At 58.4% G+C, this 54,973-nt stretch carries 56 protein-coding genes and 3 pseudogenes; 32 read left to right on the plus strand and 27 right to left on the minus strand.

Annotation, left to right across the window (positions count from 1 at the left end; genetic code table 11):
- Positions 1–264: 264 nt before the first annotated feature.
- The gene (gene trpA / locus ACW9H9_RS12990; RefSeq protein WP_457343602.1) at positions 265–1,074 is read right to left on the minus strand and encodes a tryptophan synthase subunit alpha; all 810 of its coding nucleotides are present in this window, start codon (positions 1,072–1,074) and stop codon (positions 265–267) included.
- Positions 1,074–2,312 carry a tryptophan synthase subunit beta gene (gene trpB, locus ACW9H9_RS12995; RefSeq protein ID WP_457343603.1) on the minus strand — a complete coding sequence of 413 codons (1,239 nt, stop codon included), beginning with the start codon at positions 2,310–2,312 and terminating at the stop codon, positions 1,074–1,076. Before trpB ends, trpA begins: the two co-directional genes overlap by 1 nt.
- A 104-nt stretch (positions 2,313–2,416) precedes the next feature.
- Between trpB and ACW9H9_RS13000 the strand changes: the two genes are divergently transcribed.
- A complete protein-coding gene (locus ACW9H9_RS13000) occupies positions 2,417–3,313 on the plus strand; it encodes a LysR family transcriptional regulator (RefSeq protein ID WP_457343604.1) in 897 nt (298 codons plus the stop codon).
- On the opposite strand, the gene ACW9H9_RS13005 is transcribed toward ACW9H9_RS13000, so the two are convergent.
- On the minus strand, positions 3,314–3,640 hold the full coding sequence (locus tag ACW9H9_RS13005; RefSeq protein ID WP_457343605.1) for a DUF883 family protein: 327 nt from the start codon (positions 3,638–3,640) through the stop codon (positions 3,314–3,316).
- Between the two features lie 156 nt (positions 3,641–3,796).
- Between ACW9H9_RS13005 and ACW9H9_RS13010 the strand changes: the two genes are divergently transcribed.
- The gene (locus ACW9H9_RS13010) at positions 3,797–4,012 is read left to right on the plus strand and encodes a dodecin (protein ID WP_457343606.1); all 216 of its coding nucleotides are present in this window, start codon (positions 3,797–3,799) and stop codon (positions 4,010–4,012) included.
- A gap of 115 nt (positions 4,013–4,127) precedes the next feature.
- Positions 4,128–4,355, plus strand: coding sequence for a DUF1161 domain-containing protein (locus tag ACW9H9_RS13015; protein WP_457343607.1), 228 nt, complete (start codon positions 4,128–4,130; stop codon positions 4,353–4,355).
- 56 nt (positions 4,356–4,411) lie between these two features.
- Here the strand turns inward: ACW9H9_RS13015 and ACW9H9_RS13020 are convergent, their stop codons facing one another.
- The gene (locus tag ACW9H9_RS13020) at positions 4,412–5,413 is read right to left on the minus strand and encodes an LLM class flavin-dependent oxidoreductase (RefSeq protein WP_457343608.1); all 1,002 of its coding nucleotides are present in this window, start codon (positions 5,411–5,413) and stop codon (positions 4,412–4,414) included.
- Between the two features lie 209 nt (positions 5,414–5,622).
- On the opposite strand from ACW9H9_RS13020, the gene ACW9H9_RS13025 reads away from it, so the two are divergent.
- Together ACW9H9_RS13025 and ACW9H9_RS13030 are read left to right on the plus strand one after the other, a co-directional pair.
- Entirely contained in the window at positions 5,623–6,054 is a 432-nt protein-coding gene (locus ACW9H9_RS13025; protein WP_457343609.1) for an OsmC family protein, read from the plus strand.
- 112 nt (positions 6,055–6,166) lie between these two features.
- On the plus strand, positions 6,167–6,406 hold the full coding sequence (locus ACW9H9_RS13030; RefSeq protein WP_457343610.1) for a DUF1161 domain-containing protein: 240 nt from the start codon (positions 6,167–6,169) through the stop codon (positions 6,404–6,406).
- Here the strand turns inward: ACW9H9_RS13030 and ACW9H9_RS13035 are convergent, their stop codons facing one another.
- Positions 6,407–6,829 (minus strand): PA0061/PA0062 family lipoprotein, encoded by a 423-nt coding sequence (locus ACW9H9_RS13035; protein ID WP_457343611.1) that lies wholly within the window; start codon positions 6,827–6,829, stop codon positions 6,407–6,409. It abuts the gene before it with no gap.
- Positions 6,830–6,966: 137 nt separating this feature from the next.
- Here ACW9H9_RS13035 and ACW9H9_RS13040 point away from each other — a divergent pair, with 137 nt between their 5' ends.
- Positions 6,967–8,022, plus strand: a complete 1,056-nt coding sequence (locus ACW9H9_RS13040) for an aminopeptidase (protein ID WP_457343612.1) — start codon at positions 6,967–6,969, stop codon at positions 8,020–8,022.
- Between the two features lie 80 nt (positions 8,023–8,102).
- Here ACW9H9_RS13040 and ACW9H9_RS13045 read toward each other — a convergent pair whose 3' ends face one another.
- Positions 8,103–8,756 carry an HAD family hydrolase gene (locus tag ACW9H9_RS13045; protein ID WP_457343613.1) on the minus strand — a complete coding sequence of 218 codons (654 nt, stop codon included), beginning with the start codon at positions 8,754–8,756 and terminating at the stop codon, positions 8,103–8,105.
- An 8-nt stretch (positions 8,757–8,764) separates the two neighbouring features.
- The gene (locus tag ACW9H9_RS13050) at positions 8,765–9,310 is read right to left on the minus strand and encodes a gamma carbonic anhydrase family protein (protein WP_457343614.1); all 546 of its coding nucleotides are present in this window, start codon (positions 9,308–9,310) and stop codon (positions 8,765–8,767) included.
- A gap of 101 nt (positions 9,311–9,411) precedes the next feature.
- Here ACW9H9_RS13050 and prlC point away from each other — a divergent pair, with 101 nt between their 5' ends.
- Both prlC and ACW9H9_RS13060 read left to right on the plus strand, forming a co-directional pair.
- Positions 9,412–11,463, plus strand: a complete 2,052-nt coding sequence (prlC, locus tag ACW9H9_RS13055) for an oligopeptidase A (RefSeq protein WP_457343615.1) — start codon at positions 9,412–9,414, stop codon at positions 11,461–11,463.
- Positions 11,460–11,732 (plus strand): YheV family putative zinc ribbon protein, encoded by a 273-nt coding sequence (locus ACW9H9_RS13060; protein WP_457343616.1) that lies wholly within the window; start codon positions 11,460–11,462, stop codon positions 11,730–11,732. Before prlC ends, ACW9H9_RS13060 begins: the two co-directional genes overlap by 4 nt.
- Positions 11,733–11,755: 23 nt before the next feature.
- Here the strand turns inward: ACW9H9_RS13060 and ACW9H9_RS13065 are convergent, their stop codons facing one another.
- A complete protein-coding gene (locus ACW9H9_RS13065; RefSeq protein WP_457343617.1) occupies positions 11,756–12,430 on the minus strand; it encodes a phosphatase domain-containing protein in 675 nt (224 codons plus the stop codon).
- A gap of 201 nt (positions 12,431–12,631) precedes the next feature.
- Here ACW9H9_RS13065 and ACW9H9_RS13070 point away from each other — a divergent pair.
- Positions 12,632–12,859 (plus strand): annotated as a pseudogene (locus tag ACW9H9_RS13070) (PA0069 family radical SAM protein); the annotation flags it as partial.
- A 233-nt stretch (positions 12,860–13,092) separates the two neighbouring features.
- Complete coding sequence (locus ACW9H9_RS13075) at positions 13,093–14,265, plus strand: hypothetical protein (protein ID WP_457343618.1); 1,173 nt, start codon at positions 13,093–13,095, stop codon at positions 14,263–14,265.
- A 259-nt stretch (positions 14,266–14,524) separates the two neighbouring features.
- Here ACW9H9_RS13075 and ACW9H9_RS13080 read toward each other — a convergent pair whose 3' ends face one another.
- From ACW9H9_RS13080 to ACW9H9_RS13090, 3 genes are all read right to left on the minus strand, one after another.
- Positions 14,525–15,250, minus strand: coding sequence for a hypothetical protein (locus ACW9H9_RS13080; RefSeq protein WP_314641199.1), 726 nt, complete (start codon positions 15,248–15,250; stop codon positions 14,525–14,527).
- Between the two features lie 340 nt (positions 15,251–15,590).
- Positions 15,591–16,037: a hypothetical protein gene (locus ACW9H9_RS13085; RefSeq protein WP_198790675.1), complete on the minus strand. Its 447-nt coding sequence runs from the start codon at positions 16,035–16,037 to the stop codon at positions 15,591–15,593.
- A 2-nt stretch (positions 16,038–16,039) separates the two neighbouring features.
- A complete protein-coding gene (locus ACW9H9_RS13090; RefSeq protein WP_198790674.1) occupies positions 16,040–16,423 on the minus strand; it encodes a hypothetical protein in 384 nt (127 codons plus the stop codon).
- Between the two features lie 425 nt (positions 16,424–16,848).
- Here ACW9H9_RS13090 and ACW9H9_RS13095 point away from each other — a divergent pair, with 425 nt between their 5' ends.
- The gene (locus tag ACW9H9_RS13095) at positions 16,849–17,796 is read left to right on the plus strand and encodes a hypothetical protein (RefSeq protein ID WP_457374537.1); all 948 of its coding nucleotides are present in this window, start codon (positions 16,849–16,851) and stop codon (positions 17,794–17,796) included.
- Between the two features lie 12 nt (positions 17,797–17,808).
- Entirely contained in the window at positions 17,809–18,231 is a 423-nt protein-coding gene (locus tag ACW9H9_RS13100; RefSeq protein WP_198790672.1) for a hypothetical protein, read from the plus strand.
- Positions 18,232–18,256: 25 nt separating this feature from the next.
- On the opposite strand, the gene ACW9H9_RS13105 is transcribed toward ACW9H9_RS13100, so the two are convergent.
- The 4 genes from ACW9H9_RS13105 to ACW9H9_RS13120 form a co-directional block, all read right to left on the minus strand.
- The gene (locus ACW9H9_RS13105; RefSeq protein ID WP_233097284.1) at positions 18,257–19,816 is read right to left on the minus strand and encodes a relaxase/mobilization nuclease domain-containing protein; all 1,560 of its coding nucleotides are present in this window, start codon (positions 19,814–19,816) and stop codon (positions 18,257–18,259) included.
- Between the two features lies 1 nt (position 19,817).
- Positions 19,818–20,267, minus strand: coding sequence for a hypothetical protein (locus ACW9H9_RS13110; protein WP_198790671.1), 450 nt, complete (start codon positions 20,265–20,267; stop codon positions 19,818–19,820).
- A gap of 51 nt (positions 20,268–20,318) precedes the next feature.
- Positions 20,319–20,885 carry a hypothetical protein gene (locus ACW9H9_RS13115; protein WP_198790670.1) on the minus strand — a complete coding sequence of 189 codons (567 nt, stop codon included), beginning with the start codon at positions 20,883–20,885 and terminating at the stop codon, positions 20,319–20,321.
- 619 nt (positions 20,886–21,504) lie between these two features.
- Positions 21,505–23,133: a recombinase family protein gene (locus ACW9H9_RS13120; RefSeq protein WP_198790669.1), complete on the minus strand. Its 1,629-nt coding sequence runs from the start codon at positions 23,131–23,133 to the stop codon at positions 21,505–21,507.
- Positions 23,134–23,171: 38 nt separating this feature from the next.
- On the opposite strand from ACW9H9_RS13120, the pseudogene ACW9H9_RS13125 reads away from it, so the two are divergent.
- The 3 genes and pseudogenes from ACW9H9_RS13125 to ACW9H9_RS13135 all read left to right on the plus strand — a co-directional run.
- A pseudogene (locus ACW9H9_RS13125) lies at positions 23,172–24,008 on the plus strand (PA0069 family radical SAM protein); the annotation flags it as partial.
- A 224-nt stretch (positions 24,009–24,232) separates the two neighbouring features.
- Positions 24,233–24,964 (plus strand): carbonic anhydrase, encoded by a 732-nt coding sequence (locus ACW9H9_RS13130; protein WP_457343620.1) that lies wholly within the window; start codon positions 24,233–24,235, stop codon positions 24,962–24,964.
- A gap of 85 nt (positions 24,965–25,049) precedes the next feature.
- A pseudogene (locus tag ACW9H9_RS13135) lies at positions 25,050–26,610 on the plus strand (SulP family inorganic anion transporter); the annotation flags it as partial.
- Positions 26,611–26,640: 30 nt separating this feature from the next.
- Here ACW9H9_RS13135 and ACW9H9_RS13140 read toward each other — a convergent pair.
- Positions 26,641–27,288: a hypothetical protein gene (locus ACW9H9_RS13140; protein ID WP_457343680.1), complete on the minus strand. Its 648-nt coding sequence runs from the start codon at positions 27,286–27,288 to the stop codon at positions 26,641–26,643.
- 359 nt (positions 27,289–27,647) lie between these two features.
- Here ACW9H9_RS13140 and coxB point away from each other — a divergent pair, with 359 nt between their 5' ends.
- Genes coxB through ACW9H9_RS13160 form a run of 4 tightly spaced genes read left to right on the plus strand, consistent with a single transcriptional unit; the run spans position 27,648 to position 31,927 of the window.
- The gene (gene coxB / locus ACW9H9_RS13145; RefSeq protein WP_457343621.1) at positions 27,648–28,775 is read left to right on the plus strand and encodes a cytochrome c oxidase subunit II; all 1,128 of its coding nucleotides are present in this window, start codon (positions 27,648–27,650) and stop codon (positions 28,773–28,775) included.
- Positions 28,776–28,833: 58 nt separating this feature from the next.
- Complete coding sequence (gene ctaD / locus ACW9H9_RS13150) at positions 28,834–30,423, plus strand: cytochrome c oxidase subunit I (protein ID WP_457343622.1); 1,590 nt, start codon at positions 28,834–28,836, stop codon at positions 30,421–30,423.
- Between the two features lie 30 nt (positions 30,424–30,453).
- Positions 30,454–31,005 carry a cytochrome c oxidase assembly protein gene (locus ACW9H9_RS13155; RefSeq protein WP_457343623.1) on the plus strand — a complete coding sequence of 184 codons (552 nt, stop codon included), beginning with the start codon at positions 30,454–30,456 and terminating at the stop codon, positions 31,003–31,005.
- Positions 31,006–31,039: 34 nt separating this feature from the next.
- A complete protein-coding gene (locus tag ACW9H9_RS13160) occupies positions 31,040–31,927 on the plus strand; it encodes a cytochrome c oxidase subunit 3 (protein ID WP_457343625.1) in 888 nt (295 codons plus the stop codon).
- Between the two features lie 6 nt (positions 31,928–31,933).
- Here the strand turns inward: ACW9H9_RS13160 and ACW9H9_RS13165 are convergent, their stop codons facing one another.
- Positions 31,934–32,137, minus strand: coding sequence for a twin transmembrane helix small protein (locus ACW9H9_RS13165; protein WP_457343626.1), 204 nt, complete (start codon positions 32,135–32,137; stop codon positions 31,934–31,936).
- 80 nt (positions 32,138–32,217) lie between these two features.
- On the opposite strand from ACW9H9_RS13165, the gene ACW9H9_RS13170 reads away from it, so the two are divergent.
- The 5 genes from ACW9H9_RS13170 to ACW9H9_RS13190 are packed head-to-tail and all read left to right on the plus strand — an operon-like array spanning position 32,218 to position 36,120.
- Positions 32,218–32,958, plus strand: coding sequence for an SURF1 family protein (locus tag ACW9H9_RS13170; protein WP_457343627.1), 741 nt, complete (start codon positions 32,218–32,220; stop codon positions 32,956–32,958).
- Positions 32,924–33,511, plus strand: coding sequence for a hypothetical protein (locus ACW9H9_RS13175; protein ID WP_457343628.1), 588 nt, complete (start codon positions 32,924–32,926; stop codon positions 33,509–33,511). The genes ACW9H9_RS13170 and ACW9H9_RS13175 overlap by 35 nt, the downstream gene beginning before the upstream one ends.
- 10 nt (positions 33,512–33,521) lie before the next feature.
- Positions 33,522–34,601 carry a COX15/CtaA family protein gene (locus ACW9H9_RS13180; RefSeq protein ID WP_457343629.1) on the plus strand — a complete coding sequence of 360 codons (1,080 nt, stop codon included), beginning with the start codon at positions 33,522–33,524 and terminating at the stop codon, positions 34,599–34,601.
- A complete protein-coding gene (cyoE, locus tag ACW9H9_RS13185; protein ID WP_457343630.1) occupies positions 34,589–35,488 on the plus strand; it encodes a heme o synthase in 900 nt (299 codons plus the stop codon). Before ACW9H9_RS13180 ends, cyoE begins: the two co-directional genes overlap by 13 nt.
- Positions 35,485–36,120 carry an SCO family protein gene (locus ACW9H9_RS13190; protein ID WP_457343631.1) on the plus strand — a complete coding sequence of 212 codons (636 nt, stop codon included), beginning with the start codon at positions 35,485–35,487 and terminating at the stop codon, positions 36,118–36,120. The genes cyoE and ACW9H9_RS13190 overlap by 4 nt, the downstream gene beginning before the upstream one ends.
- A gap of 33 nt (positions 36,121–36,153) precedes the next feature.
- Here the strand turns inward: ACW9H9_RS13190 and ACW9H9_RS13195 are convergent, their stop codons facing one another.
- From ACW9H9_RS13195 to ACW9H9_RS13205, 3 genes are read right to left on the minus strand one after another with little or no spacing between them, the layout of a single operon-like run.
- On the minus strand, positions 36,154–36,927 hold the full coding sequence (locus ACW9H9_RS13195) for a MetQ/NlpA family ABC transporter substrate-binding protein (protein WP_457343632.1): 774 nt from the start codon (positions 36,925–36,927) through the stop codon (positions 36,154–36,156).
- A gap of 49 nt (positions 36,928–36,976) precedes the next feature.
- A complete protein-coding gene (locus ACW9H9_RS13200) occupies positions 36,977–37,651 on the minus strand; it encodes a methionine ABC transporter permease (protein WP_457343633.1) in 675 nt (224 codons plus the stop codon).
- On the minus strand, positions 37,651–38,658 hold the full coding sequence (locus ACW9H9_RS13205) for a methionine ABC transporter ATP-binding protein (RefSeq protein ID WP_457343634.1): 1,008 nt from the start codon (positions 38,656–38,658) through the stop codon (positions 37,651–37,653). The genes ACW9H9_RS13200 and ACW9H9_RS13205 overlap by 1 nt, the downstream gene beginning before the upstream one ends.
- A 268-nt stretch (positions 38,659–38,926) precedes the next feature.
- Here ACW9H9_RS13205 and katE point away from each other — a divergent pair, with 268 nt between their 5' ends.
- Positions 38,927–41,059, plus strand: a complete 2,133-nt coding sequence (gene katE / locus ACW9H9_RS13210; RefSeq protein ID WP_457343636.1) for a catalase HPII — start codon at positions 38,927–38,929, stop codon at positions 41,057–41,059.
- A 66-nt stretch (positions 41,060–41,125) separates the two neighbouring features.
- Here katE and ACW9H9_RS13215 read toward each other — a convergent pair whose 3' ends face one another.
- From ACW9H9_RS13215 to zur, 4 genes are read right to left on the minus strand one after another with little or no spacing between them, the layout of a single operon-like run.
- Positions 41,126–41,845, minus strand: a complete 720-nt coding sequence (locus ACW9H9_RS13215) for a PA5502 family lipoprotein (protein ID WP_457343637.1) — start codon at positions 41,843–41,845, stop codon at positions 41,126–41,128.
- Positions 41,846–41,882: 37 nt separating this feature from the next.
- Positions 41,883–42,671 (minus strand): zinc ABC transporter permease subunit ZnuB, encoded by a 789-nt coding sequence (gene znuB, locus ACW9H9_RS13220; protein ID WP_457343638.1) that lies wholly within the window; start codon positions 42,669–42,671, stop codon positions 41,883–41,885.
- Entirely contained in the window at positions 42,664–43,434 is a 771-nt protein-coding gene (gene znuC / locus ACW9H9_RS13225; protein ID WP_457343639.1) for a zinc ABC transporter ATP-binding protein ZnuC, read from the minus strand. Before znuC ends, znuB begins: the two co-directional genes overlap by 8 nt.
- Positions 43,434–43,916, minus strand: a complete 483-nt coding sequence (gene zur, locus ACW9H9_RS13230) for a zinc uptake transcriptional repressor Zur (RefSeq protein WP_457343640.1) — start codon at positions 43,914–43,916, stop codon at positions 43,434–43,436. The genes znuC and zur overlap by 1 nt, the downstream gene beginning before the upstream one ends.
- A gap of 58 nt (positions 43,917–43,974) precedes the next feature.
- Between zur and ACW9H9_RS13235 the strand changes: the two genes are divergently transcribed.
- Complete coding sequence (locus ACW9H9_RS13235; protein ID WP_457343641.1) at positions 43,975–44,904, plus strand: zinc ABC transporter substrate-binding protein; 930 nt, start codon at positions 43,975–43,977, stop codon at positions 44,902–44,904.
- Between the two features lie 60 nt (positions 44,905–44,964).
- Here ACW9H9_RS13235 and ACW9H9_RS13240 read toward each other — a convergent pair whose 3' ends face one another.
- On the minus strand, positions 44,965–45,918 hold the full coding sequence (locus tag ACW9H9_RS13240) for a homoserine kinase (protein ID WP_457343642.1): 954 nt from the start codon (positions 45,916–45,918) through the stop codon (positions 44,965–44,967).
- A gap of 56 nt (positions 45,919–45,974) precedes the next feature.
- Positions 45,975–46,265, minus strand: coding sequence for a DUF2782 domain-containing protein (locus ACW9H9_RS13245; RefSeq protein ID WP_457343643.1), 291 nt, complete (start codon positions 46,263–46,265; stop codon positions 45,975–45,977).
- 74 nt (positions 46,266–46,339) lie between these two features.
- Between ACW9H9_RS13245 and polA the strand changes: the two genes are divergently transcribed.
- Positions 46,340–49,123, plus strand: coding sequence for a DNA polymerase I (polA, locus tag ACW9H9_RS13250; protein WP_457343644.1), 2,784 nt, complete (start codon positions 46,340–46,342; stop codon positions 49,121–49,123).
- Between the two features lie 263 nt (positions 49,124–49,386).
- Here the strand turns inward: polA and yihA are convergent, their stop codons facing one another.
- Positions 49,387–50,031: a ribosome biogenesis GTP-binding protein YihA/YsxC gene (yihA, locus tag ACW9H9_RS13255; RefSeq protein WP_457343645.1), complete on the minus strand. Its 645-nt coding sequence runs from the start codon at positions 50,029–50,031 to the stop codon at positions 49,387–49,389.
- 192 nt (positions 50,032–50,223) lie between these two features.
- Here yihA and ACW9H9_RS13260 point away from each other — a divergent pair, with 192 nt between their 5' ends.
- The 5 genes from ACW9H9_RS13260 to ACW9H9_RS13280 all read left to right on the plus strand — a co-directional run bounded on the left by ACW9H9_RS13260 (position 50,224) and on the right by ACW9H9_RS13280 (position 54,888).
- Positions 50,224–50,526, plus strand: a complete 303-nt coding sequence (locus ACW9H9_RS13260; protein WP_457343646.1) for a c-type cytochrome — start codon at positions 50,224–50,226, stop codon at positions 50,524–50,526.
- Between the two features lie 33 nt (positions 50,527–50,559).
- On the plus strand, positions 50,560–51,165 hold the full coding sequence (locus ACW9H9_RS13265) for a c-type cytochrome (RefSeq protein WP_457343648.1): 606 nt from the start codon (positions 50,560–50,562) through the stop codon (positions 51,163–51,165).
- 170 nt (positions 51,166–51,335) lie between these two features.
- Positions 51,336–51,971, plus strand: a complete 636-nt coding sequence (gene dsbA / locus ACW9H9_RS13270) for a thiol:disulfide interchange protein DsbA (protein ID WP_457343649.1) — start codon at positions 51,336–51,338, stop codon at positions 51,969–51,971.
- Between the two features lie 11 nt (positions 51,972–51,982).
- Positions 51,983–52,861 (plus strand): endonuclease/exonuclease/phosphatase family protein, encoded by an 879-nt coding sequence (locus tag ACW9H9_RS13275; RefSeq protein WP_457343650.1) that lies wholly within the window; start codon positions 51,983–51,985, stop codon positions 52,859–52,861.
- Positions 52,858–54,888 (plus strand): GGDEF domain-containing protein, encoded by a 2,031-nt coding sequence (locus ACW9H9_RS13280; protein ID WP_457343651.1) that lies wholly within the window; start codon positions 52,858–52,860, stop codon positions 54,886–54,888. The genes ACW9H9_RS13275 and ACW9H9_RS13280 overlap by 4 nt, the downstream gene beginning before the upstream one ends.
- Positions 54,889–54,973 lie beyond the last annotated feature (85 nt).

The raw sequence follows: 54,973 nt of genomic DNA on the forward strand, positions 1-54,973 counted from the left end.
GTTAACGTGTTTAATCCGACTTAAACAGGCGCGCACGCTAACAAAACGGCAAAACGATTGATGTCAGGCGATTCCCAAAATGCATTCGACTTTGCAGGGGGGGCAGGTCAGTGAATGGCCGCAACTGGTTCAGTCAAGTGGAGGGCTTACGGCTACTGGGGCAGCGACGTCTTTTTCATGAAGATCAAGAATGGTGTTCCCGGCAATCCGTGAACCATAAAAAAGGGGCTTCAACAGAAGCCCCCTCGTGCGAACACCAATGGTTTATCCGCGTGCGTTGTGCACACCGTCCGCCAGGGCCGCGCACAGGCTCAACACGCCGTCGATGGCTTGCTGGTCGTTGTCGGCCTTGGCGATGTAATCGATCAGTGCCGACCCCACCACCACACCGTCCGCCAGGCGGGCGATGGACGCGGCTTGCTCGGGGGTGCGAATGCCGAAACCGATGCTGATCGGCAGCTCGGTGTGGCGGCGCAGGCGGGCGACGGCTTCTTCAACGTGTTCCAGGGTGGCGGAGCCCGCACCGGTCACGCCGGCCACCGACACGTAATACACAAACCCGGAGCTGCCATTGAGCACGGTGGGCAGGCGCACGTCGTCAGTGGTGGGCGTGGTCAGGCGGATGAAGTCGATACCGGCGGCCTGGGCCGGGTCGCACAGCTCGTAGTTATGCTCGGGCGGCATGTCCACCACGATCAGGCCGTCTACCCCGGCTTCTTTGGCGTCGGCGATGAACTGCGGCACGCCGTATTTGTGGATCGGGTTGAAGTAGCCCATCAGCACCAGCGGCGTATGGCTGTTGTCTGTTCGGAACTCGCGCACCATCTGCAGGGTTTTCGCCAGGTTTTGCTTGGCGGTCAGCGCGCGGATGTTGGCCAGTTGGATCGCCGGGCCGTCGGCCATCGGGTCGGTGAAGGGCATGCCCAGCTCGATCACGTCGGCACCGGCGGCAGGCAAGCCTTTGAGGATCGCCAGCGAGGTGTCATAGCCCGGGTCACCGGCGGTGATGAAGGTCACCAGGGCGGCGCGGTTCTGTTCTTTGAGTTGCGCAAAACGGGTTTGCAGGCGGCTCATCAGTGTTTCTCCTGCTGGGACGGCGCGTGAGGTTGTTCCATGTGGTGCATGACGGTTTGCATGTCTTTGTCGCCACGGCCCGAGAGGTTGACCACCATCAAGTGGTCCTTGGGCAGCGTCGGTGCGCGTTTGAACACTTCTGCCAACGCGTGGGAGCTTTCCAGTGCAGGAATAATCCCTTCCAGGCGGCAGCATTTGTGAAAGGCGTCGAGGGCTTCGTTGTCGGTCACCGAGGTGTACTGGACGCGGCCAATGTCGTGCAACCAGGCGTGTTCAGGGCCGATGCCGGGGTAGTCCAGGCCTGCGGAGATCGAGTGGGCGTCGATGATCTGGCCGTCGTCGTCCTGCAACAAGAAGGTGCGGTTGCCGTGCAGCACGCCCGGTACGCCGCCGTTGAGGCTGGCCGCGTGCTTGCCGGTCTCGATGCCGTAGCCGGCCGCTTCGACACCGATGATCTCAACGCTGTTGTCGTTCAGGAACGGGTGGAACAGGCCCATGGCGTTGGAACCGCCGCCGATGCATGCCACCAGGCTGTCGGGCAGGCGGCCTTCTTTTTCGTGCAGTTGGTCGCGGGTTTCCTTGCCGATCACGGCCTGGAAGTCGCGCACCATGGCCGGGTACGGGTGGGGACCGGCGACGGTGCCGATCAGGTAGAAAGTGCTCTCGACGTTGGTCACCCAGTCACGCAACGCTTCGTTCATTGCATCTTTGAGCGTGCCGGTGCCAGCGACCACCGGGATCACTTCGGCGCCCAGCAGCTTCATGCGAAACACGTTGGCCTGCTGGCGCTCGATGTCGGTGGTGCCCATGTAGATCACGCATTGCAGGCCGAAGCGCGCCGCCACGGTGGCGGTGGCCACGCCGTGCATGCCGGCGCCGGTTTCGGCGATGATGCGTTTTTTGCCCATGCGCCGCGCCAGCAGGATCTGGCCGATGCAGTTGTTGATCTTGTGCGCGCCGGTGTGGTTGAGCTCTTCGCGCTTGAGGTAGATCTTGGCGCCGCCGCAGAACTCGGTCAGGCGTTCGGCGAAATACAGCGGGCTTGGGCGTCCGACGTAGTCGCGCTGGAAGTAGGCCAGTTCTTCATTGAAGGCAGGATCGACCTTGGCCGCTTCGTATTCGCGGGCGAGGTCGAGGATCAATGGCATCAGGGTTTCCGCTACGTAGCGCCCGCCAAAGGCGCCAAACAGGCCGTTGGCATCGGGGCCGTTGCGAAAATCGGTCTGGGACTGAGTCATGGGACGCTCCAGGAGATGGCAGGGGACAATGAGTGCCACTGTACGCGTGACGTTAAACGCTGAAAACCGATAAGATCGCCGCAACCTGTCAGGAAAACTCACACATGAGTCGAGAGCTGCCGCCCCTTAATGCCTTGCGCGCCTTTGAGGCCACCGCCCGCCTGAACAGCGTCAGTCAGGCCGCCGAAAGCCTGCACGTAACCCACGGCGCGGTCAGCCGACAGCTCAAGGTGCTCGAAGAGCATTTGGGGGTCAGCCTGTTCGCCAAGGACGGGCGTGGCCTGAAACTCACAGATGCGGGCATGCGCCTGCGCGACGCCAGTTTTGAGGCGTTCGAGCGTTTAAGGGATGTGTGCGCCGAACTCACCCAAAGCAGCGCCGACGCACCGTTCGTTCTGGGGTGCTCCGGCAGTTTGCTGGCGCGCTGGTTTATCCCGCGCCTGGGCCGTTTGAACGCCGACCTGCCGGACCTGCGCCTGCACTTGTCGGCGGGCGAAGGCGACCTGGACCCGCGCCGCCCCGGCCTTGACGCATTGCTGGTGTTCGCCGAGCCGCCGTGGCCGGCCGACATGCAGGTGTACGCACTGGCCAGTGAATGCATCGGCCCGGTCATGAGCCCGCATTTTGCGGGGTTTGCGCGGTTGCGCAACGCCCCGCCCCAGGCGCTGCTCCATGAGGCCCTGTTGCACACCACCTCCCGCCCGCAAGCCTGGCCCACCTGGGCGCAGCACCACGGCATCGATCCCGCCGCGTTCAAGTACGGGCAGGGTTTTGAGCATTTGTATTACTTGCTGGAGGCGGCGGTGGCCGGGTTGGGCGTGGCCATTGCCCCGCAGCCGCTGGTGGCCGAAGACCTGCGGGCGGGCCGCCTGGTGGCGCCATGGGGGTTTAGCCAAACCCCGGCGCAACTGGCGTTGTGGCTGCCCAAGCGCGCCGCGGACGGGCGCGCCGGGCAACTGGCGCAGTGGCTCAAGGCCGAGCTGGCGCGCCAGGACGTTTAGTCAGTCGCCGCGTTTGCACAGCAGGTAGGCGGCCAGCAGGCCCAGCGCGCCCACGGCGACGCCGGCGGTTGTCCACGGGTGCTCTTGGGCGTAGTCCCGGGTGGCGGCGCTGGTTTCGCGGATTTTGACTTTGCTGTCTTCGTAGGCATCGCTGATCAGGTGGCGAGAATGCTTGAGCGCGTTCTCGGCATTGCTTTTCAGGGCCTTGAGGGTTTTGCGCGACTCGTCCGAAGCATCGTCCTTGAGGCTCTCAAGTGATTTGAGCAGGCTCGAAATCTCCGCTTCCATGCTTTCCAATGACGCTTTGCGTAACGAGGTGTTGGCCATGTGGGCTCTCCTGGAGTGATTGAGTGGCGTGTGTAGATACCGACTCCAGCGGTTTGAGAAAGTGCAGTAAATCTGAACTTTCGGGTGGGAACGGTCGCCAGAAGCAGTACGAGATTTCACTGCTAGGCTCAATCCACGACCCCGAGGAGAAGCACCATGACTGACCATCACACCTACAAGAAAATCGAACTGGTGGGCTCGTCCCCGAGCAGCATCGAGGACGCCATCAACAACGCCCTGGCCGAGGCCAGCAAAAGCATCAAGCACCTGGAATGGTTTGAAGTGACCGAAACCCGCGGGCACATCAAGGACGGCAAGGCCGCGCATTTTCAGGTCACGCTCAAGGTGGGCTTCAGAATCGCCAATAGTTGAGTGAAGCGGTTGAACTTGCTCGCTGGCCGATTGCCATAACCTGCGCTACAACCTAGGGGTGCCGATACAACGCGTGTCGGCACGCTCATTTAGATCAGCGCAAGGAAAGTAACGGATGAAGAAGTTCCTGTTGGCGGTAGGTTTGTTGAGCATTGCAGGCACGGCCCTGGCGGCGGGCAAGCCTTGTGAAGAACTGAAAAGCGAGATTGCAGCGAAAATCGACGCCAACGGCGCCAAGCATTATTCGCTGCAAGTGGTGGACAAGGGCGCAGCGGCCGCCGACTACAAGGTGGTGGGAAGCTGCGAAGCGGGCACCAAGGAAATCGCCTACAAGCGTGGGTGATCCGTGCTTAAGACGTGAAAACCGACGCCAGTGCGTCGGTTTTTTTACGCCTGCGTTTAACCCTTCATCACCTGGGACAGCAACTCGTAAGAATGCAGCCGATCGGCGTGTTCGTACAGGTCACAGGTGAAGATCAACTCGTCGGCACCGGTCTGCTCGATCAACACCTCAAGCTTGGCGCGGAGCTTGGCCGGGCTGCCCACCATGGCCAGGCCGAGAAAGCTGCCCACCGCGTCTTTTTCGTGGGGCAGCCACAAGCCGTCCATGGTCTTGACCGGCGCGCGTTGCACCAGGCTCTGGCCGCGCATCAAGGCCAGGATGCGCTGGTAGACCGACGTGGCGAGGTAATTGGCGTGCTCGTCGGTGTCGGCGGCGACCAGCGGAATGCCGAGCATCACGTAGGGTTTGTCCAGCACGGCCGAAGGCTGAAAGTGGTTGCGGTAGACGCGGATCGCTTCGTGCATCAGGCGCGGTGCGAAATGTGAAGCAAAGGCGTAAGGCAAGCCGCGTTCGCCCGCCAACTGCGCGCTGAACAGGCTGGAGCCCAGCAGCCAGATCGGCACCTGGGTGCCGGTGCCGGGCACGGCGATGACGCGTTGGTCGGGGGTGCGCGGGCCAAGGTAGGCCATCAGTTCGGCCACATCCTCGGGGAAATCGTCAGCGCTGCCGGAGCGTTCACGGCGCAGGGCGCGGGCGGTCATCTGGTCGGAGCCCGGCGCGCGGCCCAGACCCAGGTCGATACGGCCGGGGTAGAGGCTTTCGAGGGTGCCGAACTGTTCGGCGATCACCAGGGGCGCATGGTTGGGCAGCATCACCCCGCCGGAGCCGACGCGAATGGTCGAGGTGCCACCGGCCAGGTAGCCCAGCAACACCGAGGTCGCGGAGCTGGCGATGCCGTCCATGTTGTGGTGTTCGGCCACCCAGAAGCGGTTGTAGCCAAGCTTTTCCACATGCCGGGCCAGGTCCAGAGAATTGCGCAGTGACTGCGCCGGGCTGCCGTCGGCGCGCACGGGCACCAGGTCGAGGGTCGAAAATTTAACGTCGGACAGTGGTTTCATAAGCCTGCTTCTCCAGAGGGCAGGTGTTTGACGAGACAAATCCTGCCGCTTTATGTACATGCTCTGTGCAATGAGGGCATATACCCGAGTTTCAATAGCAGTCTAGAAATTTCCTACTTAAAAACTAGGTTTTTCTTGCGGTGTGAACTTTACCGACGCATCTATCCTCAGAACCTTACTGACGTAAAACCACTGCTTGGGAGATGACCATGAGTATCAAGAAAAAAGCATCCGCTCACTGGGAAGGCGACCTGAAGACCGGTTTGGGCTCGATTTCCACGGAAACCGGCGTGCTCCGCGAAGCGCCCTACGGCTTCAAGGCCCGTTTCGAAGGCGGCAAGGGCACCAACCCCGAAGAGTTGATCGGGGCGGCCCACGCAGGCTGTTTCTCCATGGCGTTTTCCATGATTCTGGGCGACGCGGGCCTTAAGGCTGACAGCATCGACACCCAGGCCGAAGTGACCCTGGACCAGGTAGACGGTGGTTTTGCGATTACCGCGGTGCACCTGATCCTCAAGGCGAAGATCCCCGGGGCCAGCCAGGCACAGTTCGATGAGCTGAGCAAAAAGGCCAAGGAAGGTTGCCCGGTGTCCAAGGTGTTGAACGCCACCATCAGCCTGGAAGGCACCCTGGTCAGCTGACCCGTGCCAAGGCGGGCGCGAGCCTGCTCGCGCCCGCCGGCACAAATATGCTCGAATAGCCCGTTGCAGCCTTGGTGCGCACCCGCGCGCCGGCACTCAGGGAGCTCTACTCATGAAACGTTTTGCCTTGGCGGTTATTTGTACGGCGTTGGCCACATCGGCTGTGGCCGCACCGAAAGATTGCGAAGCGCTCAGGCAAGAGATCGAGGTCAAGATCCAGGCCAATGCCGTCCCCTCTTACACCCTGGAAATCGTCAGCAAGCAAGAAGCTGAAAAGCACGATATCGCCATGGTGGTCGGCAGCTGCGAGAACGGCACCAAAGCCATCATCTACCAGAAAAACAATGACTGATCACAGGCAGTTGGCGCTGCCCTCTTCGGCCAGCAACTGCTGCGCGGCGTTGTACAGCCGGATGTTGGGCGTGTACGCCAGTGCGCGCCCTTCCAGGCGATAACGCTGGCCAGCCTCGAAATGGTTGTATTCCAGCGTCATGAAGCAGGTGCGGTCGGTGGTTTGGCCAAAGCCGCCAAAACTGCCGCCGGTGGGCACTTCAAAGTCAAAACGCACCATCAGCAGATGCTTGCCGGGCGGCACCTGGAAGAAGCGTCCGTCGTTCAGGTTCTTGCCGTCCAGGCGCTGGGCCATCACCAGTTTGGCCCCAGGCGTCGGCGTGGCGAAATCCACCCAGGCCTGCTGAGGGTCCACAGGTGGCAGCGGCGTCGAAGCGCAGGCGCTGAGGAAAAGGGCGGCGACGGGAAGCAATAGCTGACGCATGGTGGTCACTCAGGCTGGGGTGGGTATTGAAGGGCGCGCGCGGCAAACCTTCTGTGAGTATAAACACGTCAGGTCGTGGAAAAATTCCCCCGCAGGCGCGATAGTCTGGCGGGCCGTTGTTGCCGAGAGCGTGTTGAATGATCAGGTGTTGGGTGGTGGGTGTGATGCTGGCGGCGCTCAGCGGTTGCTCGAGTGTGAGTTATTACAGCCAACTGGCGGGCGGCCAATGGAGCCTGTTGCGCGCACGCGAACCCGTCGACCGGGTGATCGCCGACCCTGGGCGCCCTCAGGCGCTGCGCGACCACCTGGCCCAATCGCAAAAGGCGCGGGCTTTCGCCAGTGAGCACCTGCACCTGCCGGACAACCCGAGTTACCGTTTGTACGCCGATATTGGCCGCCCTTATGTGGTTTGGAATGTGTTTGCCACGTCGGAATTTTCGCTGTCGCCGCAAACCTACTGTTTCCCCATTGCCGGCTGCGTGGCGTATCGCGGCTATTACAGCCAGGGCGCAGCGCGGGGGCAGGCTGCGCTGTTGAAGCAACAGGGCATGGACGTGTCGATCGGTGGCGTCGAGGCCTATTCCACACTGGGGTGGTTCAACGACCCCATCATGAGTTCGATGATGAGCTGGGGCGACGAGCGCCTGGCCACGCTGATCTTTCATGAGCTGGCTCACCAGCGCTTTTATGTGAAGGACGACACCGAGTTCAACGAGTCCTACGCCACGTTTGTGGAGCAGGAAGGCACCCGGCAATGGCGCACGTTCCGGGGGTTGCCGCCCGCCAGCGAGGCCGCGTTGCAGCAGCGGGATCAGTTCATCGGGTTGATCCTCGACACCCGCAAACGGCTGGAGGTGTTGTACGCGCAGCCGCTGTCGGCCGACGCGATGCGCCAGGCCAAGGCGGCTGAATTTGCGCGATTGCGCGGTGAGTACCGGCACATGCGCGATCAGCAGTGGGCGGGGGACAAGCGCTACGACGCCTGGGTCAATCTGCCCCTCAACAACGCCAGGCTATTGCCGTTCGGGCTGTATGACCGTTGGGTGCCAGCCTTTGCCACGTTGTTCCGGCAGGTGGGCGGGGATTGGGTGGCGTTTTTCACGGCGGTGGAAAAAATCGGTGGGTTACCGATGGCGCAGCGCAAAGCGGCGCTCATGGCGTTGGAACAATCTGAGTCTGTTGTAGGCCAGTAGGCCCTATCGCGGGCAAGCCCCTTCCCCGTTTTTTGAATGTGTTCGTCCATCAAAAGGGGGTGGGCTTGCCTGCGGGACTCTTAAGGGCGCTGCAAAAACGCCTGGTGCAACTGCGCCACGGTATCGAAGTGCCAGGTCGGCGCCTGCGCCTCCAGTTCTTCCCGGCTGCCAAACCCGTACCCCACCGCCGCTGCATCCAGCCCGTTGCAGCGTGCGCCGATCAGGTCGTGCTTGCGGTCGCCGATCATCAGGGTCTTGGTCGGGTCCAGGCCCTCTTCAGCCATCAGGTGTGCGATCAACTCCACCTTGTCGGTGCGCGTGCCGTCCAGTTCGCTGCCGTAGATCACCTTGAAGTGCCGGGCAAAACCAAAGTGCCGGGCAATTTCACGGGCAAACACCCACGGCTTGGACGTGGCCACGTACAGCGTGCGGCCCTGCCCGTTCAAGTCCTGGAGCAGTGGCATCACGCCGTCGAACACGCGGTTTTCATACAGCCCGGTGACTTTGAAACGTTCGCGGTAAAAATTCACCGCCTCCCAGGCCTTGGGCTCGTCGAAACCGTAGAACTGCATGAACGCCTGCAGCAAGGGCGGGCCGATGAAGTGCTCCAGGCGGGTCAGGTCCGGCTCGTCGATGCCCAGCTTGCCCAAGGCGTACTGGATGGAGCGGGTGATGCCTTCGCGCGGGTCGGTGAGGGTGCCGTCCAGGTCGAATAAAACCGTTTGGTAATGCATGGGGGTCCTTAGCAGTGATCGAAGCCTTCGGCCAGGTGCAGGTCTTTGAGCTTCACGTAGTTCGCCGCGCTGTAGGTGAAAAAGGCGCGTTCCTTGTCAGTCAGTGGGCGGACCTGTTTAACCGGGCTGCCCACGTACAAAAAGCCGCTGTGCAGCGTCTTGCCCGGTGGCACCAGGCTGCCGGCGCCGACGATCACGTCGTCTTCCACCACCGCGCCGTCCATCACGATGCTGCCCATGCCGATCAGGATGCGGCTGCCAATCGTGCAGCCATGCAGCATGACCTTGTGGGCGATTGTCACGTCGTCGCCGATCAGCAGCGGGAAGCCGTCGGGGTTGAAGGGCCCGGCGTGGGTGATGTGCAGCACGCTGGCGTCCTGAACGCTGGTGCGCGCGCCGATGCGGATACGGTGCATGTCGCCGCGAATCACGGTCAACGGCCACACCGAGCTGTCGGCGCCTATTTCGACGTCGCCGATCACCACTGCCGACGCATCGACAAAAGCCCCGGCGCCCAAGGCCGGCGTGTGATTCTGATAAGTACGAAGGGTCACGATAGCCTCTCTCTGTGTGGCTGATAGCTGCGGTGGGTGTTGATTGTAATTAAGATGGCCCCATCTTTGTTCTTACCGTTTATTCAGCCAAGGTGCCCACCGTGAGCGCGAACAACCCGCTTTTGCAGTCCTACGACCTGCCGCCGTTCTCGGCGATCCGTGCCGAACACGTCCAGCCGGCCATCGAGCAGATCCTCGCCGACAACCGTGTCGCCATCGAAAGCATCCTGCAAAGCCAGGGGAAAAATCCCACCTGGGCGGGCCTGATCCTGGCCATGGACGAACTCAACGACCGCCTCGGCGCCGCCTGGAGCCCGGTCAGTCACCTCAACGCCGTGTGTAACAGTGCCGGACTGCGCGAAGCCTATGAGGCGTGCCTGCCCGCCTTGAGCGCCTATTCCACCGAGATGGGCCAGAACCGCGAACTGTTCCAGGCCTTTGAAGCCCTGGCCAACGGCCCTGAAGCGGCGGGCTTTGACGTGGCGCAAAAAACCATCCTGGAGCACTCGCTGCGTGACTTCCGCCTGTCGGGCATCGACTTGCCGCCCGAGCAGCAAAAGCGCTACGCCGAGGTTCAAAGCAAACTTTCCGAGCTGGGCAGCCGCTTCTCCAACCAGTTGCTCGACGCCACCCAGGCCTGGACCAAACACATCACCGACGACGCCGCCCTCGCCGGGCTGACCGACTCGGCCAAGGCGCAAATGGCCGCCGCCGCCCAGGCCAAGGGCCTCGATGGCTGGCTGATCACGCTGGAATTTCCCAGCTACTACGCCGTCATGACCTACGCCCAGGACCGCGCCCTGCGTGAGGAGGTTTACGCGGCCTACTGCACCCGTGCGTCGGACCAAGGCCCGAACGCCGGTCAGGACGATAACGGCCCGGTGATGGAACAGATCCTCGACCTGCGTCAGGAACTGGCTCAACTGCTCGGCTTCGCGTCGTTTTCCGAACTGAGCCTGGCCACCAAGATGGCCGAGTCCAGCGACCAGGTGCTGAGCTTCCTGCGCGACCTGGCCAAGCGCAGCAAACCGTTTGCCGCCCAAGACCTGCAACAGCTCAAGGCCTACGCCGCCGAGCAGGGCTGCCCGGACCTGGAAAGCTGGGACAGCGGCTTCTACGGCGAAAAACTGCGTGAGCAGCGTTACAGCGTGTCCCAGGAAACCCTGCGCGCCTACTTCCCGATCGACAAAGTGCTCACCGGCCTGTTCGCCATCGTGCAGCGCCTGTACGGCATCGAGATCGCCGAACAAACAGGCTTCGACACCTGGCACCCGGACGTGCGCCTGTTCGAGATCAAGGAAAACGGCCAGCACGTGGGCCGCTTCTTCTTTGACCTGTACGCCCGCGCCAACAAGCGCGGCGGTGCCTGGATGGACGGCGCCCGCGACCGTCGCCGCACCGCGGGCGGCGTGCTGCAAAGCCCGGTGGCGAACCTGGTGTGCAACTTCACCCCGGCGGTGGGCGGCAAGCCTGCGCTGCTGACCCACGACGAAGTGACCACGCTGTTCCACGAATTCGGCCACGGCCTGCACCACCTGCTGACCCGCGTCGAACACGCGGGCGTGTCCGGCATCAACGGCGTGGCGTGGGACGCGGTGGAACTGCCGAGCCAGTTCATGGAGAACTGGTGCTGGGAGCCGGAAGGCCTGGCGCTGATCTCCGGCCATTACGAAACCGGCGAGCCGCTGCCCCAGGACCTGCTGGAAAAAATGCTGGCGGCGAAGAATTTCCAGTCCGGCCTGATGATGGTGCGCCAGCTGGAGTTCTCGCTGTTTGACTTCGAACTGCACGCCACCCACGGCGATGGCCGCAGCGTGGCGCAGGTGCTCGATGGCATCCGCGATGAAGTCTCGGTGATGCGCCCCCCGGCCTACAATCGCTTCCCCAACAGCTTTGCGCACATCTTCGCCGGTGGTTACGCGGCGGGTTACTACAGCTACAAGTGGGCTGAAGTGCTGTCGGCGGACGCGTTCTCCAAGTTTGAAGAAGACGGCGTGCTCAACGCCGACACCGGCCGGGCGTTTCGCGAGGCGATCCTGGCGCGCGGTGGCTCCCAGGCGCCCATGGTGCTGTTCGTCGATTTTCGCGGACGTGCGCCGTCCATTGACGCACTCTTGCGCCACAGCGGCCTGAGTGAGGACGCGGCAGCATGAGTGAGGGGCCTGTGAAAACCAAACGACGCTTTATCGCCGGGGCGGTCTGCCCGGCGTGCAGCGAGCCAGACAAGCTGGTGATGTGGAGCGAGGACAGCGTGCCGCACCGCGAATGCGTGGCCTGCGGTTATGCCGACACGCTCAATGAACAAGGCTTGTCCGTGCCCAAGGAATTGGGCACGCGGGTCAACACCTCGGCCTTGAAGGCTGCGGACCCGAAGGTGCAGGCCGTGCAGTTTTTTCCCAACCCCAAGTTGAAAAAAGACTGAGCCCTACCCCCCTGGGACCTGTCTCAGGGGGTCACCACCAGGCCGGTCTGCTCAAGGCCGTCATCGCCCGGCGTGCGCAGCCAGCTTTTCACCGAGCACAGCGCAAACGGGCTGGTGCTGCAATCACCATTGGCCAGTGCCGTGCGCAACTTGCTTACATCGGCCTTCATCATGTAGCGAATGCCGTCTTTAAAGCCGTTACTGCCACCAAACCCGCCCAGGGTCATCTCGCTCAGCGCCTCCTCTTTGCTCCACCCCTGCACCACCACCCGGTACATCGCCGCCATCAGGCCGGTGCGGTCAGAACCGTGCTTGCAGTGGATCAGCACCGGGCCGCTGGCTTCGGCTTCCTGGATACTGCGTAGCGCCGCCAGTACGTCGGCATCGTCGACGTGATTCGTACGATAAATCAGCTGCACCTGTTTGATCCCGGGCGACTTCAGCCAAGTGGCATCGGTTTCCGGCAGAAAGTTGATCACCGTACCGATCTTGAGCGTTTCCAGAACGGGCACTGCCTGGGCATCGGGCAGCGCGCTGCGGTACAACGTGGGCGTCATCTGATGCAGGTTGTACTGGCTTCCTACAGGCTGTGCCCATTCGGGTGAACGAACAGACCCCTCATCGGCCCGGACTTCGGTGGCGCTGAGCAGGGCGATAAGCGCCAGGCCCAGGGCTGGCAGGAAATGTTGGCTGAACATGCGCGACGTGTCCGGGGGTGAGGTGGCTGATAGGAGCAGCGTCGCCTGCGGGGGATCAACGCCGTGTGAGGCGTTTGTCAAAGAATCGTGAATAGTGGCAACAATGATGGCTTTTTTGCGGGAGGTGGTTGCTGCCCAGTGGTGCTGGCCAGATGGGGTGTATCGCTATACTGTATAAAAAAACAGTATAGAGGCGTTTTTATGTCCACGTCCCTGCCGCCACGCGGCCGCGGTACCGCGACCAACCTGCACAACCGCTTCGCGCCCACAGTGAGCGTGGCGCAAGATGACGGCTGGTGTCAGGAAGTGCCGCCGACCCAGGGCACCGAAGTGCGTATCGAAGCGGCCAAAACCATTATTGCCCGCAACAGTTCGCCAGACCTGCCCTTTGACCGGTCGATCAACCCTTACCGGGGTTGTGAGCATGGCTGAACGTGTTCGACGATAGGTTCCACGTCAAAAGCGGGTTTCCCGGTCGCTGAACGCCCGTAAAACGGCATGTTTTTCTGATCGAGGTGGTTTGGAGTGCCGGGACTTGTACCGGTGCGAGAAATCGCCGGTTACGCGGTGTGTGCGTCGCCCTGCATCCGTGCAAGAAACCGTCAGACATACTTGACCAGCCACCACGTTCAATGACAATGACGGAAAGACTAGGAGCCGTCATGAAAGCAAATTGGATTTTGGCGTTGGTTGGTGCAGCTATCGTTGTTGGTGTAGTGGTTGCCGTGGGCGTGCTCTGGGCCTATGGATACTACCTTGGCCCAGTTTCTAGGAACGCAACGGATTGGGGTAGCTTCGGCTCCGTCATGAGCGGTGCTTTCACGTTGTTAAGTTCTTTTGCAACTATCGGAACGTTGCTTTTCCTGTATCTACAACAATTGAAAGGTGAAGAACGCCAGATTGCACAAGATGCTGACAATCTGGCCAAACAACAGAAACACGATGTTGTCGTAGAAAAGCAATTGGCCGCATTGACCTTCGAACAATACCTTAATCATCGGAAAGTGTTTATTGAAAGGCTGAATGAGCAATCTGTCTTTTTTAAGGGTGATATTCGCTTTGCAGACCCAGATAGGGTTTATACCGCAATGTTTGCTAACAACAGCCCAAGCCATTGTGAATACAAGGTTAAGGTAGACCAAGCAAATGTGAAGGCTTACGACCTCACAGACTGTTTAGCAATTTACGGAAATATCAGCAAATATTTGGAAAACTATCAGGATAAAGAAAACAATCTGATACTTTTACAGAGGATGGTCCATTTGCAAGGCTGTCTTGGAATGACCTATGTAGGTCCGGCTAGGAATGGCGATATATATTTTTTTAATTTCAACTCTGGAATAAACATATATGAATTTTCTAAAACACTATCTAGGATTGAGCGAGTATTAAATAATATATTGTTTTACACTGGGAATGACAAAGTCACCCAAATACACCACAAAGGTGAAGGCACGTTAATACGGGATGCAATTTATGATACGTTGATGGAGTATCATAGAGCAAAGGATGCTTGGGTAATAAAAAATGAAATTGAAGCGTTACCGTACCTTCACAAAATATATGATGTAAGCCAAACATTTTTTCGATCTACTGTCGATGCCGCAAGAGTTCTTGAAGAAACATTTGTCGCGTTATCCATTCTTTTTTCCGATCATCAAGAAATCGAGAAATTGAATGATTTCAATTATTCTGACCGATTAACAGATATTATTCTCTACGAAATCAAAGCAGCCAAAGAACTGTATAAAGAAGACCCTACTTCATTAGCGGTATTGGATAGAATTGATAGCTATCACTGGGCAGCTATGGAACACCTTGGCGTCACAACGTGACGGGGCGTGCAGTGGCCCGCCTATTCTGGGGGTCGCTTCGCTTTAAAATCACAAGCTTTTTAAAGTCCAAATAAAGGGCCTAACCATTACAGGCCAAACAGTGCCAATTTTTCGTGATTTTTCTAAAAGCGGATTATTGACATTTCTAAAAAGAAAATTCGATTTAATCAAGATCAATGATCTCTAAAAACAGGCCATAAAAATAGAAAAAGCCCATTATTGAGCCTTTTGTTTAGTTTTACGCTTGAAATCAAGTTTTTTAAATTGTCATCATATCGACCATGTCGCGGTAGTCTTTTTTACGGTCGTTAAACGTAGCCATAAACTCAATACCGTCATCTTTATACACTGGGTTAGATAATGATGGTCTAGTAGCCTTTTTCTGCTTACTTTCTTCTTCTTGATAGTCATATGGCTTTGAACCGACGATCAACGTGAAATAACCGATATTCATGTTTATCTTTTTGAATACCTTTCTATTCTTCACAAGTGAAATCGAAACCCTGAACTCTGTGCGGACTTCTTGAAATTTGAAAAAGTCGTCAGGCTCTAACATTTCTTCAAAAGCCATTCTCAATACCGGATCGATCTCTATGCCGTTTGAAGTAGGTGTTTTACGGGTTATTATTCTCGTAAGCTTCTGGCATTTGGACAAAGACGAAACCGGCTTGAACTTATGTGTTCTAGTAAGCTTTATTGATGCCGCATCGTAATCAAATTGATCAAGATCAATAATGTGAAATTTTTTGTGTGTGGCGTTTTGATATTGAGGAGACGCAAAATAATCATTCAATACATATTGCACAATGGGCAAAGCGGTTTTGTTATCTGTGATCAATAAGTGTTTTGTGCTTATATCAGTCTCTTCGCCATAAACAATTGCTTTTGCGTGACCGTGCTGAAAAGTTTTATAATTACCAAACTTTGCACTCATGCAAAATGCTTGGCTACCTAACTCTACTGGGTTGAATTCTGTGTTTTTCATAAATATCCTTTTGTGTGTTGATACTTAAATGAAAACACAAAAAAAGATAATGTCAAATTAAAGGGCCGCACTATTTTAATGAATGGGGCTTATTGTCTAACCCTATTTTACAATAATGTCCGACCTTAAATATATTTTCAATTTGCTATTGACATGTAATTAATGGCTTACGAAAGCCTTAAAGCGACCATTGAAAAAATGGTAGAACTCAAAAATTTGCAAGATTTTCTAAAATAAAATTGACAATATTTTATTGAAAAATAAATTGTCAAAAGAAAGGGCCTAAACCAAACAGGCACAAAAAAGCCCCAATCAAGGGGCTATTTTTTCTCAAAAAATATCAGGCAGTGACAGGAACGCCACCAAGCTTTTTGATCAGTGCATCGAAGTCTTCAACCTCGTTTTTCTTGATCAGATCCGTAAGGTAATCTTTGTATTTTGTGAAGCCAGCGGCTTTAACAGCCTTTTCAAGATCGGGCTTCATCTTCCCTTGTGTGCTTTCTTTAAGCACCACATCAACACCATCAACCACTACTTTAAATTGTGGCTTTGTCTCCTTTGGTGCCTTCTCGCTCACGCTTTTGGTGTTTTTAGCGGGGCTTTCTACTTTGTGATAGGAATGCACCACGTCGAGAAAATCGGACACGTTATAGCCATGCTTATCACGAAGTGCATCAAGCTCTTCAACAAACTTAAGAACCTTCATTTCGGTTTCATCAGCTTTTAGGCTCTTGATTTGTTCTTCAAGCTGTTTTTGCTGTGCCAGTAGATCAAGCAATTTTGACATTTTTAGACGACCTTATGCAGTTCATGCAGGAAAGTGGAAAAGCCTTTTTCAATTTTAATGTAGAACTCAGGCCAATGATCATCGACGATCTTTGAAATGGTTTCTTTTACGTTATCAAGGTTTTCTTGGCTTTCGATTTCAGACTGTCGAAGCCCTAGTGTGTAGAGGATCACATAAAGGGCGTAGGTTTTTAAAGCCGATTTCAATGCGGTTTCAGCATTAAACAAGCCAAGTTCAATCTTGGTTTTTAGATCCAGCACTTCAATACAATACTCGTCGTAATGAAGGCAATCTAAGGCTTTACCGTCCCTTGGATCTCTTGACCATTGACTGTGTAGCGTTTCTAAAATGATCTCTTTATTTACGGCTAGCTTGTCAATTATCAATCTTTTAGCCCATTCCATTGATCAAAAAATGGATTTTAAAATCAATTCTTGAAAATGTCAAAATAAAGGGCCTAGGCTCTTAACGGTTTAGTTTTTAAGATTTTTGACCCACCAGATGAGCTTTTGACGTTCTGCCCTACATCTTATATATAGATTTACGAAGTAAATATCTTTTCTTTTGTGAAAACGTTCGAATAAGCCCGCAAGAATAAGGAAATCTTAAAAATCCCAGTTAACGCTCCTTATTTATTTACCCCCTTTCGGTTAACGCTCCTTATTTTTTAAAGTGGTTTATCTTTTAAAATATGGATAATCTCAAAGCATGATAATACGGTTAACAGAATTTGTTATTTTTTTACTGTTTTAATCTTGTAATTGATTTTTTTTGTGGTTAATTATAAGTATAACAAGGGTAAAAAATAACCATGAAATACATTTTAAAAGAAAATGGCAAAGAAAAAGAAGTGTTCAAGCTGAAAGGTTATGTATCAGTTCCTCGCGTTTTTCTAGCTCTTCCATTGTTCAACACAATAAACGCTCACAAAGAGCCGAGAGGCTTTGAAATAGCCAAAAACCATAATGCTAAAAACATACATATTGCTTCTACGTCGCTGACTATATTCAATGACTTTGAAGTATTTCTTTTTATTTTGCGAAAAGTATACAGCAGCAAAAGCAATGAATTTGAATTTACTCTTGATGAAATAATGAATGACTTTGATGTTAAAACATCACATAGAACAACGTATTTTTCGATCTTCAAGCAGTCAATTAGAAAGCTCAATAAGATAAATATTGAATATGAAGAAGAAACGGAAGATGGAACAAAAACTGTTTTTCTAAACTTCATCACTGGTGAGCTGACTAAAAAAGGCGGAAAGATTGAAGTGTCAAAACGCTTTATTGAGTTTTTTGGTAGCCTCAAAGAGTTGTACGAGATCGACACGAAGATGCTGAACTTATTAACAAATGAGTATCAGCGTATTCTTTATGTGTTGTACGTTTGTAATAGACGAAACAAAACAAACTATTTCAGTGTTGAAATGTTAAAAGAACGATTTCGCATCAGCGATAAAATGCCCAGCAAAACATTCATAATGAAAATAAGAAAGGCCAATGAACCACTTCAAGAAATGGGCCTAATTGAAGACTTTAAAGAAGACAAAACTAATCGAGTAACTACAAGGTTTTTAGTCGATTACAGTTATAAGTCGCTCTACAAGGATTTTAAAGAAAAAAAAGCAATTGCTGAAAAACTAAAAGCGTCAAGTATCGAAAAGAAAACCGTTAAAGGGTTGAATTTAGACGCTTTTGAAAGTGATATACCTGACAGCTTCAAAGAAACAATTGAAGCTTCAAAAACAACAAATTAATGAGGTGAGAAAATGGAAGCAAAGGAAATTAAAGAAATAGATTTGAAGCACGTCAGCATTGCCGCTCAGGCGTTGATTACGCACATTGAAAGCATATTGCCAACGATCCCTAGCGACCGCGTTAGACAGCTCGTAGCGATGAAATTAGGCACTGCTATCAGCAAAGGTGGTGATGAGGCCATGTTGCGTCAAATTCTGTTGTTGGCTGTTACAGCAATCGAAAGTAGCGAATTGATAGAACATAAATTGACTACCGGCGATCTTGAATACAATCCTTTTACTGGTGAAATACTTAGCGAAATAAACGTTTTGCCAGCCGTTGTTGCAGTCATAAAAGTGCAAAAAGAAGTATTGAAAAGCAAAGCACCGAAAGCAACACCAAATGAACAAAAGCCGCCAAGCAGTGCGGTTTACGACAACCCAAAAACAGAATGAAGAAAACGCCATTAAGGCGTTTTTTTTAATCTGGTCTTAACTGCTGCCTTCTTCTTTTTTCGTTTTGATAAGCTTCGTTTTCGGCACTGCTTTGACTGTTTTTAGCTTGTGCAGCAAGAACACGCATCTCCGAAAGTTTTTCATTCATCGAACCAGCGGCATCATGCACTGCGAATACATCAGCAGTCTTAACAAGTCCATCAGCTACACCAGCGGCCCCGGTTTTTCCAAGTCTTTTGGCTTTCGTATCATCGTCAGCATTGACAGGAGGTATAAAGCTTTTTGATTTAGGATCTTCAAGATGATCCACCGCTTTTTTAACAGGTGTTGTAGGATGTGGCTTTTTAGCTGTTTTATCATCTGGCTTATTAGTCGGTGAAGATGTAACGCTAATCGCTTCAATCGGCTTCTTAAACGCTGGATTTTCAAGCTTCAATTTTTCAAGCTCTGCTTTATCGTCTGCGGTTGGTGTGAAACCTTTAAGCGAGTAACCTTTTTGATCCAGTTGCATCATGTGGAATTCGAGCCATGCGTTACGCTTAAAATCGTCATTGCCATTGAGGTGCAAGGTTTGAGGTTTGCCGTTCTCAGTGAGCTTTTGAAGACCCGCTTTAATCACCATCGGGTTACTGGTTTTGAACGTGGCACAGCCATTACTGTATTCAAAAGCTTTTTTGTTTGAGTTTTTGAAAAAGAAATCGTGACCATCAGGTGTATCGAAGCGGGTATCTAGGACACGGTTAGATTTCTTGATCCTCCTTTCGGTGATGCTTGATTGCTCATCATGGAAATCGCCGCCAATGCTGCCATAACCGTCATTCCCAGGCTTTTCTGTGTGAAGTGATGCAAGCGTAGCGGCAAACTTGGGATCGTCGCCTAATGCGGCTTTTAAGGTCTTGTAGGACACCGCAAGGTCGGAAGCCTTGAAGGTCTGATCATCTTTTGTAAGTGAATACGCTTCTTTTGCACTGTGGTGAATGTCGAAGCCCGCACCATTGGCAAGCATCAAGAATTCGGAAGCGGTCAACGCATTATCCAGAATGGTTTTTAATTCTTTTTTAAAGGTCTTCTTGTATTCGTCTTCTGTCTTAGGTTTGCGGTGCTCATTGTAAAGCCCATGTTTCAATTCAAGCTTTTTAATGATCGGGTTGTAATCGATCATCTTGTTATTGACCTTTTTTGTTTCTAGGTCAGTAAGGTGGATCATTGCGTGAACGTGATGGTGCTCGGTGTTTCTCTCAACAACAAACATGTAATGTCTGTTTTCATTTGAGCTATTTTTAACGCCATTTCTCAAATAGACTTCTTTCGCCATTTCGATCATTTGTGCATCTGTAAATTTATTCGCTTCGCTTGGGTGTAACGACAGCGAATTGAATTGATATAGATTTTTTTGATTGGGAACGCGGGCACTTTCAAAAACTTTTTCTATACGCATAACATAGGCGTGATCTGTTTCACCTTCGAGGCGTTCAATAGAGCAATCTATTGCATCGCCTTGGGGATTTAATTTCAAAAGGTAGTCTGCTGAGTTGGCAACCCCATTTGTATAACCGCCAGTTCTTGTTTCCATTGAATTGATCATGTTAGGCACCTTTCTTTTTCTTTGATTTAACAAACTCCTTCAAGGTCAAATCTGCCGAACATTTAACGTTGTCTTCATAAACGCAAAACGTGTTGACGGCTTTTTCTAGATTGGTGGCGAACGCCAACATGGCAGAAAGATTTTTGCCATTGTCTTTTTCTAGGTAGTTGATCAAGGTCTTAAATTTTTCAGGTTGGGATTGAATGAGGTTCAAACCTTTGATTATGTTTTTACCTAATCCGCCAGCTTTTGCGAAAACGTCGTTATAGCTCTCAACCTCATTGATTAAGATTACGTTTGCGTTATTGACGGAATTCATTACGAGATCAGCAACTGACGTTGAACCAGTTGCAGCCATTGCGGCTAGTAGTGTGTCTTTCTCTTCTTGCGATACGCGAAGGGTAAAACGTTTATCTCTGTTTCTTACTCTTGGTTTTTTGTCATTGCTCATGTTTCTCCTGATCTAAGTTTAATTTGGTGAACAAAGGCCGGGGCCTATTGTTCATAGTCTTCCTTCGGCTAAATCCATAATGAAAATTGCGAGCATCTTTATATTCATCATGTCATCACCATGTATTTTATGATCATGGTTGTTCTCAGCAGCAGATAACGCAATTGATTGTATATCGCTGGCAAGTCGATAAATAATATCGCCTAGCTTTTTGCTTCCATCGGGATAGCTATCTAAAAAGTCCTTCAAAATTACATCTTCATACCAATCAATTTGGTCTATTTTCTCATGATAGTTCCTAACGAAATTTACAATTGGCTCCAATTCTTTTAGGCGTTGATCATCCTTCTGTTTCTTTTGTGCTCTCATTTCAAGCATGAAGCCTTTCGAGAATACCCCACGTTTTATATAATCCAACTCCTTCGGGGTAAGTGCCTGTTTATCGGGTTGGCCAATTCCGAAATCATCATCATCAAAGTCAAAATCAAAATCGTTTGTTTCAGGGACTACCGCGATTGGTGGTTCGTCCTTGGCGGCGACTTCATCACCAAAGTCAAAATCATTTGAAAATAATTCATCTAAGCTATCGAAATCGTTTGTGTCTTTTTTGTCTGTCATAATTTTCCTCATGTTTATGGTTTATTTTTATAGCTCGACGAATACCCGTCGGTCTTCTTCTTTGCCAAGGCTGCATAACAGTCTTCGCATAGCCAAGCCTCTATATATGCACGGCTATTTTTTACTGCTTTAAGTTGGCAGCATTTAATGCAAGTTCTAAATTTGTCATATTTACTCATAAGTCCTCATGGTTGGTTTTTGATTTTTCTTTAATGTCCGAAGGCATTAAAGGGGGCTTGCTTTTGACTTTCTGTAATATCCGAAGGTATTACAGCAACCGGCTTTTGACTTTGCTTTTGCCCTTGCTCTTGATTTTAAATTTCAAACGAAGTGCGACAATTTCAAGCGGCCCGTCCCGCAGGGTGGACAGACACGACGAAGTCAGTGGCAGTCCAAGGGCCTTGCTTGCAAAAGAAAGAAAGCTTACCTATACAATTATCATATTATAATGTGCTGTCAAATTAGTGGACTGCCAACTATATAAAAGTATGGACTGCCAACTTTAGGACTTCCAAAAAAAATAGCCATCCAATTTGGACAGCCATTTTATACCGTTTGATTTTTAGACCATATTAAGAAAGCATGTTAGACGTTTGATGGTTAGACTTTTACTGCTGGGCTATTCTTGTGATTGATAGCCTGCTTTAAGATCAAAGCGTTCTTCATCTTCGGGCTTAAACTCGGGTGGCTCAAATCCTATGATCTGATCTCCGGTGTTACCTTCTGCGTCTATGAACCTTTGAACGCCGTTAAAAAACTCGATTTCAAGGGCGTTTTCTAGATAATCTATACGAATATGTTTGATGATCTTTTTAAGTTCGCTATTGTATCTCACACGTTTTTCAATGGCTTCGTCAGAGCGATCATAAATTATTTCGCTAATGTCATTTGATTTCAAACCAGAAAACGATTTTTCGGACATGTATATTTGATCAAGCTTTTTACTTTCGCTTTCGATTTCTTGATCTATGTGGGTGCGGTTGCTTTCTAGTTCTGCGATCAATTCGTTGTAAGTAGATGGTATGGTTTTACCACTCATAATCATGTTTTTAACGTCGATCTTGAAGTCGTCAAGCCTGCTAGTTATTTGATCTCTGTTCGCTTCCATTTTCATGATTTTTGTTTTCAGTTCCTCGGCCTGCGTGTTTTCTTCAAGCAAGGCTGAAACATTCAAGCCATCTGTGAAAGCGAAGAACATGCCAAATAATTTTTTACCTCGGATCGACAATTGACCAAAATGGCTATTTAGATCGCATTTTCCGGTCATTGAATTGGTGCAAATGAAATAATCCCTTTCACCTTTATTCATATAGCGGATGGTGCCGCCACACCATTTGCAATAAATTAGGTCACGAAAAACGTTATATCGTTGATTAGAGTATCTACCCGCGAAAGGTCTACGGGATTTGATTACTTCTTGAACCTGATAGAAAAGCTTTTCATCGACAACGGCGGGGTAATAATTCGGTATGGCATCGCCTTCGTCTTTACGTTTTAGTTGTCCACCTTCGTCATAATGGATTTTTTGCGGGGAATGCTCGCCAATCAATTTACGATTAGACAATAGGTATTGTGTCTGGTGAATAGCGAGCTTTTCACTATAAAGATCGTTATATTCTCGCGTTGCTTCTTGTAGACCTTTCGACAATGAAAGCTTAAAAAGCGTGTTAATTCGTTCGACTTTTGCTTGGTCAATGACAAAAGCATTGTTTTCGACTTTTAACCAAGTCGGCACCTTTTTAGTGACGATTTCACCGTTTCGCATTTTTTCGCGATTAAATTTCCATGCTTTGCTTGAAAAATCGCTTTTTCGCTCACTCTCTGCGTTTGCTCGTTCAAACTCTACTAAGGCACTGATCCAATCCCCGAAATCTAGATTATCCGCATCATAGATTTTGTTTTTATCAAGAATGACGATCTTGATACCGGCGTAAAGGAGATCGGAAAAAATTTTGTTACTGCGGACAATTTTGTCACGCGAGAGCCGGTCGAAGTTTTCAATCAAGAGATACGAACCCTTGTCGATTTCGCCCATTCTCACTTGACGCAAAAACTGACCTAACACGCCTTCAGCACTGGCGTTTTTCCCCCGGTGAGCTGACGTACCAGCGTCTTCAAGGTGTCGATCCACATCCAAGCCATGCTTGGTGACGAAAGCGTCTATAAGCTCGTTTTGGCGGGTTCTAGTGCTGCCGTCTTCTTGCCGGGTCGAGGAAAAGCGAACGTAGGGAAAGCATTTTTTGGTCATTTTTTAATCAACCCGGTGCGATGGAACGTATAGCCTAGCATGTCTGTATCTACTGCTATGCACGGCCCAGCCATGCCTATTGGGACTTGTCCCCGGGGCTGGACTTCGAAACCAAGCTGATCGCCAAGACCAACGCCGCCCAGGTGCTGGAGCAGCAATTATCGAAACCCGGTTATGTGTGCGGGCCGATCAACCTGGGGGCCAATACCGATCCCTACCAACCCATCGAGCGCGAATACCGGATCACTCGGCAGGTCCTTGAAGTGTTGCTGCGTTATCGCCACCCGGTGACCATCGTCACCAAAGGCTCGCTGATCCTGCGTGATCTGGACCTTTTGGCCGAACTGGCCCGGCAGCGGCTGGTGGCGGTGATGATCAGCCTCACCAGCCTGGACGATGAGCTCAAGCGCATCCTGGAACCGCGCGCAGCCGCGCCCAAGGCCCGGCTGCGGGCGATCCGGGTGATGCGCGAAGCCGGGGTGCCGGTGGGCGTGTTGTGCTCACCGATGATCCCGATGATCAACGACAGTGAGCTGGAAAGCCTGCTGACCCAGGCGCACGCCGCTGGAGCACAAAGCGCGGCCTACATGATGTTGCGCCTGCCGTTGGAAGTGGCGCCGCTCTTTGAGGAGTGGCTGGCGGCGCATTACCCCCAGCGCGCCGCGCATGTGATGAGCCTGGTACGCCAAGTACGCGGTGGCGGGGTTTACGACAGCCGCTTCGGCGTACGCATGCGCGGTGAGGGGCCGTTTGCCGATCTGCTGGCGCAACGTTTTGCCAAGGCCATCAAGCGCCTGGGCCTCGACCGGCGCGACGGGTTCAATCTGGACTGCACCGCCTTCTGCCCGCCCGGCAGGCAGATGGCATTGCTGTGAGTTGTGGGTAAAATGGACTTTCCTGTCGGAATAGTCGCGTTTTGACATCACTGAAACCCGCGAGCTAGAGCGGTTCATTCAGTTTGAGTTAAGTTTCGGCGGGTACTTTCTTCATCCAGTGAGAAATGAATCGGCGTTACGGCCGGTGGAATTTTCCAACTATTGCACTGGTCCGTTACCCAACCGACCTGGAAACTCTCCTGTTCCCACCACGAGGATGAATCATGAGTGACAAGGATAAACAGCCGTTGGCTGCGTCGGCTTCAGCCCCTCAAAAGGCGGAGTCCGCCGATGCAGCGCTGCAGCACATTGTTGACGGTTTTTTGCGCTTCCATACCGAAGTGTTTCCGCAGCAGGAAGAGCTCTTCAAGAAACTCGCCACGGCGCAGAGTCCGCGGGCGATGTTTATCACCTGCGCCGACTCGCGCATCGTGCCCGAACTGATCACCCAGAGCTCGCCGGGCGATTTGTTCGTGACCCGCAACGTGGGCAACGTCGTGCCGCCCTACGGCCAGATGAACGGCGGTGTGTCCACCGCCATCGAATACGCGGTGCTGGCCCTGGGCGTGCAGCACATCATCGTGTGTGGCCATTCCGATTGCGGTGCCATGCGCGCCGTGCTCAACCCCCAGAGCCTGGAAAAAATGCCCACGGTCAAAGCCTGGCTGCGGCACGCCGAAGTGGCACGCACCATGATTCAGGACAACTGCAACTGCGCCAGTGAAAGCGAAAGCATGCCGTTGTTGACCGAAGAAAACGTGATCGCCCAGCTGCAACATTTGCGCACCCACCCGTCGGTGGCCTCGCGCATGGCTAATGGGCATTTGTTCATCCATGGCTGGGTGTACAACATCGAAACCAGCGAAATCAAAACCTACGATGCGGACAAGGCGGCTTTCCTGCCGTTGAACGGTACTCAACCGATCCCGTCGGCGACGCCTAAAGCGCGCTTCTAACACACTTCCCTGCCGGGTAATGCGATGGCTGCCGTTAGAGCAGCCAGGCTTTGCCGTGCCCGGCGAATGCCTCGGGAGAGTCATCATGCGTGCTGCTCAATTGAAAGCTGTACTGCCACGGGAGCTGTTGGCTTCGGTGGTTGTGTTTCTGGTCGCCCTGCCCTTGTGCATGGGCATCGCGATCGCGTCTGGCATGCCGCCCGCCAAAGGCTTGATCACCGGGATCATCGGTGGTGTGGTGGTGGGCTGGCTGGCGGGTTCGCCGCTGCAGGTCAGCGGCCCGGCAGCCGGGCTTGCGGTATTGGTGTTTGAACTGGTGCGCCAGCATGGCATGGCCATGCTCGGGCCTATTTTGCTGCTGGCGGGTTTGCTGCAACTGGTGGCCGGGCGGTTGCGCCTGGGGTGCTGGTTCCGGGTGACGGCGCCTGCGGTGGTGTACGGGATGCTTGCGGGGATCGGGGTGTTGATTGTGCTTTCGCAAGTGCATGTGATGCTCGATGCGGCGCCGCTGCCGTCCGGGCTTGGCAACCTTGCGGCGTTCCCGGGGGCCGTGGCCCGCGCCATTCCCGGCGCAGGGGGCGGGTTGGGCTGGCAGGCCGGTTTGCTGGGGCTGGCGACGATTCTGGTGATGTGGCTGTGGGACAAGTTCCGCCCACAAGCGCTGCGCTTTGTACCGGGAGCCCTCTTGGGGGTGGGCCTGGCCACGGCGGCGAGCCTGCTGCTGGCCTTGCAGGTCAAGCGCGTGGAGGTTCCGCAAAACCTGGCCGATGCCATCGACTGGCTGCGCCCTGCCGACCTGCTGAGCCTGGCCGACCCCAGTCTGTTGGTCGCCGCCTTTGCCGTGGCGTTTATCGCCAGCGCCGAAACCCTGCTGTCAGCGGCGGCGGTCGATCGCATGCACAATGGGCAACGGTCCGATTTCGATAAGGAATTGTCGGCGCAAGGTGTGGGCAACATGCTCTGCGGGTTGTTGGGTGCCTTGCCGATGACCGGCGTGATCGTACGCAGTTCGGCCAACGTGCAGGCCGGGGCCACCACGCGTCTGTCGGCCATGTTTCATGGCCTGTGGTTGCTGGCGTTCGTGCTGTTGCTGTCCAGCGTGCTGCAAAGCATTCCGGTGGCGAGCCTGGCGGGCGTGTTGGTGTACACCGGGATCAAACTGGTCAACCTCAACGCGTTTCGTGGTTTGGCGCGGTATGGCCGGATGCCCATGTTCACCTACGCGGCCACCGCGCTGGCGATTGTCTTTACCGACCTGCTGACCGGCGTGTTGGTGGGTTTCGGGCTGACGCTGGCGAAGCTGGCGTGGAAGGCATCCCGGCTGAAGGTCAGCCTGGTGGACGTGCCGCAGGCCGGTGAAATGGAGCTGCGGCTGACCGGCGCGGCGACCTTTCTCAAAGTGCCCGCCCTGACCCAGGTGCTGGCTTCGGTGCCCGCCGGGACCACGCTGCACGTGCCCTTGAATAACCTGAGTTACATCGACCACTCCTGCCTGGAACTGTTGGAGGAATGGGGCCGGGCCAACGCAGCCAAGGGCTCCAAGTTGGTGATCGAGGCGCGCGGCTTGAAGCGTCGGCTGGAGGGGCGTTTGCGCACCACCACCGGCATAGGTTCGGCGGCGGTCTGAGCCACCGGTCGCCCCGGGTGGGAGCGCCTGCGCTCCCACCTCATGCACGTCAGGCCGGCGTGTCGAGGTCCAGCCCCACGCCCAGTTGGCGGGACAGGCACGGCCAGCGTTTCCACGCGGCGTCCGTTTGCGGGCTCTTGAGCGTGTCGCGGTAGGCTTCCACCGATTCCAGGGCGAAGCTGTCTTCGTTGAGCATTTCATCCACCGCATGGTGCACGGCTTCGTCCAACTGGTTGGCAAATGTCTCGCCGATCAACTGGTGGGCGATCAGGTTGGCCACGGTGGTGTCCAGCGGGATCAGCGGCTGGCCGAAGTGCTTGATATACAGGTCGTTGACCTCTTCCACCAAGCGGTGCGCCAGGTAGGCCTCGTCCAGCAGGCCGTGCAGGCCTTCGTGCTCGGCCACGATGGCGGGCGGCGCCAGGAAAAACTGCTCGGCGATCTTCAGCACCGGCTTGATCTGGCTTTCGATCCCGGCTTCACGGGCCACCGCATTGGCGGCCTCCAGCAGTTCGGGCACCTGGTCGATGTAGGCGCCCACAAAACGGGTCAGCACGCCCTTGGCGTCGACGTCGGGCAAGGCGATAGCGGGGTGCAAATGCGGTAGTTGCGCCTCCAGCTGCCGGGCGAGCTGGCCAGTGCTGGTTTCGTGTTGACGGGCACGGGAAATCTGCTCGCGCAATGCGGCGGTGTTCATGAAAGCTCCAGGGAAACAGGCGTTGGGATAGGGGAAGCATAAGGTAGCTCGTTTATACGAGCTCATCAGACGTATTCGTCATAATTATTTCACGCCTAATACAAGGCAGTTATATCAAATTGCCATCTTTCGCCGGTAAGCGCGGTGCGGCCCCTCACCGTTGGTCGTTTTTTGTTCATTTGCCCGATCGCATTGCGGGGTGCCGGTCGCTGTCTATACTCGGTTTTGTACGCAATTAGCTGATGACGCCCGACTGCATGAGGCAGGCAAGGCTTGGCGGTTGTAAGCAGTATGGAAGCCGCTCCCTTGGCCGCAGGTGCACACCGGCGGGATAACAAGAATCATAAGGGGAACCCGCAATGACGCGACATCCACCTGTTTGGATGGGCCTTGTGTTGTGGTCGGTATTCAGCCAGGCGCAAGCCGCCTGGACCACGAATATGGCGCCAGGGGCCACTGAAGTCAGCCACGCTGTCTTCGATTTGCACATGACCATTTTCTGGATCTGCGTGGTGATCGGCATCATCGTGTTTGGCGCGATGTTCTGGTCGATGATCGTGCACCGCCGCTCCACCGGCCAGGTCGCCGCCAAATTCCACGAGAGCACGACGGTTGAGATCCTCTGGACCGTGGTGCCTTTGCTGATTCTCGTGGCAATGGCCATTCCGGCCACCAAGACCCTGATCAACATCTACGACAGCAGTGAGTCGGATATCGATATCCAAGTCACCGGCTACCAGTGGAAGTGGCACTACAAATACCTGGGCCAGGACGTCGAGTTCTTCAGCAACCTGGCCACGCCCGCCGAGCAGATTCACAACAAGGCCGACAAGGGCGAGCACTACTTGCTGGAAGTCGATCAGCCGCTGGTGCTGCCGGTGGGGGCCAAGGTGCGCTTTTTGGTCACTGCCGCCGACGTGATCCATTCGTGGTGGGTGCCAGCGTTTGCGGTCAAGCGCGATGCCATCCCGGGCTTCGTCAACGAGGCCTGGACCCGGGTCGAGAAGCCCGGCCTCTACCGGGGGCAATGCGCCGAGCTATGTGGCAAAGACCACGGCTTCATGCCGATTGTGGTGGAGGTCAAGTCCAGGGCCGACTACGACACCTGGCTCGGCGAGCGCAAGGAAGAAGCGGCCAAACTCAAGGAGCTGACCTCCAAGGAGTGGACGCTGGACGAGCTGGTGGCGCGCGGCGACAAGGTCTACCACACCACGTGCGTGGCCTGTCACCAGGCCGAAGGCCAGGGCCTGCCACCGATGTTCCCCGCGCTCAAGGGCTCCAAGATCGCCACCGGGCCCAAGGAGGGCCACTTGAGCATCGTCTACCACGGCAAGCCGGGCACGGCCATGGCGGCGTTCGGCAAGCAGCTCTCGGAAGTGGACATCGCGGCTGTCGTGACCTACGAGCGCAACGCCTGGGGCAACAACAAAGGCGACATGGTCACGCCCAAAGACGTGCTGGCCTTGAAACAGGCAGAAAGCCAATGACCGCCCGCATTGCATACGCCCTGACCCCCTTCGCCCACTCGTTTGCAGGAGAACGCCCATGAGCGCTGTGATCGACGATCATGGTCACGCCGCTGACCACGCCCACGGCCCCGCCAAAGGCCTGATGCGCTGGGTGCTGACCACCAACCACAAAGACATCGGCACGATGTACCTGTGGTTCAGCTTTGCCATGTTTCTGCTGGGCGGCTCGTTCGCCATGGTGATCCGCGCCGAGCTGTTCCAGCCCGGCTTGCAGATCGTGGAACCGGCGTTCTTCAACCAGATGACCACCATGCACGGCCTGGTGATGGTGTTTGGTGCGGTGATGCCAGCCTTCGTCGGCCTGGCCAACTGGATGATCCCGTTGATGATCGGCGCGCCCGACATGGCCCTACCGCGTATGAACAACTTCAGCTTCTGGCTGTTGCCCGCGGCGTTTCTGATGTTGGTGTCTACCCTGCTGATGCCCGGCGGCGGGCCCAACTTTGGCTGGACCTTCTACGCCCCGCTGTCCACCACCTATGCGCCGGAGAGCGTGACGTTTTTCATCTTTGCCATCCACTTGATGGGCGTCAGCTCGATCATGGGGGCGATCAACGTGGTCGCGACCATCCTCAACCTGCGCGCCCCCGGCATGACCCTGATGAAAATGCCGCTGTTCGTGTGGACCTGGCTGATCACCGCGTTCCTGCTGATTGCCGTGATGCCCGTGCTGGCCGGCTGCGTGACCATGATGCTGATGGACATCCACTTCGGCACCAGCTTCTTCAGCGCGGCGGGCGGGGGTGACCCGGTGTTGTTCCAGCACGTGTTCTGGTTCTTCGGCCACCCCGAGGTGTACATCATGATCCTGCCGGCGTTTGGCGCCGTCAGCTCGATCATCCCGACCTTCTCGCGCAAGCCGCTGTTTGGCTACACCTCCATGGTGTACGCCACGGCCAGCATCGCGTTCCTGTCGTTTATCGTGTGGGCGCACCACATGTTCGTGGTGGGCATCCCGTTGGTGGGCGAGTTGTTCTTCATGTACGCCACCCTGCTGATCGCAGTGCCGACGGGCGTGAAGGTGTTCAACTGGGTCAGCACCATGTGGCAAGGCTCGCTGACCTTTGAAACGCCGATGCTGTTTGCAGTGGCGTTCGTGATCCTGTTCACCATCGGTGGGTTCTCGGGCCTGATGCTGGCCATCGCGCCCGCGGACTTCCAGTACCACGACACCTACTTTGTGGTGGCGCACTTCCATTACGTCCTGGTGCCGGGCGCCATCTTCGGGATCTTCGCCTCGGCCTACTACTGGCTGCCGAAATGGACCGGCCACATGTACGACGAAACCCTGGGCAAGCTGCATTTCTGGCTGTCGTTCGTGGGGATGAACCTGGCGTTTTTTCCGATGCACTTCGTAGGCCTTGCCGGCATGCCGCGCAGGGTGCCGGACTACAACCTGCAGTTCGCCGATTTCAACATGGTGTCGTCGATTGGCGCGTTTACCTTTGGCGCCACGCAGATCTTCTTTCTGTTCATCGTGATCAAGTGCATTCGCGGCGGCAAACCCGCCCCGGCCAAGCCGTGGGACGGCGCCGAAGGCCTGGAATGGAGCGTGCCGTCGCCCGCGCCCTACCACACCTTCACCACCCCGCCGGAGGTCAAATGAACACCGGGCGCAGGCGGCGGGGAGGCGACCATGGCTGAGTCCGTGCCCCTCAAGCGGCTGGTCACCCGCCTGCTGATCCTGGTGGTGGCCATGTTCGCCTTCGGCTTTGCCCTGGTGCCGATCTACGACGTGATGTGCAAGGCCTTTGGCATCAACGGCAAGACCGCCGGGCAGTACGAGGGCGAGCAAATCGTCGACCCGACGCGCCAGGTGCGGGTGCAGTTTTTGTCCACCAATGCCATCGACATGGTCTGGGAGTTCCACGCCAAGGCCGACGAGGTGACGGTCAACCCCGGCGCCGTCAACGAGATGCTGTTCGTGGCCTACAACCCCACCGACAAGGCCATGACCGCCCAGGCGGTGCCGAGCATTTCCCCGGCGGAAGCGGCGATGTACTTCCACAAGACCGAATGCTTTTGCTTCACCCAGCAGGTGCTGCAACCCGGTCAGCGCATCGAGATGCCCGTGCGCTTCATTGTCGACCGTGACATGCCCAAGGATGTGAAGCATTTGACCCTGGCGTACACGCTGTTTGACATCACCGCGCGCCAGCCGCCCGTGGCCGTCCATACCGGCGGCTAGGCGTGCCTGCGGGCTCAATCAGGAGAGCGAATACATGTCGACTCATGATACGTACTACGTACCATCGCAAAGCAAATGGCCAATAATTGCCACGCTGGGCATGCTCATCACCGTGTTTGGGCTGGCCACCTGGTTCAATGACCTCAAGGCCGCGCGCCCCGAATCCCACGGCCCGCTGATCTTTTTCGTCGGGGGGTTGCTGCTGGCCTACATGATGTTCGGCTGGTTTGGCGCGGTCATCAAAGAAAGCCGCGCCGGGCTGTACAGCGCGCAAATGGACCGCTCGTTCCGCTGGGGCATGAGCTGGTTCATCTTTTCTGAAGTGATGTTTTTCATCGCGTTCTTCGGCGCACTGTTTTACGTGCGGCACTTGTCGGGCCCGTGGCTGGGCGGTGAGGGCCACAAGGGCGTCGCGCACCTGCTGTGGCCCAACTTCGAGTTCACCTGGCCGCTGCTCAACAACCCCGACCCCAAGCTGTACCCCGCGCCGCAAGGCACCATCAGCCCGTGGGGGTTGCCGCTGGTCAATACGATTCTGCTGGTGAGCTCCAGCGTGACCATCACCATCGCCCACCATGCCTTGCGTAAAGGCCATCGCGGCGCGCTCAAGCTGTGGCTGGCGATCACGGTGCTACTGGGGGCGGCGTTTCTGGGCTTTCAGGCCGAGGAATACATTCACGCCTATAAAGAGCTGGGCCTTACCCTGGGTTCTGGCGTGTACGGCGCGACTTTCTTCATGCTCACAGGCTTTCATGGCGCCCACGTGACCATCGGCACGATCATTTTGTTCGTGATGCTGATGCGCATCTTGCGCGGGCACTTTGATGCCGGGCACCAGTTCGGTTTCGAGGCGGCCAGTTGGTACTGGCACTTTGTGGATGTGGTGTGGATCGGCCTGTTTTTCTTCGTCTACGTGCTGTAGGGCGGTTTACCACGGCGCGTGTGACACCAGCTGGCCGCTGAAAAAGCCCCAGGTGATCAACGCCAGGGTGATCACGGCCAGCACCACACGTACGGTCAAGGCGGTGACGAGGCGGTTGGCGTTGCCCTCGTCCTTGACCAGAAAAAACAAGCCACTGAACAGGCTCACGACGGTAGCGATCAGCATCAGGGCAATGATGGCTTTGAGCATGGTCGGGCTCCGGGCGCTTATGGGGGGCGGGCAATGAGAGTCAGTATAGCCAGCGCGGTCATCCGCCCTGCGGTAACGCCATGAAACGCTTTCGCCCGGGCATTGCGCCGACGCTGGTGGTGTTCTTGCTGCTGCCGGTGCTGGTGGACCTGGGGTTCTGGCAACTGTCGCGAGGCCATGAAAAACACGTGCTGCTGGACACCTACGCCGAGCGCCGCGCCGCCGAACCCATCAGCAGCATACAGTTGACGGCCATGGCCGACCCGGCCTTTCGCCGGGTCCACCTGCGTGGCCAGTTCGATGCGGCGCACAGCGTGTGGCTGGACAACCGCCTGCGCGACGGCAAGGCTGGCGTCGAGTTGCTGCAACCCTTTCACGACCAGGCCAGCGGCCTGTGGCTGTTGCTCAATCGCGGCTGGGTGCCCTGGCCCGACCGGCGCACGCCGCCCGTGTTCACCACCCCCGAGCAGCCGTTGAACATCGATGCGTGGGTGTACGTCCCCCCCGGCGAAACCTTCCAGCTGCACGCCGACCCTGCGGGCACGGCCTGGCCTCGCCTGCTGACCGCCCTGCACCCCGGCGCGCTGTGGGCCGAACTGGGCCGCGACGGCTTCGCCTACGAGCTGCGCGCCGACGCGGGCCCGGCCACGTACGACACCCGCTGGCCGGTGGTGGCCATGGGCCCGGAAAAACACCAGGGCTACGCCGTGCAATGGTTCGCCATGGCGCTGGCGCTGCTGGGCCTTTACCTCTACCTCGGATGGCACAACGCAAAGGAGCCGCACCATGGGGACAGCCATGAATCCACCCAACACCTCTGATGCCCTGCCCGACCGGCGCAAGGGGCGCTGGCAACTGCTGTTGATCCTGGCAATGGTGATCGGCCCCATCGTGCTCGCCACCTTTATGTACAAATTGCAGTTCTGGGTGCCGCACAGCCGCAGCTACCACGGTGAGCTGATCGGCAATGGCCAGACCCGCGCCGACATCGGCGTGCAGGCCAGTGAGACGCGCTGGCAACTGCTGGTCACCGCACCGGCCGCCTGCGCCGCCGACTGCCAGCAATTGGTGTACCTCGCCCGCCAATTGCAGATCGGCCTGGGCCGCGACGCCTCCCGCGCCAGCCACGCCCTGGCCGTGGCGCAGCCGCTCAGCGGCGAATACAGCGCCATGCTTGAGGCCGAGTACCCGCAATTGCAGCGTTACCCGCTGGACGTGCCCACCTTTAATAAAGCAGCCGCCGCCCATGGCGAGGCCCAGCTCTGGATCGTCGACCCCCACGGCAACCTCGTGCTGCGCTATGGCGCCGGGGTCAAGGGCAAGGACCTGCTCAACGACCTGCGCCATCTGCTGAAACTGTCGAACATCGGATAAGGGCACCGTCATGGCCAAACCTGGATTTCGCCTCGCGTTGTTTGCCACCCTGCTCGCGCTGATCGTGGTGCTGCTGGGGGCCTACACCCGCCTGACCCACGCAGGCCTCGGCTGCCCGGACTGGCCGGGCTGCTACGGCTTTATCAGCGTGCCGAAAAGCGAGGCCCAGCTGGCCCATGCCGAGCTGAATTTCCCGCACGCGCCGGTGGAGGCGGACAAGGGCTGGAACGAGATGGTCCACCGCTATTTTGCCGGGACCCTGGGCCTGTTGATCGTGCTGTTGGCGGCGCGGGCCTGGGCCGATCGCCAGCGCCCCGGGCAGCCGTTGAAGCTGCCGCTGTTTGTGCTGGCGGTGGTGTTCACCCAGGCGGCGTTTGGCATGTGGACGGTCACGCTCAAGCTCTGGCCGCAAGTGGTCACCGGCCATCTGCTGGGCGGCTTCGCCACCTTGAGCCTGCTGTTTTTGCTGACGTTGCGGTTGTCCGGCGTGTTACCGGCGTTGATCGTGCCCCGGCGCCTGCAACACTGGGCCACGGCCGGGCTGGTGCTGGTGATCGGCCAGATCGCGCTGGGCGGCTGGGTGAGTGCCAATTACGCGGCGGTGGCGTGCATCGACTTGCCCACCTGCCACGGGGAGTGGTGGCCCGCGGCAGACTTCGCCAACGGCTTTCACCTCACCCAGCACATCGGCCCCAATTATCTGGGGGGGCAGTTGGACAGCGACGCGCGCACGGCGATTCACCTCACCCACCGGGCGGGCGCGCTGGCGGTCACCGCCGTGTTGCTGGGGTTGGCGTGGCAGCTCAAGGGCGTGGGCATGACGCGCCTTGCCGGGCTGCTGCTGGTGGCGCTCGCCACCCAAATCGGCCTGGGCCTGAGCAACGTGTATTTCCATTTGCCACTGCCGGTGGCGGTTGCCCATAACGCGGGCGGTGCGGCGTTGTTGCTGACCCTGGTGCTGGTCAACTACCACGCCCGGACCAGCCTGGTGCGGGTGCGGCACCTATCGCTGTTCGGCTGGCGCTTGAGCCCGCGTAAACACGTGGCGGGCCTGGTCACGATCAAAGGAGAAATGCCATGGCGGCCTTGACCGGCGTGCGCCACCGCCAGGCGCTCTGGCGCGATTACCTGGAGCTGACCAAGCCCAAGGTGGTGGTGCTGATGCTCATCACCTCGCTGGTGGGGATGTTCCTCGCCACCCGCGCCGGGGTGCCGTGGACGGTGCTGGTGTTCGGCAACCTGGGGATCGGCCTGTGTGCGGGCGGCGCGGCGGCGGTCAACCATGTGGTGGACCGGCGTATCGACGCGGTGATGGCGCGCACCCATAAACGGCCGCTGGCAGAGGGCCGGGTTTCACCGCTCGCCGCGTTGACCTTCGCCCTGCTGCTGGCGGTAGCCGGGCTGGCGCTGTTGCTGGCGTTCACCAACACGCTGGCCGCCTGGCTAACGCTGGCGTCGCTGCTGGGGTACGCGGTGATCTATACGGGCTTTCTCAAGCGGGCCACGCCGCAGAACATCGTGATCGGCGGCCTGGCCGGTGCCGCGCCGCCGCTGTTGGGGTGGGTGGCGGTCACGGGGCATGTCAGCGCCGAGCCGCTGTTGCTGGTGCTGATCATCTTTGCCTGGACCCCGCCGCATTTCTGGGCGCTGGCCATCCACCGCAAGGAGGAATACGCCAAGGCCGACATCCCGATGCTGCCGGTGACCCACGGCGAGCACTACACCAAGGTGCACATCCTGCTCTACACCTTCGCCCTGCTGGCGGTGAGCCTCATGCCGTATGTGATCCACATGAGCGGCCCGCTGTACCTGGGCTGCGCGCTGCTATTGGGTGCGCGCTTTCTGCAATGGGCCTGGGTGCTGTACCGTGGCAGTCGGCCGCACGCGGCGATCAACACCTTCAAGTACTCTATCGGGTACTTATTCGCGCTGTTTATCGCCCTGCTCGTAGACCACTACTTATTGTTGAACCTATGACTCGAACTCAAAAAACTGTCTTCATCCTGGTGGCCGTGGTCGCGTTGATCATGGGCCTGACCGTCAACAAAGTGCTGAACGGCAAGGGCCAGGGCGACACCACGGCGCTGATCGACGCGGGCATTATCCTGCTGCCACAAAGCCGCCAGCTGCCGCCGGTGACGATGACCAACCAGGACGGCCAGCCGGTGCTGGTCAATGAGTTGAAGGGCAAGTGGAGCCTGCTGTTTTTTGGCTACACCTTCTGCCCCGACATCTGCCCGACCACCCTGGCGCAGTTGCGGCAAATCAAGAGCGAACTGCCCAAGGACGCGGTGGGCAACTTGCAGGTGATTTTGGTGAGCGTGGACCCGAACCGCGACACGCCAACCCAGCTCAAGCAATACCTGGGCTACTTTGACCCGCAGTTTGAAGGCCTGACCGGCGCGAACGTGGAGGACGTGCAGAAGGTGTCGAATGCCGTGAGCATCCCGTTCATCCCCGCCGACACCAGCAAACCCAACTACACGGTTGACCACAGCGGCAACCTGGCGCTGATCGGCCCGGACGGCACCCAGCGCGGGTTTATTCGCGGGCCGTTGAACAACCAGAAACTGGTCGCCCAACTGCCCGGCTTGCTGGGGCGCAAGTAACCGGCTGCGCAGGCGCCGCCGGGAGGTGCTGGCTTAGAACGCCGGCAGGATGGCGCCTTTGTACTTCTCGGCAATGAACGCTTTCACTTCAGGGGTGTGCAGCGCGGCAACCAGCTTTTTCACCGCGTCCGACTCTTTGTTGTCTTCGCGGGTCACCAGGATATTCACGTACGGCGAGTCTTTGCCTTCGATGGCCAGGGCGTCCTTGGACGGGTCCAGCTTGGCTTCCAGCGCATAGTTGGTGTTGATCAGCGCCAGGTCGACCTGGGTCAGTACGCGCGGCAGGGTGGCGGCTTCCAGCTCACGGAATTTCAGGCCTTTAGGGTTGCCGGAAATATCCTTGACGGTCGACAGAATGTTGGTCGGGTCTTTGAGGGTGATCAGGCCTTTGTGGGCCAGCAGCAACAGCGCGCGGCCGCCGTTGGTGGCGTCGTTCGGGATCACCACGTTGGCGCCGCTTGGCAGCTCTTCCAGGGTTTTGTACTTGCTGGAGTAGGCGCCCAGGGGCTCGACGTGCACGGCGCCAACGCTCACCAGGTGGGTGCCCTTGGCTTTGTTGAACTCATCCAGGTACGGCTGGTGCTGGAAGAAGTTGGCGTCCAGTCGCTTTTCGGCCACTTGCACGTTGGGTTGTACGTAGTCGGTGAAGACTTTGACCTGCAGGTCTACGCCTTCTTTGGCGAGCACAGGTTTCACGAATTCGAGGATTTCTGCGTGCGGCACCGGCGAGGCGGCGACGGTCAGTGTCTCGGCGGCGTGGGCGGAAAACGCGGCGACGGCAGCGAAAGCAACCAGTAGTTTTTTCATCAACGAGCTCCTTGTTCGGGCATGTACGGGCGAGTGCCCGCAATGGCCGTTATTTTCGAGAAAAGTGCACCACCAGCTTGTCGCCGACGGTTTGTAGAATTTGCACCAGGATCAACAGCATCACCACGGTGACCACCATCACGTCGGTCTGGAAACGCTGGTATCCAAAACGGATTGCCAGGTCGCCCAGCCCACCGGCGCCCACCACACCGGCCATGGCCGTGTAGGAAACCAGTGTAATCGCCGTCACCGTAATCGCAGCAAAGATGCCCGGGCGGGCTTCCGGCAGCAGCGCGTTGGTGATGATCTGCCGGGTGGTGGCGCCCATGGATTGGGTCGCCTCGATGATGCCGCGGTCCACTTCACGCAGGGCTGTTTCCACCAGCCGCGCAAAGAACGGCGTGGCGCCCACCACCAGCGGCGGAATCGCCCCGGCAACGCCCAGTGACGTGCCAGTGATGAGCACGGTGAACGGAATCATCACGATCAACAAAATGATGAACGGCAGCGAACGCAGGATGTTCACGACCAGCGACAGCAGCGCGTACAGGCTTTTTTGCTCGAACAGCTGGCGCGGGCTGCACAGGAACAACAGCACGCCCAGCGGCAGGCCGAGCAGGATGGTGAACAGCAGCGAGCCGAACAGCATGGTCAGGGTGTCGCCCGTGGCCAGCCAGATTTCAGACCAGTCGATGTTGGCGAAGAAACTCAACAACATGTCCATTAGCGCAGTACCTCCATGTGCACGTCGGCGGCCGTGAAGCGCGCAAAGGCGGCGTCCATGTCGCCACCGCTAATGGCGAGGGTCAGTTGCCCGTAGGGAATGTCTTTGATGCGGTCGATACGACCGGCCAGGATGCTGTAGTCCACACCTGTTTCGCGAGCGATGGTGCCCAGCAATGGCGCGTAGGTCGCTTCGCCCTGGAACGTCAGGCGCACGATGCGGCCGGGGACGTGCGCGAAGTCATCGCGCTGCTCGCCTTCATCGACCTGTTCGGACTCTTGCACAAAACGTTTGGTGGTCGGGTGCGTGGGGTGCAGGAACACCTGCGCCACCGGGCCCTGCTCCACGATCACGCCAGCGTCCATCACGGCCACCTGGTCGCACACGCGGCGGATCACGTCCATCTCGTGGGTGATGAGCACGATGGTCAGCTTCAGTTCGCGGTTGATCTCGGCCAGCAGTTGCAGCACCGAGGCCGTGGTTTGCGGGTCGAGGGCGCTGGTAGCCTCGTCACACAGCAGTATTTTAGGTTGGGTGGCCAGGGCGCGGGCGATGCCGACGCGCTGCTTCTGGCCGCCGGACAATTGCGCCGGGTACTTCTTGGCGTGGTCGGACAAGCCCACCCGCGCCAGCAGTTCGGCCACGCGCAGGTCGATGTCTTTGCGCGACAGCTCGCCCGCCAGTGTCAGCGGCAGCGCGACGTTGTCGGCCACGGTCTTGGAGGCCAGCAGGTTGAAGTGCTGGAAGATCATCCCGACTTGCTGGCGGAAACGGCGCAGGCCATTGGCGTCCAGGGCGGTGACGTCTTCGCCGTCGACCTTGATCTGACCGCCGCTGGGTTGCTCCAGGCGATTGATCAGGCGCAGCAGGGTACTTTTTCCTGCGCCGGAATGGCCGATCAGGCCAAACACCTGGCCGTTTTCAACCTGCAGGCTGGTGGCGTGCAGGGCGGGAATATCCTGACCGGCGACGCGGTAGGTTTTATAGACGTTTTGAAACTCGATCACGTAGCGAACCTTGTGGGGCGCATGGAAAAAAGATCAGCGGTAAGCCGGGCGCGCATTTTAGCCTGTCCGTATAGCGTTTCTTAGCATTTATTTCGCGAGTAACCAGCGATTTGGCAATAACGCGATCAAAGGTCATAAAAAAGGAACGGCGCAAAACCGTGCCAGTCACTACTCAAGTAACTCGCTATTACCGGGTGCCGTGCCCGGCGTATGGCTGAACAAGCGCCGGGGATCACTCTGGCCACTGTGAACGAGGAGTTTTTGTCTGATGAGCACTAAAAAGCCCGTAGCCCCGCCCACCAGTGAATTGGCGGGAACCGACACCCTGGACCGAGGCAACACCAACGCCAAGCTGCAAAGCCTGGAAACGTTTCGCTCCGACGCCACCGGCCAGGCGCTGCGCACCAACCAGGGCGTCAAAATCGCCGACAACCAGAACACCTTGAAGGTAGGCGCCCGTGGGCCGTCGCTGCTGGAAGACTTCATCATGCGTGAAAAAATCACGCACTTTGACCACGAGCGCATCCCCGAGCGCATCGTGCACGCCCGGGGCACCGGGGCCCATGGTTACTTCCAGACCTACCAGAACCATGCGGCGCTGACCAAGGCCGGTTTTTTGCAGGACCCGGGCCATAAAACCCCGGTGTTCGTGCGTTTTTCCACCGTGCAGGGCCCGCGTGGTTCTGGCGACACCGTGCGCGATGTGCGCGGCTTTGCCGTGAAGTTCTTCACCGATGAAGGCAACTTCGACTTGGTGGGCAACAACATGCCGGTGTTTTTCATACAGGACGCGATCAAGTTTCCTGACTTCGTGCATGCGGTAAAACCCGAGCCGCACAACGAAATCCCTACGGGCGGCTCGGCTCACGACACGTTCTGGGACTTCGTTTCCCTGGTGCCGGAATCCGCGCATATGGTGATTTGGGCCATGTCCGACCGGGCCATTCCCAAAAGCCTGCGGACCATGCAAGGCTTTGGCGTACACACCTTTCGCCTGATCAACGCCGAAGGCCGGTCGTCTTTCGTCAAATTCCATTGGCGGCCAACGGCGGGCACCTGTTCGCTGGTGTGGGACGAGGCCCAGAGGCTGGCCGGTAAAGACACCGATTACCACCGCCGCGACCTGTGGGAGTCCATCGAGTCTGGCGATTACCCGGAGTGGGAGTTGGGCGTGCAGATCGTCGCCGAAGAGGACGAACACACCTTCGATTTCGACATTCTCGACCCCACCAAGCTGATTCCCGAAGAGTTGGTGCCGATCACGCCGCTGGGCAAGATGGTGCTCAACCGCAACCCGGATAACTTCTTTGCGGAGGTCGAGCAGGTGGCCTTCTGCCCGGGCCATATCGTGCCGGGCATCGACTTCTCCAATGACCCGCTGCTGCAAGGCCGGCTGTTTTCCTACACCGACACGCAGATCAGCCGACTAGGCGGGCCGAATTTTCACGAGTTGCCGATCAACCGCCCGCTGGCGCCTTACCACAACGGCCAACGTGACGGCATGCACCGCACCACGGTCGACAAGGGCCGCGCTGCCTACGAGCCGAACTCCATCGACAACGGCTGGCCGAAGGAAACCCCGGCGGCGGCCCAGGACGGCGGTTTTGAGAGTTACCCGGAGCGTATCGACGCGCACAAGGTCCGTGAGCGCAGTGAATCGTTCAGCGACCACTTCTCCCAGGCCCGTCTGTTTTTCCACAGCATGAGCAAGCACGAGCAGGAGCACATCATTGCGGGCTACAGCTTTGAGCTGGGCAAGGTGGAGCGTGAGCACATCCGCGCCCGCCAGGTGAACGAGATTCTGGCCAATATCGACCTTGAGCTGGCCGGACGCGTGGCGCAGAACCTCGGGCTGGCGGCGCCGAAAAAAGGCACGGTGCCGGCGCGCAAGACGTCGCTGTCGCACTCCCCGGCGCTGAGCCAGGTCAACCTGCTGTCGGGGGATATCAAGACCCGCAAGGTCGCGATTTTGGCCGCCAACGGGGTGGACGGCGCGGCGATTGAAGCGCTGAAACAGGCGCTCCAGGCCCAAGGCGCTCACGCCAAGGTGTTGGGGCCGACGTCGGCGCCAGTGACCACGGCCGAGGGCAAAAGCCTGGCGGTGGATGCGTCCATGGAGGGCCTGCCTTCGGTGGCGTTCGACGCGGTGTTTGTGCCGGGCGGCGCGCAGTCGGTGCAGGCGTTGAGCGGGGACGGCGTGGCGTTGCACTACGTGCTGGAGGCCTACAAGCACCTGAAGGCGATTGCACTGGCCGGTGAGGCCAAGCAGTTGCTGGCGGTGTTGAAGCTGGAGGCGGATGCCGGGCTTATCGTGGACGGCGATACCCAGGCGTTTTTTGCCGCGATCGCCCAGCACCGGGTCTGGGCGCGTGAGCCCAAGGCCAAGGCGGTTCCGGCCTGAGGCCGTGCGCTAAACCCACAGGCCCCCGGCGTTGAACGCGGGGGGCCTGCTTATGGGCGGCAGGTGTCAGTCTGCCTTGCGTGGGATCAACACCACTTGGGCGGGGACGTTTTTCAGGATTTGCCGGTGGATCTTCAGGTCATACGCCGCGTCGATGCGTTTGACCCGCTTGGTCAGCAAGGTGGCCAGCCAAGGGTAGTCCTGGGTACGCGGCGCCTGAATGCTCACGTCACACTGGTAATTCACCACATCGGTGGCGATCGCATCCAGTTGGTGGCGAAGTTCGGACATATCCGTAAGGTTCAGCGCCACCGTGGTGCTCTCGGCCGCCGGGTCGATCACCCGTGCCTGGGGTTTGGCTTCGGCGGCTTTCAAGGCGGCTTCGGCTTTGTCCAGCTCGGCCTTGCGCGCATGGCTGATGGCGCTGTTGACGCCGCCGGTCAGGGCAGGCGCCTTGGGCATCAGTGCGCGGGCACGGCTCAGGGCGGTGGCGGCGGCGTTGACGTCACCTTTTTGCAGCACGATCTGGCTGCGCTGCAAATAGGCTTCGGCCAACTGGCGCTGGTATGGCTCCAGTGCCGGGTCGTTGGGCGACTGGGCCTGCAACGCGGCCAGCTGGTCTTCGGCGGTGGCGAGTTCGCTGCTGGCCAGGTTTTGTTCCAGCTGCGCGATGGCCGCCGCGTGCGCGTCCGGCGCCGGTGGGGCGACGGGCGGTGTGCTCTGGCAGGCGCCCAGCAGCAGGGAAAATGCGGCAAGGAGCAGATAACGGGAGGTGAACAGCTTCATTCCTGCGACTCTCTAATTGCGCAAAAAGCGAGCAAGTCTACACCCCTCGACGGGGCAGGACAAAACTCAGCAGAAACAGGGCGGCCGCCGTGACCACAATCGACGGCCCGGCCGGGGTGTCCTTGAACCAGGACAACGCCAGGCCACCACACACGGCCAGCATCCCCAACAGGCTGGCGCCGAGGGCCATTTGCTCCGGTGAGCGGGCATGGCGCTGGGCGGCGGCGGCCGGGATGATCAGCAGCGAGGTGATCAACAATACGCCGACAATCTTCATTGCGACAGCGATCACGATGGCGATGAGCAGCATCAGGGTCATGCGCAGCGCCGCCACGGGCAGGCCTTCGACGGTGGCCAGTTCCTCGTGCACGGTGATGGCCAGCAGCGGGCGCCACAGCGTCAGCAGCAACACCAGCACCGCCGCGCTGCCGCCCAGGATCCAGGCGAGGTCGGTGGGGCTGATGGCCAGCAGGTCACCGAACAGGTAGGCCATGAGGTCGATGCGCACTTCGTGCATGAAGCTCAATACCACCAGGCCCAGGGACAAGGTGCTCGGCGCCAGGATGCCCAGCAGGGTGTCCGACGCCAGCGGCTGGCGCTGTTGCAGGGTCACCAGCAGCACCGCCAGCAGCAGGCAGCCCACCGTCACGGCCAGCGTGGGGCTCACGTCCAGCAAAAAGCCCATGGCCACGCCCAGCAGCGCGGCGTGGGACAGGGTGTCGCCAAAATAGGCCATGCGCCGCCAGACCACGAATGAGCCCAGCGGGCCCGCCACCAGGGCCAGGGCCAGGCCTGCCAGCAGGGCGTAGAGCAGAAAATCAGCCATGCGTGCAGCCATCTCCGTGAACGTGGGGGGCGGTGACCACGGCGCCGTGCAGGTCGTGGGCGTGGTCGTGATGGTGGTGGTACACCGCAAGGCTGGGCGCGTTCTTGCCGAACAGCTCGACGAACGCCGGGTCGCCGCTGACCTGCTCGGGGTGGCCGGAGCAGCACACGTGGCGGTTGAGGCACACCACCTGATCGGTGGTGCTCATGACCAGGTGCAGGTCGTGGGACACCATCAGCACGCCGCAGCCATGGCGGTCGCGCAGGCGGGTGATGAGGCTGTACAGCTCGGCCTGGCCGGCCACGTCGACGCCTTGTACCGGCTCGTCGAGCACCAGCAGCTCGGGCTCGCGCAGCAGCGCACGGGCCAGCAGCACGCGCTGCATTTCACCGCCGGAGATGCTTTGCACGGGGCTGTCGATGACCTGCTCGGCGCCGACCTCCTTGAGGGCGGCCAGCGCCCGCGGGCGATCGACACCCGGTACCAGGCGCAAGAAGCGCAGCACTGACAGCGGCAAGGTCGGGTCTACGTGCAATTTTTGCGGCATGTAACCCACCCGCAGCTTGGGCTTGCGCCACACGCTGCCGCTGTCGGGCTTGAGCAGCCCGAGCACGGCGCGCACCAGGGTGGTCTTGCCAGCGCCGTTGGGGCCGATCAGCGTGACGATCTGCCGGGGCTCCACGCTCAGGGCGATGTTGTCCAGCACCGCTTGCCCGGCGAATGTAACGCCCACCTGGTCCAGGCGGATTAACGCAGTGCTCATCAAGCCCCCTGGCAGCCTGCGCAGAGGCCGACCACTTCGACGGTTTGGCCTTCGACTTTAAAGCCCACGTCGGCGGCGCTCTGAATAATCGCGTCGCTGATGCTTTTTTGTTCAAGTTCGATGGCGGCGTGGCAATCGCGGCAGATCAGGAACTGGCCCTGGTGCGCGTGTTCCGGGTGGCTGCAACCGACAAACGCGTTGAGCGAGGCGATGCGGTGCACCAGGCCGTTTTCCAGCAGGAAGTCCAGCGCACGGTACACCGTGGGTGGCGCGGCGCGGCGGCCGTCCTGTTCGCTGAGCACGCCCAGAATGTCGTAGGCGCCCAGCGGCTTGTGGCTCTGCCACACCAGCTCCAGCACCCGGCGGCGCAGGGCGGTCAGGCGCAGGCCTTGACGGGTGCACAGGGCATCAGCCTCCGACAGTGCGCTGTGGACGCAATGAGAGTGGTCATGAGGGCGGCTGGCAAGCGGGGTTTTTGGCATGAGCGGCAACAGAATGTTGTGAGAGACGTTATTATGTTACCCGTTCCTGCCTTCCAGAGTGCTCATCGTGTCCAGACTTTTTCCTGTTTTTGTCGTATTTGTCACCAGTTTGTTCATCGCCAGCGCCGCTCAGGCCGAGGTTCGGGTACTCACCAGCATCAAACCTTTACAGCTGATTGCCGCCGCAGTGCAGGACGGTGTGGCCGTTCCCGAGGTACTGCTGCCGCCGGGCGCGTCACCGCATAACTACGCGCTGCGCCCCTCCGATGTACGGCGTGTGCAGGAGGTGGACCTGCTGTATTGGATTGGCCCGGATATGGAAAGCTTCCTGCCGCGCGTGCTCAAGGGCCGCAGCCTGCCGACCGTGGCGGTGCAGGATTTGCCCGGCATGAAGCTGCGTCGTTTCGCCGAAGACAGCCACTCCCATGCCGAAGAAGCCGACGAGCATGACCACGATCACCGCCCGGGCAGCCTGGACGCGCACTTGTGGCTGTCGACGGTCAACGCCCGGGTGATTGCGGCGCGCATGGCGGCGGACCTCAGTGCCGCCGACCCGGCCAATGCCGAGCGCTATCAGAGCAACGCCAAGGCGTTTGAAGGCCGCATGGACGCGTTGGATGCCCGCCTCAAAGCGCGCATGGCCGACGTGGCGGGCAAACCATATTTTGTGTTCCACGAGGCCTTTGATTATTTCGAGGATGCCTATGGCCTCAAGCACGCCGGGGTGTTCAGCGTGGCAGCAGAAGTGCAGCCCGGCGCCCAGCACGTGGCGGCCATGCGCACGCGTTTGCAGGAAGTGGGCAAGACGTGTGTGTTCAGCGAACCACCGCTGCGCCCGCGCCTGGCGGAAACGCTGGTGGCCGGTTTGCCGGTGAAGCTGGCGGAGTTGGATGCGTTGGGCGGTTACACCCCGGCGAGCGCTCAAGGTTATGAGCAGGTGCTGGACAAGTTGGGCAACGATTTGGCCGGGTGCCTGGAATCGCTTTAAACCACACCGCACCACACAGGGGGAGCCGGCACGCCTGCTCCCCCCTTTTTTTGAGCGGCGTTACAGCACGAACGGCAGCGCGACGCTGACCTGCTGGCGTTGCGCCAGGCGATGTTCGAACTCTGCCGGGTCGTGGATCAGCACGTCCTGGCCTGCAAACGACTCGGCGGCAATCAGTCGCGACAACCAGAACCGCACACACGCCACTCGCAACAGGGTCGGCCACAGCTGCGCTTCTTTGGCGGTAAACGGCCGCAACGCCGCATAAGCCCCCAGCAACGCCCGCGCCCGCTGGCCGTCGAGCACGCCCGCGGCGTCCGAGCACCAGTCGTTCAGGGCGATGGCCACGTCGTAGAGCATCGGGCCCGAGCAGGCGTTGTAGAAGTCGATCAGCCCGGTCAGGTGTGTGCCTTCAAACATCGCGTTGTCGCGGAACAGGTCGGCATGGATGTTGGCGCGGGGCAGCTCGATGATCGGCTGTTTGTGGGCCTGGATTTCGTCCAGTGCGTCCTGCAGCAGGCGCTGCTGGGCCGGGTTCAGGTGCGAGATCAGCTTGGCGCCTTCACCGAGCATCCAGTCCAGGCCGCGGTCGGTCTTGCGCTTGAGCATCTTGTCGCCCTGGGTGGCCAGGTGCAGGTGCCCCAGCAACTCGCCCACCTGGGCGCAGTGCTGCGCGTTGGCCTCCTTGATGTGCTTGCCCGCCAGGCGCGGCTGCAACAGCGCAGGCTTGCCGGCCAGTTCGCGCAAGGCCACGCCGTCGGTGGTGCGCAGGGCGTAAGGCACCGGCAGGTCGGCGGCGTGGAGCACGTCGAGCAGGTCGATGAAAAAGGGCATTTCCTGCACGGGGCCGCGCTCGACCAGGGTCAGGACGAACTCGCCCTGTTCCAGGCTGATGAAAAAATTGGTGTTTTCGCTACCAGCGGCAATCCCCTGGAAATCGAGCAGCCGGCCAAGCCCATAGGGCGCAAGAAAGGTTTCCAGCTCGGGCCGAGCCAGGGGGGTGAACACAGACATGGTTAGGGCTGCCGTGACGGGCGCTGCGACAGGCAGCGCCGGTTAAAGTTAAGAATTCATTTCCATTCAAAGATCTTCCATGACGGAATCAGCATATCCGGCTGGTCAGAGCGGATGAAGTTTGCGTCGGTTCCATCCGCGCGCACCAGGAAATACGGCGGTGCACCCTTTGGGGTGACCTTGATTGCATACAAAAAGCCATTCTGGCGGTATTCCTGAATGGTCTTGTCGCCTTCGGTGCGGATGGTCACTTCGGGATCTGCCGAAGGGCCGCTGTCGGCTGCCATGGCGGCCAGCGGAAGGCATGCAATCAAGCCGGTCAACAACAGGCGATTCACTGTACGCATGATAACCTTGTCCCTTTGTCGTCAATGGTCCGGCTATTCTAGCGCCTGACCCGCCGAAAAGGTTGATCCTGCTCATGAGCCAAGCCCCTCTCGTCCTGGTGGACGGTTCTTCATATCTGTACCGCGCCTTTCACGCACTGCCACCACTGACCACCTCCAAGGGCCTGCCCACGGGGGCGGTCAAGGGCGTGTTGAACATGCTCAAAAGCCTGCGCAAGCAGTACCCGGACAGCCCCTTCGCCGTGGTGTTCGACGCCAAGGGTGGGACATTTCGCGACGAGATGTACGCCGAATACAAGGCCAACCGCCCCAGCATGCCCGATGACATGCGCCTGCAAATCGAGCCGCTGCACCAGAGCGTGATCGCGCTGGGCTTCCCGCTGCTGTGCGTGGAGGGCGTGGAGGCCGACGATGTGATTGGCACCCTGGCCCGCAGCAGCGCGGCCGCCAGCCGACCGGTGGTGATTTCTACCGGTGACAAGGACATGGCGCAACTGGTGGACGGGCACATTACCTTGGTCAACACCATGACCGGTAGCGCGATGGACATCGAGGGCGTGAAGGAAAAGTTCGGCGTCGCTCCCGAGCAGATCATCGATTATCTGGCGCTGATGGGCGATTCGTCCGACAACATCCCGGGTGTTCCGGGCATTGGCCCCAAGACCGCTTCCGGCTTGCTGGTGGGCGTCAATGGCGGCCTTAAAGAGCTTTACGAGCAGCTCGACATCGTGCCGAGCCTGCCGATTCGCGGGGCCAAGACCTTGCCCGCCAAGCTGGCCGAGCACAAGGAGATGGCCTTTTTGTCTTACCGGCTGGCCACCATCAAGGTGGACGTGGCGCTGGACGTGGGCCTGGATGACCTGCACCTGATCGAGCCCGACCGCGAAAAACTGCTTGAGTTGTACACCTTGCTGGAATTCAAAAGCTGGCATGACGAAATCCAGCGCGACACCAAACGGGTCGAGCTCAAGGCTGCGCCGAGCGTTACGGTTGTTGACGCTGTGGTCGCAAGCGAGCCTGCCGAGGCGGCGTACGAAACCATCCTGGATCAGGCGCGATTCGACGTCTGGCTGCAAAAGCTCAACGACGCAAAACTGTTCGCCTTTGACACCGAAACCACCGGCATCGACGCCCAACAGGCGCAATTGGTGGGGGTATCGTTTGCCGTACAGGCCAATGAAGCGGCCTACATCCCCCTGACCCATTCCTACATCGGCGTGCCGGACCAACTGGACCGCGACACCGTGCTGCTGGCCCTCAAGCCGCTGCTCGAAGACCCGACCAAACTCAAGGTGGGCCAGCACGCCAAGTTCGACATGAACATCCTGGCCAACTGCGCCATCGGTGGCGACCCGGCGCAAGGTATCACCGTGCGGGGCATCGCCTTTGACACCATGCTCGAGTCCTACGTGCTCAACTCCACCGCCACCCGGCACGACATGGACAGCCTGGCAAAAAAATACCTGGACCACGACACTGTCAGCTTCCAGGACATCGCCGGTAAAGGCGCCAAGCAACTGACCTTCGACCAGATCCCGCTGGAGAAGGCTGGCCATTACGCCGCCGAAGATGCCGACGTGACCCTGCGCCTGCACCAGGCGTTGCACGCGCAACTGGCGGCGATTCCAAGCCTGGCGGGTGTGCTGACCGATATCGAAATACCGCTGGTGCCGGTGCTGGCGCGTATCGAGCGCCAGGGCGCGCTGGTGGACAAGGACCTGCTGGGCGTCCAGAGCATTGAGCTGGGCGACAAAATGGTCGAGCTGGAACGCCAGGCCTTCGAGATCGCCGGGGAGGAATTCAACCTGGGCTCGCCCAAGCAGCTGGGCGCGATCCTTTACGAAAAGCTGGGCCTGCCGGTGTTGAAAAAAACCGGCAAGGGCCAGGCCTCGACCGCCGAGGACGTGCTGGCCAAACTGGCCGAAGATGACTTTTTGCTGCCCAAGGTGCTGATGCAGTACCGCAGCATGAGCAAGCTCAAGAGCACTTACACCGACCGCCTGCCGGAGCAGATCAACCCGCGTACCGGGCGTATTCACACCTCGTATCACCAGGCGGTGACGGCGACCGGGCGTTTGTCCTCCAGCGACCCGAACCTGCAGAACATCCCGGTGCGCACCGCAGAAGGGCGGCGGATCCGCCAGGCGTTTATCGCGCCCAAGGGTTACAAGCTGTTGGCGGCGGACTATTCGCAGATCGAGCTGCGCATCATGGCGCACCTGTCCAAGGACGCGGGCTTGCTCAATGCCTTTCGCGACAACCTGGATGTGCACACGGCCACGGCGGCCGAGGTGTTCAAGGTTGAGCTGGGCGAGGTTACGTCCGACCAGCGGCGCAGCGCCAAGGCGATCAACTTCGGCTTGATCTACGGCATGGGCGCGCAAAAGCTGGGCAAGGACATCGGCGTGGACACCAAGACCGCCAAGGCCTACATCGACGTGTATTTCGCCCGTTACCCCGGGGTGCGCGAGTACATGGAGCGCACCCGCGCCCAGGCGTCCGATCAAGGCTATGTAGAGACGTTCTTCGGGCGCCGCCTGTACCTGCCGGACATCCACTCCAACAAACCGCAAGAGCGCGCCGCCGCCGAACGCACGGCCATCAACGCGCCGATGCAGGGCACCGCCGCCGACATCATCAAAAAAGCCATGGTGCAGGTGGACAACTGGCTCACCGACTCGGGCCTGGACGCCAAGGTCATCCTGCAGGTGCACGACGAACTGGTGCTGGAGGTGCGCGAGGACGTGGTGGAGCAAGTGAGTGCAAAAGTCTGCGAACACATGAGCGCCGCAGCGCAGCTGGATGTGCCGCTGCTGGTCGAGGTTGGCGTGGGCAATAACTGGGACGAGGCGCACTAAGCGCGGGGTACTGCCGTGGCAGGCGCTGCGGCAGGGCTTTAGAGCGCAATTGTCGGGCCGTTATTTCCAATAGTTTTTCGGGCGGCCCGGAACTTAACCTGTCAAACGTGACTCAGAGTTACTGAATGGGTGGTGAAGCCCTTCAATGCTCCTATGTTGTGTTAAGTGTTGGCAGATATCTGGGCCCCGCCCTAGCGGTCCAGACTTGAACCCCGAACTTCCTCTCCCCATACGAAGTCCGGGGTTTTTTTTGCCTGGCGTTTTTACTCGCCCCCGTCTTCGGCGCCCTTGTCGGCCAGTTCCATCCAGTCCGCCAGCACGGTGTAGGCCTCTTCCAGGCCCATGCGTTTGGGCGCGGAGAACAGCTGGATGGTGATTGCATCGCCCCAGCCCTTGCGGATCTCGGACTGCACCTTGAGCAGGGTGTTCTTGGCGGCGCCGTAGGTGAGCTTGTCGGCCTTGGTCAGCAAGACATGCATGGGCATGCCGCTGGCGACGGCCCAGTCGAGCATCAACAGGTCGAAATCGGTCATGGGATGACGGATGTCCATCATCAGAATCAAGCCCTTCAAACTCTCCCGGCTGCCCAGGTAAGCCTCCAGGTGACGCTGCCAGTGCTGCTTGAGCGGGATAGGCACTTTTGCATAACCGTAGCCCGGCAGGTCGACCAAGCGCCGATCATCGTCTAGCTTGAAGAAATTGAGCAACTGCGTGCGGCCCGGGGTTTTGGAGGTGCGCGCCAGGCTGGCGTGAGTCAGGGTGTTCAGCGCGCTGGACTTGCCGGCGTTGGAGCGGCCCGCAAAGGCCACTTCAAAGCCTTCGTCATCGGGGCATTGGTCGACTTTGGCGGCACTGAGCATGAAGGTGGACTGTTGGCACAGGCCGAGGATGGGATTCTTGAGTTGCATGAGTTTTCCGATGTGGGCGGTGCCGGGAACAGGTGCGGCAAGCGGTGTCGTTTCCGTTTCAGTAGCGCCAGTATATAATGCCGCAGATTTTGTGTGTGCTTTCTCCCAGCGAAGGATGAAGTTCATGGGAGCGATAGACCTTTATTGCGCATTAGAACGCAAAACGCTCTCAAACCCTGAAAAGGTCGATGTATGACCAAGTGGCTGCTAGCCGCCGGTGCCCTGATCCCCCTTTACGGTGCTCAGGCTACACAGGATCCGGAGGCTGTGTACAACCGCGTTTGCGCGGCCTGCCATGCCGGACAGCTGCCCACTGCCCCAAAGCGGGGTGATCAGGCCGCCTGGAAGCCAAGATTGGCGCAAGGTATGGACACGCTGGTGCAACACGTGACTCAGGGTTTCAAGGCGATGCCGCCGCGTGGTTTGTGCATGGACTGCAGTACCGAGGATTACCAGGCCATCATTGAACTGATGGTGAGTAAACCCGGTTTATAACTCTTAAACCCTTAGCCGTAGTTGGATTAGCTGATGAACAAACTGATCGTGAGTCTGCTGTTGACCCTGGGTATCACCGGTGTTGCACACGCTGCGGGCGACGCCACTGCCGGCCAGGCCAAGGCCGCCGTCTGTGGTGCCTGCCATGGCCCCGACGGCAACAGCCCGGCGCCCAACTTTCCGAAACTGGCGGGCCAGGGCGAGGGTTACCTGACCAAGCAGATGCACGACATCAAGGACGGCAAGCGCACGGTCTTGGAAATGACCGGCCTGTTGACCAACCTCAGCGACCAGGACCTGGCCGACATCGCGGCGTATTTTGCCAGCCAAAAAGGCAGCGTCGGCGCCGCCGATCCCAAGCTTGTGGCCCACGGTGAGGAGCTGTTTCGCGGTGGCAAGCTCGACCAGGGCATGCCCGCCTGCACCGGCTGCCACTCGCCCAATGGCGCGGGTAACGCCGCCGCCAAGTTCCCGCACCTGGGTGGCCAGCACGCGCAGTACACCGCCAAGCAGCTGACCGACTTTCGCGAAGGCAACCGCACCAACGACGGCGACGCGAAAATCATGCAGAGCATCACCGCCAAGCTCAGCAACAAGGATATCGAGGCAATTGCCAGCTATATTCAGGGCCTGCACTAAGCCGCCCCTGCGACGTTAACGCTCGATTAATCCGTCGATGCAAGCATAAAAAGGGTGGCCCTGGCCGCCCTTTTTTGCGGCCGCTGCCGTTACACTAACGAACTCACGCCCGCGCAGGCCTGTCTGAATAAAGGTCGCGTGAGGCGACTTTATTTGTCCAGGAGTAAAGCATGCGTAATCTGATCCTCAGCGCCGCTCTCGTCACCGCCAGTCTGTTCGGCATGACCGCCCAAGCTGCCGACGTGCCGCTTGAAGCCGGTAAAACCTACGTCGAACTGGCCAACCCCGTGCCGGTTTCCGTGCCGGGCAAGATCGAAGTGGTGGAGCTGTTCTGGTACGGCTGCCCGCATTGCTACGCGTTTGAACCCACCATCAACCCCTGGATCGAAAAACTGCCGGCAGACGTGAACTTCAAGCGCATCCCGGCAATGTTCGGCGGCCCTTGGGACGCCCACGGCCAGCTGTTTCTGACCCTTGAAGCCATGGGCGTGGAACACAAGGTCCACGACGCGGTGTTCAACGCCATCCAAAAAGAAGGCAAGCGCCTGACCAAACCTGACGAAATGGCTGACTTTGTCGCCACCCAAGGCGTGGACAAGGACAAGTTCCTGGCCACCTTCAACTCCTTCGCTATCCAGGGCCAGATCAAACAGGCCAAGGAACTGGCGCAGAAGTACGGCGTGCAGGGCGTTCCGACCATGATCGTCAACGGCAAATACCGTTTCGACCTGGGCACCTCCGGTGGTCCTGACGAAACCCTGAACGTGGCCGACCAGCTGATCGCCAAAGAGCGCGCAGCCAAGTAAAGGGGCCCGCCATGCGTCGCTGGGGGACTGAACGCGCCGTGGGCCTGCATGAACCGCAGGTCAACGCGCACCACCTGGATGCTACAGGCCTGACGGCAAACAGCCGGCTGCGCCTGCTCAGCTTCAATATCCAGGTGGGCATCAGCACCGAAAAATACCGGCATTACCTCACGCGTGGCTGGCAGCACCTGCTGCCCCACACCGGGCGCGCGGGCAACCTGCAGAAGATCGGCGACCTGATCGGCGACTTCGACCTGGTTGCCCTGCAGGAAGCCGACGGCGGCAGCCTGCGTTCGGGCTACGTCAACCAGGTCGAACACCTGGCCCATCTCGGCGCGTTTCCCTACTGGTATCAACAACTCAACCGCAACCTCGGCAAACTGGCCCAGCACAGCAATGGCGTGCTCAGCCGCTTGAAACCGTGGGCGATCGAGGATCACCCCTTGCCCGGCCCCAAGGGGCGCGGCGCCATCCTGCTGCGGTTCGGCGAAGGGCCCGACGCGCTGGTGGTGGTCATGATGCACCTGGCGCTCGGCGCCCGTACCCGCAGCCTGCAACTGGCGTACATCCGCGAGTTGATTGGCAACTACAAGCACCAGGTGTTGATGGGTGACATGAACACCCATGCCAACGACCTGCTGCAGAATTCGCCGTTGCGCGACCTCGGCCTGCTGGCGCCGCAAGTCGAAGCCACCTTTCCCAGCTGGCGGCCGCAACGTTGTCTTGACCACATCCTGCTCAGCCCCACCCTCACGCTTGAAAGCGTGCAGGTCCTGGCGCAGCCCATCTCCGATCACCTGCCCGTCGCGGTAGAGATTCGTCTGCCGGGCTCGCTCACGGCCGATGCATTGCCCGCGCTGAGCCCCGGCCCTCGCGGACCCCTTGCATGAGCAACGACGCCCAGCGTTGGAAAGAAAAATACCTCAAGAGCATCGAGCAACAAGACAAGCTCGAGCGCCGCTGGGCCGCCCGCCTCGACCTGCTGCGCCGCGGGTTGGTGCGCAGCACGCTGGCCGCTGAAGGGACCGACCGGGCCGTCGACCAATGCATGAAGGAAATGCGCGACGTGATCCGCACCGACGACATGGACGCCGCCCTCGCCGCCCTGTTGCCGCGCCTGGAAAAGGCCGTGCTCGACTCTGAGCAGCGCCGGGAAACCCGGGTCGATCAGATCAGCACCGCCCTTACCGCCCTGGTGGCCCAACTGCAAACCTTGCCCTTGCCGCGGGAAGTCAGCCGCCCGCTGAAGGCGTTTGCCAAGCAGTTGGACGGGCGGGTCAGCCAGGCCCGCGAGATCCCGCTGTTGCTGGGTGAACTGAGCGGCTTGCAAGGCCAGGCGTTGAAAAACCTCGAGGACCCGGACGAGCCGAATCGCCCCGGGTTGTTGCAGCGCCTGTTCGGCGGCAAGGACGTCTCGGCGGATACGCCGGTGCCTGGCCCTGCGGCGGCGCCAGCGCCGGTGGTCGCAGCGCAACCGGCGGCAGCGCCGCAACCCCGTCCCGAACCGGCTGAGCCGGTCGACGCCGTGCGCGCCGTTGCACCGCCCGTGCCTGCGGCTCCCGAGCGCAGCGCTGCGCTGCCGCCTGCGTCTGTCGCGACGCTGGAACCTGAACCTGAACCTGAACCTGTCGAGCCGCCAGCGGCCGAACCCGCTCCCGTGGTCGAGGACGAACCCGTCCCCGAAAGCGCCCTGGCCGCCATGGTCCAGGCCCCTGCGGTTGCGCCCGCCGAGCTGCAACCCACACTGATCGGCAGCCTGTCGCTGCCCCCGGTGCTGGCGGACGAATCGCCAGAAGAGCCGCCAGAAGAGCTGCAAGAACAACCGACCGCCGAAGAGGTGATCTACGCCCTGCCCGACAGCCCCGAGCCGTCCTACAGCTCGGTGGCCAAGCACATCGAAGACACCCTGCTCGGCCTGCTCGAAGATTTGTCCCTGCCCGAACGTCATCGCCCGCAAGCCCAGGCGATGCGTGAACGTCTGGCCCAGGGCATGAACTGGTATGAATTACTGCCCATCCTCGATGATCTGGCGGTGTTGATGCTGGCGATTACCGACAGCGGCCAGCACGAGTTCGAGGCGTATCTCAAGCAACTCAACGAGCGCCTGGAAGCCTTCCAGGGCAACTTGCAGGCGGCCAGCGACGGGCATGCCGACAGCCGCTCGGCGGCCCGGGCGCTGGACTCGCAGATCCGCGAACAGGTCGATGGCCTGCAAAGCAGCGTGCAGGACGCTGCAGACTTGGACGGCCTCAAGCACGTACTGGAAAGCCACCTGGAAGGGCTGCTGGGCACGATGGACGAGCACCAACACCAGCGCGACCAGCGCGAGCAGGCCGTGGCGGCGCGGCTCAAGGGCCTGGCCGAGCGTGTCGCTCACATGGAGCAGGAGGCCCAGGGCTATCGCGAGCACCTTGAGGTGCAGCGCCAGAAAGCCCTGATCGACCCGCTGACCGGCCTGCCCAACCGCGCCGCCTGGAGCGAGCGCCTGGAGTACGAAGTCAACGCCTGGCATCAGCATGGCAATCACCTGTCCCTGGCCATGTTGGACCTGGACCACTTCAAGCGCATCAACGACGGCTATGGCCACCTGGCGGGCGACAAGGTGTTGAAGATCATCGCGACGGTGCTGCGCAAACGCCTGCGTGGCACCGACTTCATTGCGCGGTTTGGCGGTGAAGAGTTTGTGCTGTTGATGCCCAACTCCTCCCTGGCGCAGGCGCAGGCGGTGGGCGAAACGCTGCGTGCGGCCATCGAGGCCTGCCCGTTCCACTTCAAGGGCGAGCCGGTGACCATCACCATTTCCATGGGCGTGGCGCAGTTTCAACTGGGGGAGCGCAGTGAACTGGCGCTCAAGCGTGCCGACGAGGCGCTTTACCGGGCCAAAGCCGCGGGACGCAACCAGGTGCAGGGCGCGTAAAGATGTACCATTTTGTATAAAAGGCCGCATTTGACCGCCCGTTGGCGAACGGTACGTTACACTGTTGCATTATCGTCTTCAGCGT

The sequence above is a fragment of the Pseudomonas sp. SDO5215_S409 genome (genome assembly GCF_054071325.1).

Bases quoted from the DNA above. Each gene is read 5' to 3' on its own strand.
- trpA (WP_457343602.1), bottom strand. From the start codon at position 1,074: ATGAGCCGCCTGCAAACCCGTTTTGCGCAACTCAAAGAACAGAACCGC.
- trpB (WP_457343603.1), bottom strand. From the start codon at position 2,312: ATGACTCAGTCCCAGACCGATTTTCGCAACGGCCCCGATGCCAACGGC.
- ACW9H9_RS13000 (WP_457343604.1), top strand. From the start codon at position 2,417: ATGAGTCGAGAGCTGCCGCCCCTTAATGCCTTGCGCGCCTTTGAGGCC.
- ACW9H9_RS13005 (WP_457343605.1), bottom strand. From the start codon at position 3,640: ATGGCCAACACCTCGTTACGCAAAGCGTCATTGGAAAGCATGGAAGCG.
- ACW9H9_RS13010 (WP_457343606.1), top strand. From the start codon at position 3,797: ATGACTGACCATCACACCTACAAGAAAATCGAACTGGTGGGCTCGTCC.
- ACW9H9_RS13015 (WP_457343607.1), top strand. From the start codon at position 4,128: ATGAAGAAGTTCCTGTTGGCGGTAGGTTTGTTGAGCATTGCAGGCACG.
- ACW9H9_RS13020 (WP_457343608.1), bottom strand. From the start codon at position 5,413: ATGAAACCACTGTCCGACGTTAAATTTTCGACCCTCGACCTGGTGCCC.
- ACW9H9_RS13025 (WP_457343609.1), top strand. From the start codon at position 5,623: ATGAGTATCAAGAAAAAAGCATCCGCTCACTGGGAAGGCGACCTGAAG.
- ACW9H9_RS13030 (WP_457343610.1), top strand. From the start codon at position 6,167: ATGAAACGTTTTGCCTTGGCGGTTATTTGTACGGCGTTGGCCACATCG.
- ACW9H9_RS13035 (WP_457343611.1), bottom strand. From the start codon at position 6,829: ATGCGTCAGCTATTGCTTCCCGTCGCCGCCCTTTTCCTCAGCGCCTGC.
- ACW9H9_RS13040 (WP_457343612.1), top strand. From the start codon at position 6,967: ATGATCAGGTGTTGGGTGGTGGGTGTGATGCTGGCGGCGCTCAGCGGT.
- ACW9H9_RS13045 (WP_457343613.1), bottom strand. From the start codon at position 8,756: ATGCATTACCAAACGGTTTTATTCGACCTGGACGGCACCCTCACCGAC.
- ACW9H9_RS13060 (WP_457343616.1), top strand. From the start codon at position 11,460: ATGAGTGAGGGGCCTGTGAAAACCAAACGACGCTTTATCGCCGGGGCG.
- ACW9H9_RS13065 (WP_457343617.1), bottom strand. From the start codon at position 12,430: ATGTTCAGCCAACATTTCCTGCCAGCCCTGGGCCTGGCGCTTATCGCC.
- ACW9H9_RS13075 (WP_457343618.1), top strand. From the start codon at position 13,093: ATGAAAGCAAATTGGATTTTGGCGTTGGTTGGTGCAGCTATCGTTGTT.
- ACW9H9_RS13080 (WP_314641199.1), bottom strand. From the start codon at position 15,250: ATGAAAAACACAGAATTCAACCCAGTAGAGTTAGGTAGCCAAGCATTT.
- ACW9H9_RS13085 (WP_198790675.1), bottom strand. From the start codon at position 16,037: ATGTCAAAATTGCTTGATCTACTGGCACAGCAAAAACAGCTTGAAGAA.
- ACW9H9_RS13095 (WP_457374537.1), top strand. From the start codon at position 16,849: ATGAAATACATTTTAAAAGAAAATGGCAAAGAAAAAGAAGTGTTCAAG.
- ACW9H9_RS13100 (WP_198790672.1), top strand. From the start codon at position 17,809: ATGGAAGCAAAGGAAATTAAAGAAATAGATTTGAAGCACGTCAGCATT.
- ACW9H9_RS13105 (WP_233097284.1), bottom strand. From the start codon at position 19,816: ATGATCAATTCAATGGAAACAAGAACTGGCGGTTATACAAATGGGGTT.
- ACW9H9_RS13110 (WP_198790671.1), bottom strand. From the start codon at position 20,267: ATGAGCAATGACAAAAAACCAAGAGTAAGAAACAGAGATAAACGTTTT.
- ACW9H9_RS13115 (WP_198790670.1), bottom strand. From the start codon at position 20,885: ATGACAGACAAAAAAGACACAAACGATTTCGATAGCTTAGATGAATTA.
- ACW9H9_RS13120 (WP_198790669.1), bottom strand. From the start codon at position 23,133: ATGACCAAAAAATGCTTTCCCTACGTTCGCTTTTCCTCGACCCGGCAA.
- ACW9H9_RS13130 (WP_457343620.1), top strand. From the start codon at position 24,233: ATGAGTGACAAGGATAAACAGCCGTTGGCTGCGTCGGCTTCAGCCCCT.
- ACW9H9_RS13140 (WP_457343680.1), bottom strand. From the start codon at position 27,288: ATGAACACCGCCGCATTGCGCGAGCAGATTTCCCGTGCCCGTCAACAC.
- coxB (WP_457343621.1), top strand. From the start codon at position 27,648: ATGACGCGACATCCACCTGTTTGGATGGGCCTTGTGTTGTGGTCGGTA.
- ctaD (WP_457343622.1), top strand. From the start codon at position 28,834: ATGAGCGCTGTGATCGACGATCATGGTCACGCCGCTGACCACGCCCAC.
- ACW9H9_RS13155 (WP_457343623.1), top strand. From the start codon at position 30,454: ATGGCTGAGTCCGTGCCCCTCAAGCGGCTGGTCACCCGCCTGCTGATC.
- ACW9H9_RS13160 (WP_457343625.1), top strand. From the start codon at position 31,040: ATGTCGACTCATGATACGTACTACGTACCATCGCAAAGCAAATGGCCA.
- ACW9H9_RS13165 (WP_457343626.1), bottom strand. From the start codon at position 32,137: ATGCTCAAAGCCATCATTGCCCTGATGCTGATCGCTACCGTCGTGAGC.
- ACW9H9_RS13170 (WP_457343627.1), top strand. From the start codon at position 32,218: ATGAAACGCTTTCGCCCGGGCATTGCGCCGACGCTGGTGGTGTTCTTG.
- ACW9H9_RS13175 (WP_457343628.1), top strand. From the start codon at position 32,924: ATGGGGACAGCCATGAATCCACCCAACACCTCTGATGCCCTGCCCGAC.
- ACW9H9_RS13180 (WP_457343629.1), top strand. From the start codon at position 33,522: ATGGCCAAACCTGGATTTCGCCTCGCGTTGTTTGCCACCCTGCTCGCG.
- cyoE (WP_457343630.1), top strand. From the start codon at position 34,589: ATGGCGGCCTTGACCGGCGTGCGCCACCGCCAGGCGCTCTGGCGCGAT.
- ACW9H9_RS13190 (WP_457343631.1), top strand. From the start codon at position 35,485: ATGACTCGAACTCAAAAAACTGTCTTCATCCTGGTGGCCGTGGTCGCG.
- ACW9H9_RS13195 (WP_457343632.1), bottom strand. From the start codon at position 36,927: ATGAAAAAACTACTGGTTGCTTTCGCTGCCGTCGCCGCGTTTTCCGCC.
- ACW9H9_RS13200 (WP_457343633.1), bottom strand. From the start codon at position 37,651: ATGGACATGTTGTTGAGTTTCTTCGCCAACATCGACTGGTCTGAAATC.
- katE (WP_457343636.1), top strand. From the start codon at position 38,927: ATGAGCACTAAAAAGCCCGTAGCCCCGCCCACCAGTGAATTGGCGGGA.
- ACW9H9_RS13215 (WP_457343637.1), bottom strand. From the start codon at position 41,845: ATGAAGCTGTTCACCTCCCGTTATCTGCTCCTTGCCGCATTTTCCCTG.
- znuB (WP_457343638.1), bottom strand. From the start codon at position 42,671: ATGGCTGATTTTCTGCTCTACGCCCTGCTGGCAGGCCTGGCCCTGGCC.
- znuC (WP_457343639.1), bottom strand. From the start codon at position 43,434: ATGAGCACTGCGTTAATCCGCCTGGACCAGGTGGGCGTTACATTCGCC.
- zur (WP_457343640.1), bottom strand. From the start codon at position 43,916: ATGCCAAAAACCCCGCTTGCCAGCCGCCCTCATGACCACTCTCATTGC.
- ACW9H9_RS13240 (WP_457343642.1), bottom strand. From the start codon at position 45,918: ATGTCTGTGTTCACCCCCCTGGCTCGGCCCGAGCTGGAAACCTTTCTT.
- ACW9H9_RS13245 (WP_457343643.1), bottom strand. From the start codon at position 46,265: ATGCGTACAGTGAATCGCCTGTTGTTGACCGGCTTGATTGCATGCCTT.
- polA (WP_457343644.1), top strand. From the start codon at position 46,340: ATGAGCCAAGCCCCTCTCGTCCTGGTGGACGGTTCTTCATATCTGTAC.
- yihA (WP_457343645.1), bottom strand. From the start codon at position 50,031: ATGCAACTCAAGAATCCCATCCTCGGCCTGTGCCAACAGTCCACCTTC.
- ACW9H9_RS13260 (WP_457343646.1), top strand. From the start codon at position 50,224: ATGACCAAGTGGCTGCTAGCCGCCGGTGCCCTGATCCCCCTTTACGGT.
- ACW9H9_RS13265 (WP_457343648.1), top strand. From the start codon at position 50,560: ATGAACAAACTGATCGTGAGTCTGCTGTTGACCCTGGGTATCACCGGT.
- dsbA (WP_457343649.1), top strand. From the start codon at position 51,336: ATGCGTAATCTGATCCTCAGCGCCGCTCTCGTCACCGCCAGTCTGTTC.
- ACW9H9_RS13275 (WP_457343650.1), top strand. From the start codon at position 51,983: ATGCGTCGCTGGGGGACTGAACGCGCCGTGGGCCTGCATGAACCGCAG.
- ACW9H9_RS13280 (WP_457343651.1), top strand. From the start codon at position 52,858: ATGAGCAACGACGCCCAGCGTTGGAAAGAAAAATACCTCAAGAGCATC.